50 protein-coding genes, 1 tRNA gene and 1 pseudogene (1 of these 52 running past the window's edge) are annotated in these 57,671 nt (G+C 49.4%); 23 read left to right on the forward strand and 29 right to left on the reverse strand.

Translation table 11 applies throughout. The annotated features are described in order from the left end of the window. The first annotated feature begins 344 nt into the window (after positions 1-344). From B7988_RS15090 to B7988_RS11890, 3 genes are all read left to right on the forward strand, one after another. The gene (locus tag B7988_RS15090; RefSeq protein ID WP_170930648.1) at positions 345-506 is read left to right on the forward strand and encodes a hypothetical protein; all 162 of its coding nucleotides are present in this window, start codon (positions 345-347) and stop codon (positions 504-506) included. A 6-nt stretch (positions 507-512) separates the two neighbouring features. Further along, entirely contained in the window at positions 513-1,355 is an 843-nt protein-coding gene (locus tag B7988_RS11885) for a lysophospholipid acyltransferase family protein (RefSeq protein ID WP_088658083.1), read from the forward strand. An 80-nt stretch (positions 1,356-1,435) separates the two neighbouring features. Continuing rightward, positions 1,436-2,773 carry a diguanylate cyclase gene (locus B7988_RS11890; RefSeq protein ID WP_073323467.1) on the forward strand — a complete coding sequence of 446 codons (1,338 nt, stop codon included), beginning with the start codon at positions 1,436-1,438 and terminating at the stop codon, positions 2,771-2,773. A gap of 282 nt (positions 2,774-3,055) precedes the next feature. Here B7988_RS11890 and B7988_RS11895 read toward each other — a convergent pair whose 3' ends face one another. The 12 genes from B7988_RS11895 to B7988_RS11950 all read right to left on the reverse strand — a co-directional run bounded on the left by B7988_RS11895 (position 3,056) and on the right by B7988_RS11950 (position 11,724). Then, on the reverse strand, positions 3,056-3,502 hold the full coding sequence (locus B7988_RS11895; RefSeq protein WP_088658084.1) for a hypothetical protein: 447 nt from the start codon (positions 3,500-3,502) through the stop codon (positions 3,056-3,058). Positions 3,503-3,524: 22 nt separating this feature from the next. Continuing rightward, positions 3,525-3,597: transfer RNA gene (locus B7988_RS11900), tRNA-Met, on the reverse strand. A gap of 46 nt (positions 3,598-3,643) precedes the next feature. Then, on the reverse strand, positions 3,644-4,384 hold the full coding sequence (locus B7988_RS11905; protein ID WP_073323471.1) for a metallophosphoesterase: 741 nt from the start codon (positions 4,382-4,384) through the stop codon (positions 3,644-3,646). A gap of 336 nt (positions 4,385-4,720) precedes the next feature. After that, positions 4,721-5,146, reverse strand: a complete 426-nt coding sequence (locus B7988_RS11910; RefSeq protein WP_088658085.1) for a polymer-forming cytoskeletal protein — start codon at positions 5,144-5,146, stop codon at positions 4,721-4,723. 20 nt (positions 5,147-5,166) lie between these two features. Beyond that, on the reverse strand, positions 5,167-5,961 hold the full coding sequence (locus B7988_RS11915; RefSeq protein ID WP_073323475.1) for a M23 family metallopeptidase: 795 nt from the start codon (positions 5,959-5,961) through the stop codon (positions 5,167-5,169). Beyond that, positions 5,962-6,972 carry a ParB/RepB/Spo0J family partition protein gene (locus tag B7988_RS11920; RefSeq protein WP_088658086.1) on the reverse strand — a complete coding sequence of 337 codons (1,011 nt, stop codon included), beginning with the start codon at positions 6,970-6,972 and terminating at the stop codon, positions 5,962-5,964. Between the two features lie 118 nt (positions 6,973-7,090). Then, the gene (locus tag B7988_RS11925; protein ID WP_073323479.1) at positions 7,091-7,876 is read right to left on the reverse strand and encodes a ParA family protein; all 786 of its coding nucleotides are present in this window, start codon (positions 7,874-7,876) and stop codon (positions 7,091-7,093) included. Beyond that, on the reverse strand, positions 7,873-8,577 hold the full coding sequence (locus B7988_RS11930) for an RsmG family class I SAM-dependent methyltransferase (protein ID WP_170930649.1): 705 nt from the start codon (positions 8,575-8,577) through the stop codon (positions 7,873-7,875). Before B7988_RS11930 ends, B7988_RS11925 begins: the two co-directional genes overlap by 4 nt. 394 nt (positions 8,578-8,971) lie before the next feature. Beyond that, entirely contained in the window at positions 8,972-9,781 is an 810-nt protein-coding gene (locus B7988_RS11935) for a hypothetical protein (protein ID WP_088658088.1), read from the reverse strand. 321 nt (positions 9,782-10,102) lie between these two features. Beyond that, positions 10,103-10,747 (reverse strand): hypothetical protein, encoded by a 645-nt coding sequence (locus B7988_RS11940; RefSeq protein ID WP_141225656.1) that lies wholly within the window; start codon positions 10,745-10,747, stop codon positions 10,103-10,105. A 242-nt stretch (positions 10,748-10,989) separates the two neighbouring features. Next, on the reverse strand, positions 10,990-11,382 hold the full coding sequence (locus B7988_RS11945) for a VOC family protein (RefSeq protein WP_088658090.1): 393 nt from the start codon (positions 11,380-11,382) through the stop codon (positions 10,990-10,992). A gap of 9 nt (positions 11,383-11,391) precedes the next feature. Continuing rightward, positions 11,392-11,724: a hypothetical protein gene (locus tag B7988_RS11950; protein ID WP_141225657.1), complete on the reverse strand. Its 333-nt coding sequence runs from the start codon at positions 11,722-11,724 to the stop codon at positions 11,392-11,394. A 141-nt stretch (positions 11,725-11,865) separates the two neighbouring features. Between B7988_RS11950 and B7988_RS11955 the strand changes: the two genes are divergently transcribed. Together B7988_RS11955 and B7988_RS11960 are read left to right on the forward strand one after the other, a co-directional pair. Continuing rightward, positions 11,866-12,381, forward strand: coding sequence for an O-acetyl-ADP-ribose deacetylase (locus B7988_RS11955; protein ID WP_088658092.1), 516 nt, complete (start codon positions 11,866-11,868; stop codon positions 12,379-12,381). Between the two features lie 88 nt (positions 12,382-12,469). Further along, positions 12,470-12,868 carry a pyridoxamine 5'-phosphate oxidase family protein gene (locus B7988_RS11960; RefSeq protein WP_073323495.1) on the forward strand — a complete coding sequence of 133 codons (399 nt, stop codon included), beginning with the start codon at positions 12,470-12,472 and terminating at the stop codon, positions 12,866-12,868. Between the two features lie 363 nt (positions 12,869-13,231). Here B7988_RS11960 and B7988_RS15320 read toward each other — a convergent pair whose 3' ends face one another. Further along, a complete protein-coding gene (locus B7988_RS15320; protein ID WP_249268987.1) occupies positions 13,232-13,471 on the reverse strand; it encodes a hypothetical protein in 240 nt (79 codons plus the stop codon). Beyond that, complete coding sequence (locus B7988_RS11970; protein ID WP_170930650.1) at positions 13,471-13,977, reverse strand: DNA-deoxyinosine glycosylase; 507 nt, start codon at positions 13,975-13,977, stop codon at positions 13,471-13,473. The genes B7988_RS15320 and B7988_RS11970 overlap by 1 nt, the downstream gene beginning before the upstream one ends. Positions 13,978-14,004: 27 nt before the next feature. Between B7988_RS11970 and B7988_RS11975 the strand changes: the two genes are divergently transcribed. Next, positions 14,005-14,502 (forward strand): low molecular weight protein-tyrosine-phosphatase, encoded by a 498-nt coding sequence (locus tag B7988_RS11975; RefSeq protein ID WP_088658093.1) that lies wholly within the window; start codon positions 14,005-14,007, stop codon positions 14,500-14,502. 124 nt (positions 14,503-14,626) lie between these two features. Further along, positions 14,627-17,605 (forward strand): preprotein translocase subunit SecA, encoded by a 2,979-nt coding sequence (gene secA, locus B7988_RS11980; RefSeq protein ID WP_088658094.1) that lies wholly within the window; start codon positions 14,627-14,629, stop codon positions 17,603-17,605. A gap of 125 nt (positions 17,606-17,730) precedes the next feature. On the opposite strand, the gene B7988_RS11985 is transcribed toward secA, so the two are convergent. Together B7988_RS11985 and B7988_RS11990 are read right to left on the reverse strand one after the other, a co-directional pair. Then, the gene (locus B7988_RS11985; RefSeq protein ID WP_170930651.1) at positions 17,731-18,438 is read right to left on the reverse strand and encodes an FISUMP domain-containing protein; all 708 of its coding nucleotides are present in this window, start codon (positions 18,436-18,438) and stop codon (positions 17,731-17,733) included. Between the two features lie 7 nt (positions 18,439-18,445). Further along, complete coding sequence (locus B7988_RS11990) at positions 18,446-19,456, reverse strand: hypothetical protein (RefSeq protein WP_249268988.1); 1,011 nt, start codon at positions 19,454-19,456, stop codon at positions 18,446-18,448. A gap of 96 nt (positions 19,457-19,552) precedes the next feature. Here B7988_RS11990 and tmk point away from each other — a divergent pair, with 96 nt between their 5' ends. Both tmk and rsmA read left to right on the forward strand, forming a co-directional pair. Further along, positions 19,553-20,182: a dTMP kinase gene (gene tmk, locus B7988_RS11995; RefSeq protein WP_088658097.1), complete on the forward strand. Its 630-nt coding sequence runs from the start codon at positions 19,553-19,555 to the stop codon at positions 20,180-20,182. Between the two features lie 71 nt (positions 20,183-20,253). Then, entirely contained in the window at positions 20,254-21,042 is a 789-nt protein-coding gene (gene rsmA, locus B7988_RS12000; protein WP_088658130.1) for a 16S rRNA (adenine(1518)-N(6)/adenine(1519)-N(6))-dimethyltransferase RsmA, read from the forward strand. Here rsmA and B7988_RS15410 read toward each other — a convergent pair whose 3' ends face one another. The 6 genes from B7988_RS15410 to B7988_RS12020 form a co-directional block, all read right to left on the reverse strand. Then, on the reverse strand, positions 21,043-21,168 hold the full coding sequence (locus tag B7988_RS15410; protein WP_255406461.1) for a hypothetical protein: 126 nt from the start codon (positions 21,166-21,168) through the stop codon (positions 21,043-21,045). A gap of 20 nt (positions 21,169-21,188) precedes the next feature. Next, positions 21,189-22,145 carry a hypothetical protein gene (locus B7988_RS12005; protein WP_088658098.1) on the reverse strand — a complete coding sequence of 319 codons (957 nt, stop codon included), beginning with the start codon at positions 22,143-22,145 and terminating at the stop codon, positions 21,189-21,191. 142 nt (positions 22,146-22,287) lie between these two features. Beyond that, a complete protein-coding gene (locus B7988_RS15415) occupies positions 22,288-22,419 on the reverse strand; it encodes a hypothetical protein (RefSeq protein WP_283160536.1) in 132 nt (43 codons plus the stop codon). A gap of 16 nt (positions 22,420-22,435) precedes the next feature. After that, positions 22,436-23,386: a hypothetical protein gene (locus B7988_RS12010; RefSeq protein ID WP_141225658.1), complete on the reverse strand. Its 951-nt coding sequence runs from the start codon at positions 23,384-23,386 to the stop codon at positions 22,436-22,438. 147 nt (positions 23,387-23,533) lie between these two features. Further along, entirely contained in the window at positions 23,534-24,310 is a 777-nt protein-coding gene (locus B7988_RS12015; RefSeq protein WP_073323524.1) for a thioredoxin family protein, read from the reverse strand. Between the two features lie 39 nt (positions 24,311-24,349). Continuing rightward, positions 24,350-24,736 carry a (deoxy)nucleoside triphosphate pyrophosphohydrolase gene (locus B7988_RS12020; RefSeq protein ID WP_088658100.1) on the reverse strand — a complete coding sequence of 129 codons (387 nt, stop codon included), beginning with the start codon at positions 24,734-24,736 and terminating at the stop codon, positions 24,350-24,352. A 71-nt stretch (positions 24,737-24,807) separates the two neighbouring features. Between B7988_RS12020 and B7988_RS12025 the strand changes: the two genes are divergently transcribed. Beyond that, on the forward strand, positions 24,808-26,694 hold the full coding sequence (locus B7988_RS12025; protein WP_088658101.1) for an FISUMP domain-containing protein: 1,887 nt from the start codon (positions 24,808-24,810) through the stop codon (positions 26,692-26,694). A 49-nt stretch (positions 26,695-26,743) separates the two neighbouring features. On the opposite strand, the gene B7988_RS12030 is transcribed toward B7988_RS12025, so the two are convergent. Then, a complete protein-coding gene (locus B7988_RS12030) occupies positions 26,744-27,502 on the reverse strand; it encodes a hypothetical protein (protein ID WP_088658102.1) in 759 nt (252 codons plus the stop codon). A gap of 3 nt (positions 27,503-27,505) precedes the next feature. After that, on the reverse strand, positions 27,506-28,159 hold the full coding sequence (locus B7988_RS12035; protein ID WP_088658103.1) for a hypothetical protein: 654 nt from the start codon (positions 28,157-28,159) through the stop codon (positions 27,506-27,508). 158 nt (positions 28,160-28,317) lie between these two features. On the opposite strand from B7988_RS12035, the pseudogene B7988_RS15480 reads away from it, so the two are divergent. After that, positions 28,318-28,677: pseudogene (locus tag B7988_RS15480) on the forward strand (Gfo/Idh/MocA family oxidoreductase); the annotation flags it as partial. Positions 28,678-29,289: 612 nt separating this feature from the next. Continuing rightward, entirely contained in the window at positions 29,290-30,219 is a 930-nt protein-coding gene (locus B7988_RS15485) for a transporter (protein ID WP_349291501.1), read from the forward strand. 13 nt (positions 30,220-30,232) lie between these two features. On the opposite strand, the gene B7988_RS12045 is transcribed toward B7988_RS15485, so the two are convergent. Continuing rightward, entirely contained in the window at positions 30,233-31,231 is a 999-nt protein-coding gene (locus tag B7988_RS12045) for a hypothetical protein (RefSeq protein WP_249268989.1), read from the reverse strand. A gap of 84 nt (positions 31,232-31,315) precedes the next feature. Here B7988_RS12045 and B7988_RS12050 point away from each other — a divergent pair, with 84 nt between their 5' ends. Both B7988_RS12050 and B7988_RS12055 read left to right on the forward strand, forming a co-directional pair. Further along, positions 31,316-32,326, forward strand: coding sequence for a hypothetical protein (locus B7988_RS12050; RefSeq protein WP_141225659.1), 1,011 nt, complete (start codon positions 31,316-31,318; stop codon positions 32,324-32,326). Positions 32,327-32,428: 102 nt separating this feature from the next. Continuing rightward, positions 32,429-33,772, forward strand: coding sequence for a hypothetical protein (locus tag B7988_RS12055; RefSeq protein ID WP_088658106.1), 1,344 nt, complete (start codon positions 32,429-32,431; stop codon positions 33,770-33,772). On the opposite strand, the gene B7988_RS12060 is transcribed toward B7988_RS12055, so the two are convergent. Both B7988_RS12060 and B7988_RS12065 read right to left on the reverse strand, forming a co-directional pair. Continuing rightward, positions 33,769-34,347: a M48 family metalloprotease gene (locus tag B7988_RS12060; protein ID WP_088658107.1), complete on the reverse strand. Its 579-nt coding sequence runs from the start codon at positions 34,345-34,347 to the stop codon at positions 33,769-33,771. The genes B7988_RS12055 and B7988_RS12060 overlap by 4 nt on opposite strands. 5 nt (positions 34,348-34,352) lie before the next feature. Next, on the reverse strand, positions 34,353-36,230 hold the full coding sequence (locus B7988_RS12065) for a DUF4954 family protein (protein WP_088658108.1): 1,878 nt from the start codon (positions 36,228-36,230) through the stop codon (positions 34,353-34,355). Between the two features lie 28 nt (positions 36,231-36,258). On the opposite strand from B7988_RS12065, the gene B7988_RS12070 reads away from it, so the two are divergent. The 6 genes from B7988_RS12070 to B7988_RS12100 all read left to right on the forward strand — a co-directional run bounded on the left by B7988_RS12070 (position 36,259) and on the right by B7988_RS12100 (position 53,020). Continuing rightward, positions 36,259-36,711 carry a hypothetical protein gene (locus tag B7988_RS12070; protein WP_088658109.1) on the forward strand — a complete coding sequence of 151 codons (453 nt, stop codon included), beginning with the start codon at positions 36,259-36,261 and terminating at the stop codon, positions 36,709-36,711. Between the two features lie 2 nt (positions 36,712-36,713). Next, on the forward strand, positions 36,714-37,973 hold the full coding sequence (locus B7988_RS12075) for a glycosyltransferase (protein WP_088658110.1): 1,260 nt from the start codon (positions 36,714-36,716) through the stop codon (positions 37,971-37,973). A gap of 230 nt (positions 37,974-38,203) precedes the next feature. Then, entirely contained in the window at positions 38,204-39,127 is a 924-nt protein-coding gene (locus tag B7988_RS12080; protein WP_141225661.1) for a hypothetical protein, read from the forward strand. A gap of 400 nt (positions 39,128-39,527) precedes the next feature. Beyond that, positions 39,528-40,424 carry a hypothetical protein gene (locus B7988_RS12085; RefSeq protein ID WP_088658112.1) on the forward strand — a complete coding sequence of 299 codons (897 nt, stop codon included), beginning with the start codon at positions 39,528-39,530 and terminating at the stop codon, positions 40,422-40,424. 77 nt (positions 40,425-40,501) lie between these two features. Beyond that, the gene (locus tag B7988_RS12095) at positions 40,502-52,345 is read left to right on the forward strand and encodes a LamG-like jellyroll fold domain-containing protein (protein ID WP_141225662.1); all 11,844 of its coding nucleotides are present in this window, start codon (positions 40,502-40,504) and stop codon (positions 52,343-52,345) included. 9 nt (positions 52,346-52,354) lie between these two features. Next, positions 52,355-53,020 (forward strand): hypothetical protein, encoded by a 666-nt coding sequence (locus B7988_RS12100; RefSeq protein ID WP_088658115.1) that lies wholly within the window; start codon positions 52,355-52,357, stop codon positions 53,018-53,020. Positions 53,021-53,110: 90 nt separating this feature from the next. On the opposite strand, the gene B7988_RS12105 is transcribed toward B7988_RS12100, so the two are convergent. Next, positions 53,111-54,352 (reverse strand): metallophosphoesterase, encoded by a 1,242-nt coding sequence (locus tag B7988_RS12105; RefSeq protein WP_088658116.1) that lies wholly within the window; start codon positions 54,350-54,352, stop codon positions 53,111-53,113. 50 nt (positions 54,353-54,402) lie between these two features. Here B7988_RS12105 and B7988_RS12110 point away from each other — a divergent pair, with 50 nt between their 5' ends. Further along, complete coding sequence (locus tag B7988_RS12110; RefSeq protein ID WP_073057116.1) at positions 54,403-54,717, forward strand: DNA polymerase III subunit beta; 315 nt, start codon at positions 54,403-54,405, stop codon at positions 54,715-54,717. Between the two features lies 1 nt (position 54,718). Continuing rightward, on the forward strand, positions 54,719-56,512 hold the full coding sequence (locus B7988_RS12115; RefSeq protein WP_088658117.1) for a penicillin-binding protein activator: 1,794 nt from the start codon (positions 54,719-54,721) through the stop codon (positions 56,510-56,512). 139 nt (positions 56,513-56,651) lie between these two features. On the opposite strand, the gene B7988_RS12120 is transcribed toward B7988_RS12115, so the two are convergent. After that, the gene (locus B7988_RS12120; RefSeq protein WP_073323447.1) at positions 56,652-56,867 is read right to left on the reverse strand and encodes a hypothetical protein; all 216 of its coding nucleotides are present in this window, start codon (positions 56,865-56,867) and stop codon (positions 56,652-56,654) included. 410 nt (positions 56,868-57,277) lie between these two features. Between B7988_RS12120 and B7988_RS12125 the strand changes: the two genes are divergently transcribed. Continuing rightward, positions 57,278-57,671 carry the 5' end (the start) of a hypothetical protein gene (locus B7988_RS12125; RefSeq protein ID WP_249268990.1) on the forward strand. 551 nt of this gene lie beyond the right edge of the window, so the window shows 394 of its 945 coding nt (coding positions 1-394); the start codon lies at positions 57,278-57,280; its stop codon lies off the right edge, out of view.

Here is a 57,671-nt window from a genome sequence, read left to right on the forward strand (position 1 = left end):
ATTCCAAGAAATCTCTTGGACCCGTCACTAAGCACATCTCCGATTCCTTCAATCTTCCCGGCGGCCTCGCGGGCCTCCGTTCTCGTTCGTTTGAGCTTTTCGGCTCTCTCGTTCGAGGGTGAGGCCAATTATAGAACTTTATGTGACGATTGTCAAGAGGTTTTGCGCATTTTTTTCATTTTTTTTCACTTTTTTCCATTTTTTTGTAAAACATTCGTTCTATATCCACATAATATTCAATTTATCAACACTCTATTAACATATTTATTTTGACTATAGCCGATCATAGGCATTGTTTTTTACCGTTTTTTCTTTTTTCCCGGTTCTTTTCTATAATTCCATATATGAGTTACGAATGCAGACACCTGAGAAACACCTTCTGCAACAAGCGGAAAAAGGAATGCGACCCGGGAGCCCCCGGTTGCGTTCTCCGCGGGCGGTTCGTATTCCCCTTTAGCGAATCGGCCAACGACTCCAAAAAGAAACCTAGAGCGGACAAGGACTAACTCACCTTGTTCAAGATTGGCTACATTTTCGAAAAACTACTATACAAGGCACTGCTTGTATCTGGTTGGAAATACGATGTCGTACAATCTAACCTGAACTTTGTACATTCCAACCCGTCAAAAATAATTTATAATAAAGAATACAAACAAATTATTTTAAACCTTACGCACCATGTAGGCGATATTCTTTTTAACTTCGGTTCGTTCAAAAAATTACCACACGATTTTGGCAGTTATCCGTTCAAGCAAAACGGAATTACATATAAATTATCTAGCAACAGTGAATTTGTACTAAACAAGATGCGCGCTGGCGGAATATTCCTTACCGCACACTACGGCAATTACGAAGCCATTGGCCCGTGGTTATGCCGCTTGGGCATTCCACTCAAGGCAAGTTATATTCCACTAAAGCCCGCATGGCTCAATCGCATTGTCGAAAACAGAATCCGTTCTGTAGACAAACGAAATTATTCCGTGAACGCAAGGAACCCGCGCGAGTTCTTGCGACTGCTCGACGAAAAAAATCTATTCTGCTTATTGATGGATCAGGACAGCCGAATCGAAAGTGCAGTCGAAGCAACGTTTCTCGGAAAAAAAGTGCACATCAATCCGCTGCCGGATTTTTTGCTGAAGCACCGCCCGGGAACTCCCGTATTCATTTGCTGGCTAGATGAACCGAAATCCGGCAACGAAAGAATTCTGCATGCCATCGAGGTGACCCCCATAAACAACAGCATCAACGATGTGTTCAACCGCTGGCTCGAAAATCGAATTGCCGAAGAACCTACGCTATGGTACGGCTGGACTCACCGCCGGTTTTACAGCTGCGATCCCCAAATATATGGATAAATATTCCAAGATGGAATAACTGGCTTTACTCCATTTTACAGAAAAAACTATATATATGAATATAACAGAGTGTTGGGAATATGCAGATACTGGAAAACGAAAATCTTTTCAGCTTGGATGACGCGAAGGTAGTTCAGCCTCTCGCGAAACGCAAGCTTGTTCTTGTACAAATCAATAGTCCTTCCCTCAAAAAACTCCGCGCCATGCTTTCGGAAGAATACCCCATTATCGATGTGGATTCCGAAAAAGAAGCCGTACAATTGGTAGACAAGCAGCACGACAATATTTCTGCCATATTGTTCAATGTGGAACTGTGCAAGCAGAGCAACTTTTGGCTGCAGAAAGTCCTGAACGAAGATAAACGTTTCGTAGGGATTCCGAACATAGGCATTTCTACAATCGCGGATTCTGACGACTACAAACTCTGCATTGCCGCCGGTGCAAACGAATACTTTGAACCGCCGTTCCGCAAAGAACTCGTCATGCTCCGGATCAACAACGCCATCAGGGGAAAGGACTCGGCCACATTTTCCGAAGTCGAAAAAATCCTGAAGGAACTGCCGTCGAACATTTACCTGAAAGATGCCGAAGGCAAGTACGTTTTCGCGACGCACTACTGGCACCACCTGCATACCGAAGGAGACCCGAACTGGACCATCCGCGGAAAGACCGACATAGAAATTCGCGAAGACAAGGAAAATGCGCTGAAGGCCATGGAATCGGACAAGGAACTTTTGCGCACTGGCAAGGGCACCAACTACGTCATTAAAGAAGAAGGTGAAAACGGGGTCGAGTACTTGGAGCTTATCAAACGACCTGTCTTTGATGAAAACGGAAACATCAACGGGATTATCGCGCTCATCAACGATGTCACTGAAATCCAGTCGCTGAAACTGGAACTCGAAAAACGCTCCAAGACCGATTCGCTCACTGGTCTATTGAACAAGCAGGAAACCGAAAGCGCAATTTCCCGTATCATCGAAAAAAACAGCGATGAACGCGGTGCCTTGATGATGATCGACGTAGACAAGTTCAAGGAAATAAACGATTCATTCGGTCATGCCGCAGGAGACCGCGTACTCACGGCAATCGGGAACATCCTGTACAATTCGTTCAAGGGAATGGATATTACGGGCCGTATCGGTGGTGATGAATTTATGGTATACTTGCGCGATATCAAGCCCGACACGGCGATCAGGCTTGCCGCAATGATTTCGGATAAAGCAAGACACCTTTTTCAGGGTGAACCCTTAGAAAGACACGTTTCACTTTCAATAGGAATATCCGTATTCCCCGAACACGGTAAGAAATTCGAAGACCTGTACCGTGCTGCCGACATGGCGCTTTACTTTGTAAAGGAACATGGCAGGGACTTTTACAATATGTATTCTCCAGAACTGAAGAGCTTGCACAAGTAGTCTTGCGCATCGGACGCATTCCCGGAAAGTCGTCATCTGTCCAGAACCTGGAATACCAGCAAAGATAAATGAACGCAAGAAGCGTAAAGCCTGCAATGCAGAAAATCTTGAATAACAAGATAGTTGTTGCGTAATCGATTGGTGTGTACATTCTAACCCCGTAGTGGAAAACCACAACACACCAAAAACCGCGCCAAATATATATTCTGGCGCGGCTCAAGTCAAACTGATTTGATTACGAAAATCTAGTATTAACTACACTAAATTGCTTACTGCAAAAACTTAGTTCGCGGTACGCATTCCGGCAGCTTCGAAAGTCGCCTTGTTCTTCGGATCGGGCACGGCAACCGTGGTAATCCAGTTGTATTCGGCAATGCCGGCAAGACCGACGCGGGCGCAAAGCTGGTCGCGGGCCACATTGTAGGCATTGAGAATCTGGATCTTTTCGGTATCGGATGCCTTGTCGATACGTTCGGACCAACGCACACCGAGTTCCACGAGAGCTGCACTTGCCTTCACGTAGAGCTTCGCCTTTTCAGAAGAAATTTCAGAAGAGGAAGGGGCCGTGAATGCATCAACCTGCACGATAGGCACGGACTTCGGAGTGGATGCCTGCACCTGGTTCATTTCAGGTACATTGTCATCGGCGCTATCGCAAGCGACAAGCACCGGAGCTACGAAAAAAGAGGCGATCATCAACAACGCCACTTTTAGGATTCGTCTTGACATATCAGCCTCTTTTTCAAAATACTAGCGGCTTGTGGGCTCGAACCACAGACCTGCGGATTATGATTCCGACGCTCTACCAACTGAGCTAAGCCGCCAAATTTTTCCCAAATTTAGTCAATTAGTTAAAAAAATTCAAGGGGTTCATTCAAAATAAACTGTAGTTTCTACAGATTTTTCGCCCCATTCAATCAATTGCCAGCCCGGAGCGGCACTTTTCAGATTAAAATAGGGTACGTTGGGGTCAATCTGGAACTGAGTCGCCGGTGCAACGTGCACAATCTGGCGTCCCATGTTCACTTCGAAGTGATGATGGTAATGACCTGCGTAGATGTGGGTCAAGTTATTGATACCCGCAAGTGCCTGCTGGACTTCGACCATGTTTTCAAGGTGGTAACGCAAGTCCATGAAACGGTGACCGCAGAAACAAGGCGGATGGTGCATGAAGAGAATGACTTCGCCCTTGATCTTCGAAGCTTCTTCTTGCAGCCATGTCAACTGTTCCTGTGAAACATTCCCGCAACCGCTATCCAGGAAGAACATTGTCTTGCCTTTCAAGTCGTAGCGGTAGAAACATCTGTCACCATGAATCATAGATTCAATATCGAAATACTTTCGCATGATATTGAGATCATCATGGTTACCGGGAATAATGCACCACGGACTCTTGTAGTCCTTCAGTGCGGATGCAACGTATTCGTATGCGCCCGGGTCCGAGTTTTCGGAAAGATCGCCAGACAGCACCAAGAGATCCAAATTTTGCATAGAATCAGAATCCAGAGCTTTGCGGAAATTGGCACAAACGTCGATTCCCTGTACGAGCTCTGCTCCGTTTCCAATATGGATATCGGATATCTGACCTATTTTAAGGATCTTTGAAGACATTATGTCTGTACAATATAACTATTATATAGGACCAATGCGCTAGATTTTTCCACTTTTTTGCCAAATGTGACCCATATCATACCGATTTTCAACATAATTCGGTGTATCGCCTGTGAATTGGTATTGAAAAGTCAACTTCAACATTTGTCAACATTGAAAAAAGTGAACAGAATGAAAGTTTTCAACATTTTTACTCACTGATTTTAGTTTTATAACTTTTTGACCATCAATGAGTTATGTTTTCATCTTCACAATTCTATCCACTATTCACGGCGCTAATTACTATTACTATTTATATAAATAATTAGTGTTTAATGATATAGGTGTGAACTTGACTTAAAGGTCTAAATCCTTGGGACCCTTGACCGGCTGCTGCTTGGACTGTTGAGCGGCAGGCTGGGCTGCAGGACGTGCTGCCTGGGCTGCAACCTGAGGTGCACCCATCTGGCAGTTACCCTGGAAAATAGCGCCTTCCTGGATAATGAGACGCTTGGTCTTGATATTGCCTTCGAACTGGGAAGTGCTTTCGAGGATGAGCTTTTCGGAGCAATCGATGTTGCCCTTGACAGAACCGGCAACCACTGCAGTGCTAGTCTTGATATCAGCTTCGACCACGCCCTGACGTTCGACGATGAGTTCTCCTTCGATAGAGATGCCGCCAATGACGTTGCCAGCAACGCGCACGTCGCTATTACCGCTGATGTCTCCCTTAATGGTCACGCTGTGACCGATCTGAGTGATTTCCTGTTCTTTAGTAGCCATTTTTTACCTCTTTGGTTGGTTTAATAGTTTATGAAAAGCTCGGGATCCATTTCCTTGCCATCTTTAGTTATAGAATAGTGCAAGTGCGGGGCACTGCTGTTTCCCGTATTCCCGACTGTTCCTATAATTTCGCCCTTCCCGACATTGCGACCCTTTTTGGTTCGAATGTCTTTTAAGTGTGAGTAACTGGTAATATAACCATTTTGATGATTGATGACGACCGTGTTGCCCAATTCGTCTTTCGGTCCGGCGTAATCTACGACTCCGCTACCCGATGCAAACACCGGATTTCCGATCTGGGACGAAAAGTCGGTCCCGAGGTGGTCGTCCATTTCGCTGAATTTCTTGCTCACGATTCCAACTACCGGAATCACGTTCGGAATATGTTCCAGGCGTACTTTGTCTTCGTGCGATTTCCAGCCGCCTTCGTAGTCGACATCGATTTTTTGTGAAGGCGTGTGGGCGAACCTGCTCTTGTCGATAAGGCTGTTGACCTTGCCCGAATCGTTTTCGATGAACGTGCCTAAAATATTCTGGATACGTTCCTCGAGAACCCAGAGCGAGTCGATTCTCAAGAAGAGTTCTTCGTAGTTGGCGTTTTGCTTTACGAGCTGTCCGTTTGCGGTGCGGATCTTTTCGTAGTTCACCATCATGCGGCCAATTCGGCCTGCATTATAAATAAGGAATCCGGTACCGATTACAAGTGCGACCAAGAAGATTTTCAGGAAAAGGAACCACTTCGTGTTGATACGGTAGCTCTTGATTTCCTTGGAGTCTTCCGGGATGATTTGAACTTTATAATACTTGCCTTTCATCTATCGATTTTCCATGAGTTCCTGGATTCGGGTAAGGTCGTCCATGGAATAATAGTTAATAACGATTGAACCCTTGGTCTCGGTCGAGGCGCTTGGATTGATTTGGACTTTGGTGCCGAAGAAGGTTTCGAGGCGGGATTCGAACTGTTTCATGTCGGCGCTGAGTTCCATCTTCGGCTTGGCTTCGACTTCGGGCTTGTGAACTTCCGGCTGGTCCTCTGAAGACTGCTCCGGTTCACCCTCTCTCGTCTCTCGTCTTTCGTCTCTCGTCTGGTTTATATCTTCACCGCGGGCGATGGCTTCGATCTGGCGGACGTTCAGGCCTTCTTCGATAATGCGCTTGGCGACTTCTTCGGGATTCTGGATCTTGTCGCTGCAGAGGGCGCGAGCGGCACCGCCCGAAATTTTTCCTTCTTCTATCCACAAAAGCACGACTTCCGGGAGCTTGAGAAGGCGGAGACTGTTGGTAATTGCGGAGCGCGACTTACTCACAATCTTGGACAGATCTTCGTGGGTGTATCCGTGATTATCGATCAATTGTTGATAGGACTTGGCGACTTCGACCGGGTTCAGGTCGACACGCTGGATATTTTCAATGAGGGCCCATTCGGCCATGGCCTTGTCGTCGAGGTTTTCGTAAACCTGGGCCTTGATGGTCGGAAGTCCGGCGAGCTTGCTTGCACGGGTACGGCGTTCACCGCTGATAAGCTGATAACGGTCGCCCACCTTGCGGACAGCGATCGGCTGGATCAACCCGTGGTGTTCGATAGATTCGGCGAGTTCCACCAGTTCGTCGTCGCTGAAAACCTTGCGCGGCTGGAACGGGTTCGGGTCGATGAGTTCGACATTGATTTCGACGACTTTCTGGGAGTTGTCAACAGTTTCGGATTTTTCGGCATTGTTTTCGCCGGATTGTGGATTAGGCTGTTGAATGTCGGAGGCTGCCGGAGCAGAGTGATCTTTGAGGATATCGGCGAGGCTGCGACCCAGTGCGAAAGACTTTTTACCCATAGTAGATAGTGGTTAGTAAACAGTGGTTAGTGGTTAGTAGGTAGAGCACAGAACTTGGAACATTCCTTCTTCATTAAGAGCGTAGAGGACTAAGTTCTAAAGGGGGTGAATTCCCGCTCTATTTACCCTTGTTTAAAATTTCTTCGGCGAGTTTCATGTACGCTTGTGCACCACTGCTCTGCACATCGTAAAGGATGGCGGGCTTGCCGTGGCTCGGAGCTTCGGAGAGTTTCACGTTGCGCGGAATCATTGCCTGGAACACGGTATCGCTCAAGTTTTCACGGACTTCTTCGGCGACCTGCTTGCAGAGGCTCAGGCGGGAATCGTACATGGTGAGGAGCGCACCTTCGATCTTGAGGTTTGCGTTCAGGTTCTTCTGGACTTCGCGGATCGTCTTGAAAAGTTCGGTCATACCCTGCAGGGCGTAGTATTCACACTGAACCGGAATCAAGACACTGGTAGCTGCGGTCAGCACGTTCAGCGTCAAAAGGTTCAGGCTCGGAGGAGCGTCGATGATGATGAATTCGAAAGCCTGCTTGAGGACGTTCATCACACGTTCGAGACGGCGTTCGCGGCTCATGGCGTTCACCAGTTCGATTTCCATGACGGCGAGGTCCGGGCCGGAAGTGATGACCTTGAGGTAATCGAGGCTCGTATCGAGGATAGCTTCCTTGATATTGTCGTAGGTAATATTATCCGGATTGTCGGCCATGTTCAGGACTTCGTGGATATCCACATCTTGAAGTTCGTTATAGCCCAAACCCTGCGACGCGTTACCCTGCGGGTCCATGTCGATAAGGAGTGTCTTCTTTTCCAATGCGGCAAAACTGGCGGCCAGGTTGACGGCGGTCGTGGTCTTGCCAACGCCACCTTTCTGGTTGCAGACTGCTATCACTTTACTCATTCATTACCTCGAGTGACTAAGGCGTAAACTTGTTCTTCCTGCGGGAGTGCATATTTATATATGTGTACTTCCGGATCATTTTCCAGGTGAACAATATTGTTGAAACTTTTCAGCGTGAGGAACTTTCCACCGCGCTTGAGTCCCGGCTGGGCACGTTCCCAGTCGTTTTCGAAAGTCGAGAGGGCGCGGCAACTCACAAAGTCCAGATAGGCAAGTCCCGAAGTTTCGAAACGCTTGCCCACGACGGTCAGGTTCTTGAGACCGAGTTTTTCCTTGGCGTAGTTCATGAATTCCACGCGCATGTGGCGGGGTTCGACGGCAAAGAATTCTACTTCGGGCATCACGATGGCGAGCGGGAAAATCGGACAACCTGCACCGGCACCCATGTCGGCCCACTTACAGGTGTGGGGTATGAGGTCGCTCCCTTCGGTCGCTTTGAGGAGTGAGGAATTCGAAGTTGAATTGTCTTGCAATTCACCCTTCACTATATATATATAGGGAACGAGGGAATCTGCGATGTGGCGGCTGAGGAACTTTTCGGAGTCCTTTGCCGAAATCAGGTTGCCGAACTGCTTGGTGTTTACCACCAAGTCCGCAAAATCATAAAGCTTGCCCAGAACATCTTCGGACAGCTGCACACCATGTTCTTGCAAGAACTGGTTCAAGAGATTCTGCTGATTTTTGTTTTCTCTGTAATTCAATGAAAACCTAAAAATTGTTTGGACTTTGGCAAAGCCAAAGGCCGACACCCTGCGGTTTCCAAATAAAAATATGCGAACATATTTTTGCTTGGAAACCTTGGTTGTGTTTCACGTGGAACGTTAGCGAGGTGAGCGCAGCGAAAAATACATTAGGTATTTTTCATTGCCGAACCGAAGCAAGTTGGCTCCGAAGGAGCAAACAATGATTGCGAAGCAATCTAACGTCCACGAGATAATTTAGTATTCCTAATTAACAAATTCAAAAAAAAGGGCTGGCGCCCTTTCACTTTTTAAAAATATCCGTGGATAAGTTTTTGATAAATGTGGATTTTGTGTGAATAGAAAATAGTAGGAAGTAGGATGTAGACAGTAGACAGTGGTTAGTGGATGGTAATTAGAATGTTCCACGTGGAACACTTATGATATATTTTTTGTTGGCGGGGCGGCCGAGAAGGTCGAAGTGTTTTGCCTTTTCGGGGATAAATGCCGGCTTGTTTTTGCGGAGGATCGGTGTGGTGAAATTGGGACCGACTTTGACAAAGAAATTCTTTGTATCGGTATTGCTAAAGGTTATGGTGAATCCTTCTTCTGTTGTTTCTATGAATTCTTGATAACTTTCGATAATTGACTTGACGTATGTATCATCCTTCTTTTCAAGTCTATATTTAGTTGTATTGCATGTATTTTCATTTTCGGGATTAGGTGTTCTTATATAACTTCCAGAACTATAGGGTGTGCCGTCTGAATACCATTTTTCATCATATAGGGTGTCATTGCGTAAGAATATGCTGTTGACGATTTCGAGCGAATCTGGTTTACCTGAGTCTAGGCCGTAAACATATCTATATGTTGAATCCTTTCCTAGAAAAATAATACTAATTTCGGATCGATTATAATTGAGATTTGTGCTGGTTAATTTGATTGTGGATTCTGTTGTTTCTTTTGTTTGCTTGTAATTATATGTGTCGCATATTCCTCTACTATTGCATTTGACAATACTATCTAAACTATTGTCGGTATAGTGGTATTTGAAGGATGAATAATAGATTTTGCCCTCATCTACAAAGCTGGGGGCGTATGAGCTATCTGGACGATAATTGTTATTCATTCCGTATTCAAGATAGGCGCTGCGTAAAAATTCGAGGCAGTTTACAGCATGCACATTCAGTGCGATAAAGGATAGAATGAGGATTGCTTTTTTCATGGGAGAAAATATAGTAAAGTTTTTATTTAGCTAGAAAAGGAGATGCCGCATCAAGTGCGGCAAGACAAATTGTTTGGACACTTCGTGTCCTACCTTAATCGGCTCGGAAATATATACGAAACTCGAAACTTTGGTTTCGTAGTTGAGTTATCCTCTGTGGGGAGAAACAAGCAAGCTTGTTTCTGCTTCACTCGCCTCATAAGGTTTCACGTGAAACACAACCGAGGTCAGAAAGCGAAAAAATGCTTGCATTTTTTCATTTGCTGACCGATGGGTGTAGGACTATGACATAGTCATAGTCCCAACATAGCGAGGTGAGTGTCACTTACCCTTCTTATAATATATAGTGGTGTATTCGTTGCCGCCGTAGCAGGGGCCGGGGGCCTTGAAGTACTTTTTGTGGTCGAACTTGATTGATTTCTGGATGAGGGTGTTTCCCTTCATTTCATATTCGTAGGTGTCGATGATAAAGTTATTATCGCTTTTTCGAATACACTTGTTTTTATTATCGGGGTCGCGGTATGTTTTTAAATTCCTGGGAACCCAGTTGTTGACTTCGTGGATGGTATCGTTCTTGATGTAGAATATCTGGTGCTGTTCCTTGTTCAGATCGATATAGACGGAATCCTTTGCGCGGTAGACGGTGAAGTGCCATTTGTCCTTCAAGGATTTCCAGTCGTATTTCGTGACCTTGCCTACCTTGGTGGAGTCAATTTTCCAGTCGGGAATGAAGGTGGATCTTTTTTCGACATTGCGGGCAAGGCAAGATTGGTACAGGTTCATACTGTCGAGGTGATTGCCTGTCCAGTGATACTTGATGGTATAGACCAGCCCGTTTTGTTCCTGATAGAGACTATCCGGCAACATTTCGCCGGGCATGATGAGGGCGTGATCCTGAAAGTTCGTTGCGAAATAATCAAATGTGTGTCGGATGCAGTCGACCGCATGGGCATTTAGAAATGCCACTGCCAATACAATAAATATTCTCCTCATACCTTTAATATACATTTTTTGTTGGAACTTTCGAAATGTTTCACGTGGAACGTTAGCGAGGTGACCAAACACATTGAACCCTATTTTGACACAAAGTGTCAAGGGGATGGATGTATATTTAACTATAGAACCTTTTCAGGGAGGCTTTCTATGTGCGGTGGTTGCTGTTCCCTTATTGCTGCAATTTTTTTGGTCTCATTATTTATGATGTGGTACTAGATAGTAATCTCTACCCTATTGCCTTCGGGGTCGAGGACGACACTTTCGTAATACCCGTCGCCGGTGGTTCGGGGCTCCCCTACGATTTGGATTCCGTCGTCGGTCATTTGCCGGGTGAGTCGGTCCACTTCTTCTTTTGAACCGACCGAAAAGGAAAGATGTGCATATCCCAAATGTTGGGCCTCTGGCTTCGTTGCAGTCCCAACATCTATATCAGGGCGGTGCATTATTTCCAACCGGGCGCCACTTTCGAAGGTGACGAAACGGCTCGTGAACTGTTTTGCCGGATTATGATAAATCGGGTGAACTACCCCGCCGAAATACTTTCGGTAGAATTCGCAGACCTTGTCGATGTCTTTTACCCAGATGGCCACGTGTTCGATTTTCATAATCAATCATTAAAATTTCATGAGGCCTTCAGTCAAGGGACATACAACAGGACCACTTGAATTGAGTGCAGCCCCGATGGTGGCTTCTGTAATGCAGGCGCCGGTCCCTATCAAAAAGTTCCTGATGAAATGGCTTTCTCTTCTAGGTCTATTGATGTCCGGCTCGGATTCGCTGTAAGTTGAATCCGGTTCGGAAGGAATCTCGCCGTAGTTCACCTTAAAGACCATGGCTCGGGTTAGTTTGATGGAATTTGTGTCTTCGGCAGTATTCTTAGGTAAAAGCTGCGCGAAAGACAGGCAAAAAGCTGCCAAGACAATTGCTGATATTAGAAAAAACCTCATATAACCTCCTGTATAGTAATATAACAAATTATGGTGTGAAGGGTTATATCGAAGACAATTTTCAACATCTATTCACATAATCAACAATAATGTTTATGTTCCACGTGGAACATAATTACCTATATTATACTTGAGGTTATTATGATTGAGATTGAAGTTATCCAGGGCGACATTACCAAGCTTGCGGTGGATGCCATTGTGAATGCGGCAAACTGTTCGCTTCTGGGTGGTGGCGGTGTCGATGGCGCCATCCACCGGGCGGCAGGTCCGGAACTTTTGAGGGCATGCATCCCCCTGAACGGTTGCGAGACGGGCAAGGCAAAAATTACCCCAGGTTTCAGACTCCCGGCCAAGTTCGTCATCCATACTCCGGGGCCGGTTTATCGGGACGGGCGGCATGGCGAACCTGCACTTTTGGAATCATGCTACAAAAGCTGCCTCGATTTGGCCGAGGAGAACGGCTGCGAGACGGTCGCCTTTCCCGCTATTTCTTGTGGAGTTTATGGCTACCCCTGGGAGGCCGCTACCGAGATTGCCGTGAAGACGGTTCGGGACTTCCCGGCGCGAAAAGTCAAGAAAGTCATCTTCTGTTGCTTCGGCAAGGAGATGGAAAAATTGTATCGAGAGAAAGTAGGCAGGACGGTAGGAAGGGGTTGAAGTATTACCTACTATTTTTGTATATTTAGTTCAAGTAGAAATGCCGGAGCAAGTCCGGTATGAAATGTTTTAAAAAAGGAAGATTCTTATGGAAGAAGTCGTAAAATTTCTCAAGGAATGTGGCGCCTACTTTTTGGCAACGGTAGACGGTGACCAGCCGCGCGTCCGCCCGTTCGGTACCGCCAACATTTTCGAGGGCAAGCTCTATATCCAGACTGGCAAGTCGAAGGATTGCTCCAAGCAGATCCAGAAGAACGGCAAGGTCGAAATCTGTGCCATGAACAAGGCCGGTAACGAATGGGTCCGCGTCGCCGGAACACTCGTCCGCGACGACCGCCGCGAACCGAAGGTCGACATGCTGGAGCACTACCCCGAGCTCAAGTCGATGTACTCCCCCGACGACGACAACACCGAAACGCTCTACTTCAAGGATGCGACCGCTACGTTCTACAGCTTTGGCGCCGCTCCGCGTACTGTGAAATTTTAAATTTTTGCAGTCAATACATAGGAGATCCCGGATCAAGTCCGGGAAGACAACTGGCATGTGTTGATAACTTTTATAAACATAATATAAACAACGCGTTTCACGTGAAACACGATGTTTTTTATTTTGGTGGATAAGTTTTGGATTTGTCTAATAGGATTGGCAATAGATTGTTGAAATATCATCGTAAAATGACGTATGTTCCACGTGAAACATATATCATTTGTGGATATGTTGTGGGATATGTCCAAATCCTGTGGAATAACAATTTTAAAATATACACAAGATATCAACAATTGGAACTCCGTAGAATTTTACATTTTATGTAATTCGTAATGAATTGTTGATAATATAGGACGCCCATTTTTACGGATTAACGCCTGCCGCGGCGATGTTTGCGCCGAGTAAGATGAATTCCCAGCCGTATTTCTGCTTCTGGCGTTCGATCATCTGTTTCACATGTTCGGCTAAAAGGGTTTCGCGGCCTGCGGCTTCGTAAATACTGTATTCGGCGCCTCCCCCGCAAATCGGATTCTTGTTCGCGGAATTGACGATAGCGTCGGCCTTGACTTTCGTGATGTCGTTACGTACAATCTTTAAGGGCATTATAAAACCTTCTTATACGCTTCCACAAGTTTCTCGAGCGATACGGCGCAGTTGGCAGGCGATGTGGATGGCAACTTGACTGCGTCGATGCCGACTTCTTTTGCACAAAATTTTTGGTACAAGTTATAGGCAGTGGCGCCTGTGCAGAAGATGCGTGAAACCTTTGATTTTTTGACTAGTTCTTTTATGTTGTTCACAACTGGGTCTTCGATGCTTGTATCGCTTGCGCCTACGATAGTGCAGCTGTCCAGAACGTCCCATAGCGCCACGTGATGCTTTTTGAGCATGGCCCTCTTTTGCGTGATGGTTTCGGGAATTTCTTCGCCGAGAACGGTTGCCATGACTTTCCAGAATCTATTTTGCGGGTGCCCGTAGTAGAATGCCATTTCGCGCGACTTGGGCGAGGGTATGGAGCCGAGCAGCAGCACGCGGGATTCGCGGTCGTATAGGGCCGAGAATTCATGGGTGACGCGGGTTCGAATGGCTTTGTTTGCGGGCTTTTTCATGAACACAAAAATACTATTTTTCGCCTTATGAAAATCAAGATTCTGTTTGTGTGCCATGGGAACATTTGCCGAAGTCCGATGGCTGAATTCGTGATGAAAAAGTTGGTGCGGGATTTGCCTGCTGAATCGTTAGCGGATGTAGAATTCGAAATTGCGAGCGCCGCGACGAGCACCGAAGAAATCGGGAACCCGGTGTACCCGCCGGCACGCCGCATGCTTGCCATGCACGGAATCGATTGCAGTGGAAAGACGGCGCGTCAGATGACTGCCCGCGACTACGAGTATTACGACTACATTGTGCTCATGGACCGTAACAATTTGCGCAACCTCCGCTGGATTTTGCCGGCCGATGTGTACGCCCGTGAAACATCTGGCCCGGTGGAAAATCGCAAGGTCTCACTCTTGATGGATTGGGCCCACAAGAGCCGCGATGTGGCGGACCCTTGGTATACCGGCGATTTTGTGGCAACTTGGGACGATGTAAACGAGGGCTGCAAGGCGATGCTGGCCCAAATTCTGCGATAGATTCGGAAATAGGCCCTTGTTTCAAGACTAAACGATTTTGAGTTGGCATGTTATTTGCTAAATTATCCCCGTAATTTTTAATCAGGGACCGCGGGCAATGCCCTCGGCCGTAAAAAGGAAAAAGATGAGCATAGTCGATACCGTTCTTCACAAGATCTTTGGTACCCCTCACGAACGTAAGGTCAAGCAGCTGCGCCCTGTCATCGAGCAGATCCATAAGGCCCGCGAAGCCCTGGAAGCTCTGGATGACGCCGCCCTGGCCGCCAAGAGTGCGGAATTCCGCGAAAAGCTCAAGAATGGCGCTACCCTCGAAGACATCAAGGTCGAAGCATTCGCCGTTTGCCAAGAAGCTTGCGACCGCCGCTTGGGTATCTTCAACATTTTCAAGCCGGAATTCAACTTTGACTTTAGCCGCTTGGGCCCCGAGCTCCAGGAATCGGTGAACGCCGCGAAGGCCGAACTTGCCGCCGGCAAGAACGAATGGGAAGTTTACCTGCCCGCCTCTGTGTACGCAAAGGTCCGCGAACTTTACCCCGAATCGGTGAAGCCGTTCCGCATGATGCCTTTCGACGTGCAGATGATTGGTGGCTTGGTGCTCCACGAAGGTGCCATCGCCGAAATGGCGACGGGTGAAGGTAAGACGCTTGCCGCCGCCCTGCCGGTTTACCTGAACGGTCTTTCTGGCCACGGTGTGCACGTGGTGACGGTGAACGACTACCTCGCCGGCCGTGACGCAAAGCAGATGGGCATGGTCTACAAGTTCCTCGGACTCACGGTGGGTCTCATCGTGAACGGCCTGAACCCCGAAGAACGCCGCGTGAGCTACAACAGCGATGTGACCTACGGTACCAACAACGAATTCGGCTTCGACTACCTGCGCGACAACATGGCTGTGGAACCCAACCAGCTGGTGCAGCGTGAACTGAACTTCTGTATCGTCGACGAAGTGGACTCCATCTTGATTGACGAAGCCCGTACGCCGCTTATCATTAGTGGCCCGGCCGAAGACGCTACCGAAAAGTACGCCAAGGCAAACGAAATCGCCAAACAGCTGATTAAGAACAAGGACTTCTCGGTCGACGAAAAGGACAAGAACATCCAGCTGACCGAAAAGGGCGTGAACCACATTCAGGAACTCATGCACATTACGAACCTGTACGGCGAACATGCCGACTGGGTACACTTCTTGGATAACGCCCTCAAGGCCTGGTACCTTTACGAAAAGGATGTGGACTACATTGTCCGCGATACCGAAATCATCATTGTTGACGAAAATACGGGCCGCCTTATGGAAGGCCGCCGCTACAGCAACGGTATGCACCAGGCGATTGAAGCCAAGGAAGGCGTGCAGATCCGTCGCGAAAACCAGACGCTTGCAACGATTACGTTCCAGAACTACTTCCGCATGTACAAGAAGCTTTCGGGTATGACGGGTACCGCCGAAACCGAAGCCACGGAATTCATCAAGATTTATAACATGAACACTTGGGTGATTCCGACCAACAAGCCTTGCATCCGTAAGGACCTGCAGGACATGGTGTACAAGTCCGAAGATGCCAAGTGGCGCGCTATTGTGGCCGAAATCAAGGAACGCCACAGTAAGGGACAGCCGCTCCTCGTGGGTACGGCATCCATTGAAAAGTCCGAACATTTGCATGGCCTCCTTGAAAAGGAAGGCATTCCGCACGAAGTCTTGAACGCGAAGAACCATGGTCGCGAAGCTGAAATCATTCAGTACGCCGGCTACAAGGACAAGGTGACGATTGCAACCAACATGGCTGGTCGTGGTACCGACATTGCCCTTGGCCCGGGAGTTACCGAGCTTGGCGGTTTGCATGTGCTTGGCACCGAACGTCATGAATCTCGCCGTATCGACAACCAGCTGCGCGGTCGTTCCGGCCGTCAGGGCGACCCGGGTTCCAGCCAGTATTTCTTGAGCCTCGACGACAACCTGATGCGTATCTTCGGTGGCGACAGCGTCAAGAACTTGATGACCCGCTTTGGCGTGGGCGAAGACGAAGTGATTACCCACCCGATCGTGAGCCGCTCGATTCGTGGCGCCCAGCGCCGCGTGGAAGGCCAGAGCTTCGACATTCGTAAGCACTTGCTCGACTACGATAACGTGATGAATGAACAGCGTAAGGTGATTTACGGCCTGCGCCGCCGCATTCTGAACGGCGAAGACATCAGCGAAGAAATCATGAACCGCATCGAAGACGCCTGCGATATCAAGGTGTCTCAGTACATTCCGGCCAAGACTTACGCCGAAGCCTGGAACCTGGAAGGCTTGCACATTGACTTGCAGCGTAGCCTCGGCATGGAATACAGCCTCACGCTCGAAGATGCCATGAGCAAGACGCCGGAACAGGTGCTCGATGAAATCATCGACCTGTGCAAGGTCCGCTACGACAAGCTCACGAAGATTATTCCGGAAGCTGACTTCCGCCAGATTGAACGCCGCTTCTTGTTGATGACCATTGACCAGGTGTGGAAGGAACACTTGTACGCCATGGACCAGCTGAAGGATTCTATCCGATTCCACGGATACGCTCAGAAGGACCCGCTGATGGTCTACAAGAACGAAGGCTACAAGATGTTCGAAGGCTGCATGGAAAAGATCGCGACGCTCACCGCGCTCCGCATCTTGAACATCCGCATTACGCTCCCGAACGGTGTGACAGTGTCGCCTGACCAGTTGCAGCTCAAGAGCAAGGAACAGCTCGAAGCCGAAAAGAAGGCCGCCGAAGAAGCCGCTGCCGCGAACAATGCCGCAGAACCTGCCACTGAACAGGCCGCGCAGACTCCCGAAGCGAAGCAATCCAATGCCGAATCTGCCGAGCAGATGAGCGCTGAAGGCGCAAAGCCCGCAGGACTCGCAGGCACCGCCGCTACTTCTGAAACGAATGCGATTTCTGAAGAACAGCAGGAAGCAAAACCGATGCCGCAGTCCGCACTTCCGGGTACTCGCCAGGTGAACCCCGCCATGCTCGCCGCTGCACGCCGCCGCGCTCAGCAGCAGGCTCCGAAGCTCGGTCGCAATGACCCGTGCTGGTGCGGTTCTGGCCTCAAGTACAAGAAGTGCCACGGCAAGGACTTGGAGTAATTCAGAATTCGAAATTCAGAATTCGGAATTGTATTCAAGAAACAATTCACAAGAAAGGCCGTCTTAACCGACGGCTTTTTTTGTATAAAATATTGTTATATGGGTAGTGAAAAATCGCTGAAGTGCTAGTTTCTTACACAACGAATGGACATCTTAGGCTGATTTACTCCAAAGGAGATACCTTTCCCATTGAATGCAACCAAATAAGAAGTATTCACATTTGCGGCTGTAGAAGTCCAATAAACGCATGAGGAGTATTCTCCAGAAACGTTTCCATTCATTAGCCAATACCCAGCGGGCAAAGCATTATATCCACAATCATCAGTACCCGGCGTATAAAATGTTCCAAAGTCATCGGGACTTTTTAATCTAGACATAGCTTCTGCTCCTTCACCCATAGTAATTGACAATAATGTCCACTCATCTGTAGAAGGTACGTGCCAACCCGCAGGACAGATTGTATCTAGCAGTTCTTGATCAAATAAATCAAAAAGTTCACCATTTACATGCAACGAATAGAATCTTCCAAATGTATCGCAGAATCCATCAATTTTGCCATAGCACAAACTGTAAGGTGCATCAAATTTAAGGTTTTCGGCCATCCATACCTGGTTTCCGATAGATGTGTACTTATAAACCTGACCATCGCGGGCATCGGTAAAGGTACCACGGTTCGGTTCGCCGTAGGCGTTCGTACCTTCCGCAGGGCAAACCACTGCCGCATCGAAGGTGTCAACGGGCTCCTCGGGCGCGGAGGAACCATCGTCACAGGCGGAAAATAGTGCCGCCGAAAAAAGAGCGCAAATGAGCGAGATGTTAATTTGCCTTTTCATAGGGGAATTAGCGGGTTTCGCTAGCGAGGTGGTCCAGATAAATCTTCTGGGCCTTGGCATCGTACATCACCACGTCGTAGAGTTCGCCGTCTTTGCCGGTGCGGGATTCCACGAAGAGTCCGCTCATGGAGCCCTTTTCGGTGGGCAGGAATGCGCTGCGGCCTTCGGGCGTTGTCTTGAATTCAAGGTAGCCTTGTTCCACGTACCAGTCGCGGATGACTTTGTAGTAGATGCGTTCCATATTCTCGCCAACAAGGGTGTTCAGGCGGCGAGCGATTTCGCTGACGGGCACGGGCGTGTCTTCGGTGGGGTAATCGGCCAGCTGTTCAGCGGTCAGGTGGAATTTTTCCCTTTGCACGCGATTCGGAGCGTATTCCTGGTCGTCTTGAAAATCTTGAGCCTGGTTGGCCTTGCGCTTGGCGAAGCGTTCGTTTGCAATTGCGGCACACTTTTGGATGTTGTCCAAAATGAACTGCTGCGCCTGTTGCCAGCACTGCGTATAAATGTTGTGGTGGCCGCGCAGGTCCGATTCGCCCTTTTCGAATCCGTAGGTTTCGCCCTTGGCGGTGGGCAGATTGGCGTCGGTGCCGCTTTCGGTGGACTGTCTTTCGAGAATGCCTTCTTGCACCAGGAAGTTTGCCACGTCGGCATAGAGCAGGTGGTTCATGTTCTTGGGCAAAAGTTCGTTCACGTTGCGCACCACGCGGGAAATCGAAACCGGGTAATCGAAGAAACGGTAACCCTTCAGGGTTTCGGCGTCGATGGCCAAATCTTGCATGGCGGGCTTCGCGTTCTTCTTTGCTACGCGCGGCTTTTCGGCGGTGGGCATGGGGGCCACTTGGTCGTGGTTCAGTTGCTGCTGCAAAAGCGATGCGACGTAGGCGAGGCACTTGCTGATGCGTTCCTGTTTGCAGGAATCCCCTTCGGGCAGGATTTCGTCTGTCAGGGGGTTGATTCCGCAAGAGAGCTTGCGCAGGTACATTTCGGCACGTTCGATAATCGCATTTTCAGAGGCCATACAAAACTCCATTCGTTGCAAAAAGCGTTGTAAAGATAGTATTTTCTTGGCGTACCATAATTTTTTTCTACCTTTTAAAGTAATTGTGAATCTACTATGAAAACGTCTAAGCATTTTTTTAGTTTAGAAGGTATCGACGGTTCGGGCAAAACGACCCAGATCGATATGCTGATTGATGCGCTCACCAAGGAAGGCTACTCCGTGGTGAAGCTGCGCGAACCGGGCGGCGCGAAGATTTCGGAACGCGTGCGCGAGATTCTTTTGGATACGAGTTTCAAGGGAATCATGAGCGACAAGACCGAGCTTTTGTTGTATAATGCAGCACGCGCCCAAGTGATTGCCGAAATTATTCAGCCCGCGCTTGATGCCGGCAAGATCGTGATTGCCGATCGCTTTGCCTGGAGCACTTTTGCCTACCAGGGTTATGCCCGCGGCTTGGGCGCAGACCTTGTGCAGCGCCTGACCGAGATCACTTGCGACGGTTGCTTTCCGGAGCTCACCGTGGTGCTTGACATTGATGTGCAGCGGGGACGCGCGCGCACCGCGAAGCGGGGCGAGGCACCCGATCGACTGGAGAGCGAGAAGGCCGAATTTTTCGAGAGGGTGCGCAAGGGGTACCTTGCCGCGGCCCGCGACTACAGCGACTGTGTTGCGGCTATCGATGCCGACCGCAGTCCCGATGCCGTATTCGCCGACTTGTATAAGCTTGTAAAGGCTAGACTCTAGAAAAATCGTTGAAGTATAACTTGAAAGGCCTGCAATTGAATTGCGGGCTTTTTATTTCTATCTTTGGCGGTATGGATAGAGCACGCCGCCGTAAATTTGGTCAGAACTTTCTGGATGTACCTACCGCGCAGATGATTGCGAGCGATTTGCCTGCGAATGCGGGCGACTGGGTGCTTGAAATCGGCCCTGGGCACGGCGCCTTGACGGAGCACTTGATTGAGCGCGCCGTGGAACTCACTGCCGTCGAAATCGACGAGCAGTGCGTGGAATTTTTGCAAGAAAAATTCCAGGGCCGCGAAAACTTCCATATCGAAAACATTGATTTTCTGAAGTTTGATTTGCAGGCGTTTTTAGATGCCCACGAAAAGCCCTGGGTCACGGGAAACTTGCCGTACAATGTGTCTACGGCGATTATCGCGGGCCTGATGCCGAAACTGCATTTGACCAAGGGCTTCATGGGAATGGTGCAGCTCGAAGTCGCCGAGCGCATTTGCGCAAGCCCCTGCAGCAGCAATTATGGGAGCCTCTCGGTTCTGGTGTCCGCCTACGCCGACACGCAGATTCTCCGCAAGATTGGCCCCGAGCATTTTACGCCGCGCCCCAATGTAGATAGCGCCACCATGCTCCTTACGCCCAAGGCCGATGCGCTCGCGGCCCCCGAGGGATTCTTCGACTTTGTGCGCGCCGCCTTCACCCAAAAGCGAAAAACCCTTGCCAACTCGTTCGGCCGCGCTTACGACAAAAAGAAAATCCAGGAAGCAATCGAGCTTCTGGATTATCCGACAACCGTTCGCGCCGAAGAACTTTCGCCCGCCCAGTTCCTTGAATTCTACAAGGTGATTGTGGGCGAGCAGGCTTAATTAGCCGAGTTCATCGCAATAATCATCGCAGCCTTCAGGCTCTTCGCCGCTGCCGGCGAGCAAGCAAGCCTGAGCTTCGAAATCGACGATTTCCATTTTCGGTGCTTCGTATTCTTTCTTTTCCATAGTCTCTAATCCCCCGGTGATTATTTCTGAATATTGGTGTTGCCGATGAACATGCCCTTGTTTTGGGGCTTGCTGTTCAATTTGCGACCCTTGAGGTCGTACCAGCCGTTTACCTTGACCATTTCGCCCGTGACTGTATTCCAGCGGGCAAGGCGGGTGGTACCATCTTCTTCGACAAGCGTCACGTCGATTGTTTCGGGCAGTTCAACGATCGATTCAACGGACTTGGCGAGAGGAGTTTGACCTCTGTATTTAAGGTAGGCGCGCATGGGCGGAATATAGGCGCCAGCGCCCACTTTGGTGAAGTGGCCGGCTTGAACTTTGTTCTTGTCCTTGGCGGCGTAACCGTAGACCTTGCCCAAGTCGGCATGGTCCTTGTCCCAGCGGATAAAATTGTAAGAGCCTTCGAGAGCCCAGTCATTGGCGCCACTCTTGGGATTATGAAGTTCGCGTTCCAATTGGGCTTGAGTATGTTCGTTAACGACTTGCAAGCTGCTTGCTGTAAATTCGATTTCCTTGATGTCCTGGCATTCTTTGCGCTGGGTATCGGTAATCATGAGCAAGGCTCTGTTTGCGACACCATTACCTGCTGCGTTCGAAGCGAAAACATTCCACACGCCTTCGTCATTGGTAGTAAAAGCGTAAGGGTCGTAAAGTTTGATGCAAGAACTTTTCGGCGAATAGTTCATGGGGAGTACGATGGTCGAATTTGTGGCCAGTTTTGTACTGCGTTCCACGACAAGATTGAATTCACCATTGTTGACGTATCCATTTACGCAATTCTTGTTTTCTTCCGAAATCTGGACTTTTGCATTTTCGTCGTTGACCGATTCCAAGTACAATGTGTTGTTGGATTCGTAGTAAGCTCCGCCCGGGAACTCGCAAGATGCCTTTTCACTCGGCCTTTCGGCCCAAACAGTAGAAACAAGGCAAGATAATGCCGCAATGGTAGTGGCAGTAAGAACTTTTCCGTTCATGATTCCTCCAAATTTTTTTGGCGGAACGCAATGTAGAAAAATGAGGCTTGAACAGAAGTTTTATTTATATTACATGTAAAATAAAAAAACAAGACAAATTACTTTGCCTTGTTTTGCTAAACCTTGAACGGAGGCTTATATACTAGCCGAGTTCGTCGCAGTAGTCACCACCATCGCAGCTTTCGGGTTCTTCGCCGCTGCCGGCGAGCAAGCAAGCCTGTGCTTCGAAATCCACGATTTCCATTTCCGGTGCTTTGTATTCTTTCTTTTCCATAACCAACCTTTAATAATTACTTTTGAACCTTGGTGTTGCCGATGAACATGCCCTTGTTTTGGGGCTTGCTGTTCAGCTTGCGACCCTTGAGGTCGTACCAGCCGTTTACCTTTACGATTTCGCCCGTGGCCATGTTCCAGCGCGCAAGGCGGGTAGTGCCATTATTCTTGTCGATGAGCTTTACGCCAATCGTTTCGGGCAGTTCGGCGGCATCGGATTCAGTAGACTTTTGAAGAGCCTTGTCGCCTTTGTAAATCAGGTAAGCGCGCAGCGGCGGAACAAAGGCGCCTGCACCGACTTTGGTGAACTGGCCGGCTTTGACTTCGCCCTTGTTCTTGGCGGCATAACCATAAACGGTACCCAGGTCGGCGTGATCCTTGTCCCAGCGGATAAAGCTGTAAGAGCCGCGCATAAGCCAGTCGCCCTGATTGCTGATTTCGCTTCTTAATGTAAGCTCGACGGAGGTCTGCGTAGAAACGCTCACGCCGGTAGCCGTGAATTCAATTTCCTTGATACCCTGGCATTCATCTTTACTAATATCGGTAATCATCAGCATGGGCCTGTGGGCGGTACCGTCGGCAATGTCATGCTTTTCGGCGGAAATCCACATGCCGTTTTCGTCTTTGCCGTAGCTGAGGGGTTCGTACAGGTCGACGCATTCGTTTGCGGACTGGTAGTTTACCGGCAAGGTGATGGTAGAGTTTGCTGCCAGAGCCGTGCTGCGTTCAACAATGACTTTGAAGTTGCCGCTTCTACTGTTGCTGATGCAATTCGCGGCATCGTTATCGACTTCGACTTTTGCGTTTTCGTCGTTGATCGATTCCAGATACAGGGTGTTGTTGGACTTGAAGAATGCCCCACCCACAAAACTGCAAGTCGGATCGCCTTCGGGTCTTGCGGCCCAGGCGCTAGAAATTAAACTAGAAACAACTACTATAGTAGCAGTAGAAAGAACTTTGTTATTCATATTTCCTCCAAATTAATTTGGCGCGCCCAAATATAGAAAAATATTCTTAATTTCAACTTTTATTTTTATTACATCCGAAATGAAAGTTTGGATAAAAAAAACAGCCGGGATAGTCCGGTTGCTCTCTTTAATGATGTTTGAAACAAATTATTTACAATTGAAGCCTTGCAGCTCAAGCCCGGCGCGCATTTCGCCGTAGGTCGAAGTACGCTTCATGTCCATCGCCTTCATGAATCGGCAATCGTTGTCGATATGAATTTGCAAGCCCGTGAGGGTGGTGGTGACTTCGCCCTTGCCGCTTGCGCGCATTCTTGCGATAATGTCTTCGCGGTGGTCTTCCATTTCGGGCGGAATGAATACGTCGGTCACGATGTCGACATTCTTGATTTCGGCGTCGCCGAATTCGAACGAGATAGTCACCAGGTTCTTGAGGCCGTTAAACTGTCCGTTGACCTTGCAAACAAGGTTTTTCGGCGAATTCTTGGATTTCTTGGTGTTTTTGGCGGTGCTCTTCTTGGGCGTATACTGCATGGCGGCAAAGATTTCTTCTTCTTTGACGACGCCCACGAGGCGGTTCACGATTTTGCCGTCTTTAATCAGGAAGAACGTGGGGAATGCCTGAATGGGGAGTGTTGCCTTGATTTTGTCGATGCCCGGTTCGTCGATACCTACCGAGGCGACCTTGATGTCGCTATAGTTTTTAGCGATACCGATGAGTGTGGGAATCATGACGAGGCAGGGCGGGCAGCTGGTCGAAGAAATTTCGAGGATGACCGGCGTTTTGGATTTCATGATTTCTTTTTCGAAATTACTGTCGTTCACCTTGACGATTTTGATGTCGTCTGCAGCGTTTGCGGTGGTGAAGGCGCCTGCAGCAAGAATTGCGGCTGCGGCAAAAGTCGCGATGTGTTTCAGGATGTTCATGACAATAAAATAGCAAATTGCTTGAGTGATAGAAAAAAGCTATTGCGCTTCAATGGCTTCGACGACTTTGATGTCGGCGGGCAGCCAGTCGACGGAATGCAGTTCTGCAGGGGCGAGCCATTTGGCCGCCTCGTGCTCCAAAAGTTCTGGCGCCTTGCCGTCGGCAATCGTGCAAAAGTAGCAGTGCATGGTCAGGTGGAAGGCGGGGTAGTCGTGTTCCACGGTGCAAAGAAATTTACCCACGTTCACTTGGATGGCGAGTTCCTCTTTGAGTTCGCGCTCGAGTGCCTGTTGCGGGGTTTCGCCGCTTTCCATTTTGCCGCCAGGGAACTCCCAGAACCCCTTGTGCTCGCCGTAGCCGCGTTGCGTAGCAAAAATCTTGTCGCCATCTTGAATGATTCCTGCTACAACTTCGATATGTTTCATGAAGCCAAATTTATGTAAAATTTTTACGGGAGAGGTCTTGAACAGCCTTTTTTGGTTATTTTATATCTAGTATGAAAAGGTTTTTGTGGATTCTTGCAATTTCATTATTGCTTTTTGCATGCGGTGACGATTCATCGTCCGGTTCTTCTGAACAAGTTGAACCTCTAACTCCGCAGGAGCAAATTGACGATACTACTACAACGTCGCCAGTGGGGGATACTTCAGACAGTTTTACTGATCCACGTGATGGTAAAACCTACAAGACCGTTACCATGGGCAAGCTGACATGGATGGCCGAAAACCTGAACTATTCTGACGAAAAGATTGGTCAAGGTGATGAGAGATACACTTGGGCCGAAGCGCAAATTGCATGTCCCGATGGATGGCATTTGTCGGATTTTGATGAATGGGTAGCAATAGATGACTGGGTGAGGAAGCATTTTTGGGCAGATTCGTTGGAAGAAAAATGTCCTAATTGGGCCTTAAAATCTACAACTGGTTGGGATAATGATACTATTGATGGTGAGATTATTGTTGGTAATGGAGGAAATACCGTGGGGCTTAATTTAAAGCCTATGGGAATTTGTGAAGGTTCTGAATGTCGTTATTTGGGTCGCATTGCTGCATTTTGGATTCAAATGATCGATTCACAAGATGAACTTGGCGATTTGTACTTTTTCCATATATCTACGTCTGGTTATAATAGCAGCATTGAACGTGACGCAAGGTTGAATGTCCGCTGCGTAAATGATAAGAATACCGTATACGAATCGCTAAGTAAGTGTACCCGTGAAAGAGAAGGAGTCGTTGCAAAAGTGGGTTCAGAGTATTATAAATGCAAAGACCTGGTTTGGGTGACTCCGACGCTAAAAGAAAAACTTGATTTTGCACTAGGCGAATGCAACTCGGCTAATGCGAATAAGCGTTACCCGTTACAGGATTCTGTTTTTATGTGTGCTGTATGGAATGGAGGTTCCGATTATAGATGGAACTACACTCCAGAAGATTCTGCATTTATAGAATGCGCCGCTAAAGGTGACACGCTGTGCGAAGTTGGAGTAGCGAAAGATTTGTATGTAATGAAGAATGGATATTGGAAAAAAGCATACGTGTCGGATGTTTTTGGGGATTGTACCGAAGATCGGATAGGAGAGATTGTGAAGCTCGGTAGGGTAGATTACATTTGCCGAGAAAGTTGGGATATGGCTAATAGCATTGAAGTTGAGTTTGGCGCTTGTGACGATTCAAAACTGTACGATACGCTCAATTTAGGTGCTAAATATATTTGCGTGGATCACAGTTGGCGCCTTGCGACAAGAATAGATAATGAGCTTGGCTTTTGCTTTGATGATGGTGCGGTTGGAGAATATGATGGCCACAAATACATATGTGATGCAAAAGATCACAAATGGTATTACGAGATGATTGATGAACGTGATGGGCAGAAATACAAGGCCATATGGGTAGAATTTGAGTGGGATGCCGACGAACTCGTGATGGCTGAAGATCTCAAGTTTGGCGGCGACAGCTTGTATACTTGGGCCGATGCTCAGACGGCTTGCCCTGATGGATGGCATATCCCTTCGGATGCTTTTGTGCGAAAGCTGAGAAATGCGATTCTCAACAACAAAGACCTTACAATCTCGACTCGCACATTGATGTCGCAATCAGGTTGGAAAGTTAACGGGTCTAATTGGTCGGGCATGAATTTGCAGCCTAATGCAATTGATACGATAAAATCGTATGTGTATGACGGAGTGAAGGATACTAGTTATTATGTCCATGATAACTATAAATTGAATTCCTGGTTCTGGTTATCGGACGAAGAAGGAAGTTATGCAGGAATTCAAGAAAGGGTTGATGAAAACGGCGAAGAAGATTATGTGATGTTCGGACTTGACATTAGTGATTTTGATACTCCCGTAGAAAAAGCCACAGTCCGTTGCATCAAGGAATAAATAAGGCGGCCATCGGGCCGCCCATAATATTATTTAGTATAGTTTTTGATTATTCATCATCATCTTCGAATTCGTCGTGAGTTAGCCAATAGGATTGGTAACGCTTTTCGTAATCCGGGTCGGTGATCGGGAAGTCTTCCGGGTGGTTTAGGCAAGAATCCAATAGAGCCTTGATATCATGAAGAGATTTCTCGTAGAGTGAGTCATATAATTGATTGTAAAGTTTTTTCTGCTCGTTATATGCATTTAGGGTTTCTGTATAAACGGCGTATTCGTTTTTAGGGTGAACGGTGCCATCGCTACATTCGATTTCTGTAGCAATAGAATCTGTGCTTATGGCGTCGTCTGTATCGTTAAACCACTGATAATATTCATAAACGTAAATGGAGTCAATCATTTCTATGAGACAGTAAGGCATGCTGTCGGGATACCATCCGTAGCCGGTTCTTTCGTAGTGGAGTTGAGCAACTGTATCCTTAAGAAAGGGGAAAAAAGTTTTTTTATATGCCATATAGGGCGCTTTTTGCATGGCATACGATTGAGGATTATTTACAATCATCATGTCGAAGTTCTCTTTGGGAATCCACTTTGAATCGTGACATGAATATTCGGTGGTGTCCACGGAATCCGTTTCGATTATAGAAGTGACTTCGGCTGAATCTTCTGGTATTGCAGGCGTGATTTCAACGGGGACTGTAGCGGAAGTTTCTGCCGGTGCTGCAGGGGTGCTTTCGGAACTGTCCCCGCAGTTTACCATGAACAATGCTGCGGCAAAAAACAAGGCTGTTTTGAACATTGTCATATTCATGGTTTATTCCTCGGTTTCCTCAGCTTCTTCCGACTGATCAATGCAGGAATCCAACTGCTTTTGGAGTTCTGCTAACCTTTTTTCGTATAACTGGCTGTATGCCTCGTTGAAGATGACGAGATTCTTTTCGTATGATTCCAGGTCTTTTTGGTAGTTAAGGTATTCCTCGTTGGCGTATGTTGTGCCGTCGTCGCATACGAATTTTGTCGCGATAGAATCGTTAAAGAAGGCCATGGGACCGTACAAAAAGACAGGAGCTTCAAGTGTATCGAGCATATCTTGAAGACATTTCGGAGGTTCTAGGTAATTATATATCAAGCCTCCGTCTATTTCATCATAAATGTCCATTTGTGCATTGCGGTCGGCGTTCCTTGTTGCGGCCTTGACAGGATCGTCAATTAGATCTGAGTTCAAGGACCTCTTTTGAATTTTTTCGGCTTCGTGGCATTGCGAAGATGTGTTGGAAACGCTGTCAACCTTGTCGGTTTCGTTGCGTTGTAAGGAGTCGCTAGGCGCATTTTGCGTCGTAGAGTCGCTTGGAATATTGGTTCCCGGAGCTACGGTCGGGCTGCTAGAATTAGCGTCATCGCCGCAGCTTGCCCAGAAGAGAGCCGTAGATGCGAGAAAGAGTCTTTGCAGGTGCTTGCGGATATTCATGAGCACGTCCTCCTTTTTGTGCTTTGGGAAACCCTACCATGAAATATACATTTTTTACCCCAAAGACCAGCTTGTATACACTTGAATCCACTTGGTAGAGGGCTTGAGATTCCCAAGAGCCCGCAATAAGTCTATATTCATTGTAAAGAGGTTACGCAATGAATAAATCGGTTCTCAAGTTTGCAATTCTCGGTTGTGGGCATATTGCGACCAAGATGGCGGCAGCTGTCAAGGCGCTCGAAAGTCGCGGTATGGGGGTAGAGGCGTATGCGGTGGCATCGCGTACTTTAGAAAAGGCCCAGAAGTTTGCGGCGGATTACGGATTCAAGTGCGCGTACGGTAGCTACGCAGAACTCGCACAAGATTCGCAAGTCGACCTGATTTACATTGCGACTCCGCATTCCGAACATTTTAACGACATAATGCTTTGCCTTGAGCACGGCAGGAACTTGCTTGTCGAAAAGGCGTTTACGGCGAATGCGCTGCTTGCCTCGCAGGCGATTGCCCTTGCCGAAGAAAAGGGAACCTTCCTTTGCGAGGCCATGTGGACGCGCTTTTTGCCGGCGGTGCAAATGGTGCGTGACTGGATTTTGGCCGGGAATATTGGCCGCGTTCATGGCGTGGAGGCGGAATTCTCGATGCCGCTTTCGCATATCGAACGCTTGCGTAACCCATCCCTTGCGGGCGGTGCGCTTCTGGACTTGGGCATTTACAGTTTGACTTTTGCAGACTTGTTCTTGACAGACCCCGAAATCGGCGGGCAAGGCAACCATATCGTTCAGACGAGGAGCGCCTGCGTCAAGTTCCATACGGGCGTCGATGCCACGGACTGGATCGATTTGAATTATTCGAACGGCCAGGTGGCGCACCTCAAGACGTCTATGGTGGCGCCGCTCAAGAACGACGGCACGATTTTTGGCACGGAAGGATTCATTCGCGTGCAGAACTTGAACGACATGGTCGAAATCCAGCGCTTTGATGTCGCGGGCGCGCTTGTGGAGTCGGTGACTCCGCCGCGTATTGAAAACTGCTACGAGTACGAGGTGCTTGGCTGCAAGGCGGCGCTCGAGAAGGGCCTTAAGGAATGTCCCGAGATGCCGCATGCAAAGACCATGCAGATGATGACGCAGATGGACAAACTCCGCGAAAGCTGGGGCGTATCTTACCCGTTCGAACAGAGCCCGGGCGAAGTCTGGGATCGTTCTGGCAACAAGTCGTTCTTGCAGGTTTACGATATCGAAACGGGCAAGACGACGTTGCTCAAGGAATTTGACAAGGTGATCGAGGCGCCGAACTGGAGTGCCGACGGAAAGTTCCTGACATATAACAGCGAAGGCCGAATCTACAAGTACGAACTCGAGGGCGGCTCGATTACCGAAGTGCCGAGCTATTTTGTGGACAACTGCAATAACGACCACGTGCTCGCTTCTGACGGTTCGGGCCTTTATGTAAGCCACCACACCAAAGAAGACGGCCTTTCTCGCATTTACAAGGTTTACTTTGATGGCCGCGAGCCGGAACTGGTGACGCCTCTTGCGCCGAGTTACCTGCACGGCATTACGACTGACGGCAAGACGCTTGCCTACTGCGCCGAACGCAATGGCGAATACGACATTTACACCATACCTGCCGCGGGCGGTAACGAGACGCGGCTTACAAGCGCCCTCGGGCTAAACGACGGCCCGGAATACGACTGCGACGGCGAATACATCTGGTTTAATTCGGTGCGCACGGGGCGTATGCAGGCCTGGCGCATGAAGGCTGACGGTTCCGAGCAGACGCAAATGACCGACGACCCGCATTGGAATACTTGGTTCCCGCATATTTCGCCGGACCGCAAGAAGGTGGTCATGATCGCATATCACGAAAGTGATGTGCGCCCGGGCGACCATGTTCCGAATAAAGATGTCGAAATCCGCCTGATGACAGGCAGCGATGCAAGCGGCTGGAGCAAGCCGCGCACGTTGTTGAAATTGTTCGGCGGTCAGGGCACGATTAACGTGAATTCCTGGGCGCCCGATAGCCAGAGGTTCGCTTTTGTGAGCTACGCCTTGGAATAAACAATCCGCTAGTCTATAATTTCTTGCTGGCCTTGGCGCGTTCTGCCTTTACGGTTTGTACCGCTGCCTTGAGCGCATCCTTTTTGGCCTGTTCTTCTTCGGGAGTGGGCTTCGTATCTTCCAAAAGGCGGTCGGCCCATTCGTCCCAGAAACGGCAGCGTTCGCCTTCGAGTTTCATCTTGGCAAACTTGACCGGTTCGGTTTCGACGGCAAGCGTTACGACCGATTCCTTGTAGGCCTGCGGAAGGCCTGCCACGTGCGCCATGCGCTGCTTGAGTTCGGCCACGGTAGCATCCAGAATATCGACTTCGAAACGGCGTTCTATGTAGCGGCGGGTAATGAACCCGAGGGCCATAAAGTAGTCGCCCTGGTTGCCTTCGGCGAGGTAATTCTTTTGGCGGAGTTCCTTGAGCGCAAGTACCGCTTCTTCGTACGGCGGGAGCCTGGGAGCGGCACCTGCTTTTGCAAACTTTTTATGCAGGAACCAGCCGAGGAACACGAGCAGCGCGACCCCCACCACAATCAGCACGATGTAGAGCCATTGCGGCAGACGCGGGTCGTCGAGCGGGTCTTCGACTTCCAGGATGTCTTCTTCTTCGCCGGTGGTGCGGGTAGAAACCTTGACGGCCACGGGGTCGGTGCTTGTCTTGACGGTATCGCTACCGACGACGGCGCTCACTTGCTGCGGGGCAATCAGGAAGTCGCCGCTCACGAAGGTGTTGAGCGTTGCATTCCACACGAACTTGGCGGTACCCTTGGGCATGCCCTCGGTCACCTTTTCGTTCTTCATTTCCTTGACTTCGAAACTGCCGAGGTTTCCGACAAAGCTCGGCAAGTCGACGATTGCGTTTTCGGGGGCCACCACCTGGATTTCGTAATTGAACATGTCGCCCACGAACACCTGGGCGTTATCGACGTTCGCCTTGACCGATACGTCGAAGGCGAGGGCGCTTGTGGCACAAAATGCGATTGCGGTAAAAAGAATTGCGAGAGAGCTAAAAAGTCGAGACATATAAACCTCTGTGCTCAAGAATATACAAATTTTGGGGTATGCGGGGCAACTTGGGCGGGATGTTTATCTATATTCCCAAGGCTTATGTCTTGGCGAAAAATATGCAAGCTGGTGTTCGTAATGGTGCTGTTTGGCGTCGCGTTCGCCGTTGCCGCCGAAACCGCCGACAGCTCGGCAGTCAAGAAAGATTCCGTTGCCGTGGCCGATAGCACTGGGCTCAAGACTTCGCGCGAGGGCGTGTTTTCGATTGCCGCTTTGTTGTTGCCGCATAATTCGCTCAGGAATTCAGAGACCTTGCACAACTGGCCATTCTTCGCGTTTGCGGCGCCCGCGTACACGTACCATTTTAAGGTGCAACAGGATTTCGGCAAACTGCTGAGCTTTAAGGGCCTGGCGGCAGGCGATGTGAACTTTGCCGGGGTTGGCCTAAAATTGGATGCCGCAATCGAGTTGATGCACTTGCTGGAACTGGGTGCCGAGGCGAATACGGGGACGGCGCTGAACTATGGCAAAACCGTGACATTCATGGGCGTGTACGATACTGAAAAAAGGAACTACCGGCAAGATGTCATGTTTACGGAGTACGCATACGGCGTGCGTTACCATTCGGCGCTCACTATACCGTTGCTTGCGTTTTTGCCCAAGAGCGATTGGACCAAGATTATTTTGAAGGGAACGGCGGAATTCAAGTATTCTGCGTATACAGGCGCCGAAGATAAAGAGGTTTGGAAGGCCGGCAACGAAAACACGGTGAACGGATTCAAGTACAAGTACGGCGGCACGCTGATTTACATGATGCCGTTCGAGCGCGTGCCTATGGCCATGCTTTCGGTGAATGCGAGCGGCTTCAAGCACGAATATGATTTTGACAAGGCGTACAAGGATTACAATCCGGGATTCATAACGGTGAGTATAACTCCGATGGCCTCGATTAAGGTAAGCGAAAAATGGAACGGCATGCTCATGGCGTCTGTCTCGCGCGACCGCAAGTTCGAAAATCGCCGCTACCCGACCACCGAAGAATTGCTGCAAAAGCAGGTGGGGAGTGAATGGGACTTGCGCACGGTCATGTTTGTCATGAGCCGGAAATTCTAGATTCACGTCATTGCGAGTCCCTGAAAGGGGCGAAGCAATCTTTAGCCTTTTTTTAAATTTTAGAAATGGAAATGCCTGCTGTTGCGGGCTTGACGGAAGAACATGAACATTGCTTTAATTATATACTTGGCATTTTTGATTGCGATTGCGGTGCGCAGTGCGTGGCGCGTAAAGGACATTCCCGATTTTTTCGTGGCGCGCAAAGGGGCGTCGGCGAAGGCGGTAGCCGGTAGCCTGGTTGCAACGATTCTTGGCGGGTCGGCCGTGATTGGCGCCGTCGATAGCGGCGCAAAGCTCGGCGGGGCCGCGAGCTGGTTCATGCTGGTGGGTGCGCTTGGCCTGTTTGCGTTGATTCCGATTGCGGGCCGTGCCTACGAGCATGGCAAATATTCCTTGCCGGATTTGGTCGAGAACCTGTACGGCAAGGGCCCGCGCCTGGTGGCGACCATTGTGATTCCGGTTGCCTGGACAGGCATTGTGGCGGCCCAGATTATTGCCGCGGCAAAACTGCTCATGACTTTTACCTCGATGCCGTACACGACGGCCGCAATCGTTTCGGCGGTCGTGTTTACGGGGTACACGCTCGCGGGCGGCCAGCTTTCGATTTTGCGTACTGACTTTTTGCAGGCATGCCTGATCATTGTCGGGCTCTTGCTGCTGGCGGGCTTTGCAAAGTTTGGTGGCGGTGAGCTCGGCAGCATGTTGGCAAGCGCTACGACCAGTGTAGCGCCCAAGTTCCCGTTCAACGCGAACTTTACGCCGCTCGACTTGTTCCTTCTGATTCTCACCTATGGTACCACGTATACGGCAGGCCCCGATATTTATAGCCGCATGTTCTGCGCGAAGGATGCGGCGACTGCCAAGAAGGCGATCGGCATGGCCGCATGCGTCTTGATTCCTGTGGCATTCGTGATCGGGTTCCTGGCGGTTTATGGTGTGAACTTTGCTCACGTGCAGGGCGCCCGCATTACGGCGATTGCAGATGCTGTGCTTCCGTCGGCGCTTTTGCCGGTGTTTGCGCTTGCGCTTTTGAGTGTGGTGCTGAGCAGTGCCGACACCACGCTTTTGAGCAGTTCCATTATCATTAACGGATTGTGCCGCAAGCCTTCGCTATTTCAGGCCCGTATCATCATCTTGCTGAACGGAATCGTGGCACTCCTGCTTGCGCTTGTGTTTACCGATATTATCGGCACGCTCTTGTTGGCGCTTGCGGTTTATGCAGGGGCGTTTACGGTGCCCATTCTATGGGGACTTTTAGGGTTTAAGGCAAAGCCCAAGTTTGTGGGGACTGCCATTGTGGCAGGTGGAATCTTGGCGCTCGCTGGTAAACTGTGTCCGGCGTTACCGGGTTCGCTTGGCCAGCATACCGGGGATATCCTGATGATTGCCGCGTTCGTGGTGAACGGCGTGATTCTTGTGCTGGGGCGCCGTCCTCGCGTGAATTAGTCCGCCTTAATTTCTTTGTTCAAAATCTTTTGACTGCGAATGGCGACAGTCGGGTGTTCGCGGTAAACCACTGCGAACAATTTCGTATACGGGATTTCGCTTTCGGCGAGGTTTCGCATGGCCGCCTTGGCGACTTTTTTGCCGAGTTTTTCGAAGGCGTAGCGGTCGGCTTCATATTCCTGGTGCCAGCAGTACAGGTGGAACACAATGCGGAACGGAATGGCCGCCAGGTGTAACCACAGCACAGATTCCACAAGCGACATGCCGTGGCTTGCAAGCAAGAAGGCGAACAGCCACACGGCCAATAGCAACAGGGCCACTTTAGCGAGGTTCCGCAAAATGCCGTGACGCAATTCCTTGTGGCCTTCTTCGTGCTTTTTCACGAATTCGTTTTCGGCCGGTTCCTTCTTGTTTTCGGGCAGCGGCACGATATCGTTCAATAGCGGGACCAGGCGCAACAAGGCAAAGATTCCGCCGCGCAATTGAGTAAGCCTGCGTTCGCGAATTTCGAGCACAAGGCGTGCCAAGAATTCAACGGCAAGCAATAGGGCGAGAATCAGCGTGGCAGAACTCATCTTTGCTATTCGGGCTTGTTCGTTTTGACAATGGAATTCAGGCGGCGCAACTTTTCTTCGACGCGGGCTTTTTCCCATTCGGTGAATCCCTTGTCGATCGGGTGCGCGTCATCGTAGTCGTCAAAAATTTGGCGGCCGCGTTCGTTGTCCTTGTCGAGCCCGTGAGTCACGCGTTCGTACCAGTCCTTTTCAAGCTGGCGGTAACGCTTGAGCAAATCGTCGAACGTTTCGGGCAAGGCTACCACGCGCATCACGTCCTTGTTCGCGTCGTTGGTGGCCATGCGGCGCAGTTCCTTTACGGGTTGCGCCTGCAGGTTTGCATCGTTTACAACCAGGGTGATAATCTGCTCGAGCGCGTAGCGTTCCATGTATTCCTGGTACGTCTTGATCGCCTGCTGGCGAATGCGTTCGCGCATAAAGTTTTCGCCGAGGCCGTCGATGTGTTCCTTGGTGTAAATGTCGCGGATAGCGCTCACTTGCAGGCGCTGGTAGGCGTCGAAAACATAGCGCACGGTTTCGGGGCTAAAGATGCTGTAGAAGGTGGCGGGTACAATGCCCTTGCCGCGCAGCGAATACTTGTAGAGGTTGCGGTCAAGCGCGTAGGCGTTGCGGGCGTAGTTCCAACCGGGTACGATTTCGTTCAGGCGAGGAGCCACTCCCACCAGTTGCGGGTCACCCGGGCGAATCAGCGAGAACGGGAATTTGACGCGCTGCGGGAGCGTGGTAAGTCCTGTCGCAATCAAGGTGAATGGCGATTCGCGGTAGTTCGCGGGGAACTTGATATTCACGCCGAGGCCAAAGAACATTCCCTGGCCGGGCATGACTTCTTGGTCGGGCATGCGGCCGGTGTGGTTGCTGCCCACGTTTGCGCCGTAGCCCAGGTTTCCGCAGCCTTCGGGCCAAAGGGCCGCAATCAAGAGCGAGTGGTGGTGCATCTGGGTCATGGGGCCCACGTAAGAGCTGTTGACTTCGCCTTCTTCGATGTGGCAGCACGGCGCGATAATCGAAGACTTCACGATTGCCTTGCAGGCGACTGTGGTGCGGCTCATGAGTACAGAACCCTGCACCTCGGCACCGGTGTGAATGGTGACCGACTTTTGCACGTTCGAATTTTCGAGAATCACGGAATCGTAAACGTGGCTCGGTTCTTCGAGCGAAGAAAGCACCACGGAATTGCGGATTTTCTCGGCACCTTCGATGCGTGCGTGCGCGCCGATCCAGCTGTTACGAATAATGTTTGTATTGCAGACCACGGCGCCCTTGCCCACGACGCCGAACGGGAACGCAGTCTCTTCGCGGTAGGCCTTGAGCTGTTCGTCGAAGGCTGCTGCGACTTCGGGGTCAGGCTTGTGGAACAGCTGTGCTTCTACAAGTTCCATGGTAATTTCGGGGAACACGGCGACTTTACGGCCGCCCATTTCGTTGCCCACGTGCATGGAATTCCCGATCATGTAGCTGATTTTTCCGCTACTGATAATGGAGCCCACGTTCTGGATAACCGCGCTGCTGCGAACCAGAATGTTGCTGAGCATGGCCACCTTATGGACCAATGCGTTTTCGATAAAGCAATTGTGTACAAGGCTGTCGTAAATGCCTGTAGGGAACGACACGTCGCCCGGCAATAAAAGCGTTCCGAAAAATTTAGGCAGGTAGACTTCGCCCATGAACGACGAACGGATAATGCGGTTTGCGTCGAAGTCAGATTCGACCATGACCTTGTCCCAGGATTCGGAGCGGTTACCGTTTTTTTCGAGAATCTGGATTTCGTCTTCGGTCAGGTGGCGGTATTTTGCGGTTCCTGCCCTGATTCCCTTGAAATTTTCGACGGAGGTCGCCAAAATGCTGTTCTTGAGCACTTTTTTCAATTTTAACAATCGCTGCATGTCGTAAAAATAGCCTAAATTTGAGTCGATGATGAAAGAGCTGCTCTATAATTTGATACGAAAACACAAGTATAATATCTCGATTTATACCGAAGAGATCTTTGAAAGACGTTGTCAAGAAGAAATTATCCGCAGCGACGAGGATAACAGCTCGTTTGTATATCTGGAATTTGATTTTGAAACATTGAAAAAGGAATTACCCGACGAGGGCGATTTCACGCAGTTCTGGAATTCCATTTTTGCCGTATTGAGCAGTGGTAGCCGCGGAAGCGACATTATCGGGTTCCTGGAACACGAATCGGGAATCGGCATGCTTTTGCTCGATTCCAAACTCGATGGCTGGTTGCGCGTGAAGGGCCGTATCGAACAGAAGGCCGACGCTGACAACAATGGTAAAATCAAGGCCATTTTGGATAATGTCATTAAGCCGATCCTTTACCCGGCTTGCATTCAGAACGCGCCCACGCCGGCGGCTGTGTAGTTATGACTGAACAATCCGGCGTTCAAAAAGTTTTAGTCATCGGTTCGGTTTACCCGCGCTTTCACGAAGACGCCGAAGTCCCTTGGTTGCGGACCTCTATTGCGCACCTCAAAAAGGCTGGCCTCGACATCCAGGTTTTGGCGCCTGCATACAAAGGGCTCAAAAGTCACGAAATCGACGGCGTCAAGGTGAACCGTTTTCGCTATGCGCCCGCCAAATGGGAATTCTTGACGCACGAAGAAGGCGCTCCTAGCAAGATGGCAAACAAGCCCTGGCTGCAGCTCTTGGCGATTCCCTATATCATCAGCGGGTTTTTCAAGTGCATTAAAATTTGCCGCAAGTTTAAGCCCGACATCATCCATGCGCATTGGCCGTTTCCGCACGCCTACATCGCGCTCGGTGCCGCTAAGTTGTTCAAAATCCCGCTGGTGCTGAATTTCCACGGGGCAGAACTCTTGCTTATCCGCAAAAAGAAATGGGTCAAGCCGCTCCTTAAATTTGCTATTAGCCAGGCGCAGGCCGTGTTTGCGAACTCGAGCTTTACTGCTGGTAAAATCAAGGCCCTCCGCAATGTCGATGTGGAATGGAGCCCGTATGGTACGACTCTTGAATTCGGAAATCGGAATTCGGAATTCGGAATGGAGCCGCACCCGATAAATAACAAGTTCAAAATCTTGTTCGTCGGGCGCCACATTGAACGCAAGGGCATTCGCTACCTGATTGAAGCGGCCAAATACCTGCCCCGCGAAAGTTTCGAAATCCGAATCGTCGGCGTCGGCGATTTGACCGAACAACTGAAAGAACAAGCCGCAAACGTCATTGCGAGGAACGCAAGTGACGAAGCAATCCAAGGCGGCTCTGCCGCGCTACCTGCCGATATCATCTTCACCGGCAAGCTTTCGCCCGAAGCGCTCGCCAATGAATACAAGACTGCCAACGTCTTCACGCTCCCGGCGATTGTCGACAGCAAGGGCGACACCGAAGGCCTCGGCGTCGTCCTCATCGAGGCCATGGAACTTGGCCTCCCGATTGTGGCAAGCAATGTGGGCGGAATCCCCGATGTCGTAATCGACGGCGAAACGGGGATCCTCGTTCCCGAAAAAGACCCCGAGGCCCTCGCAAGCGCCTACAAGCGCCTCGCCGCCGAGCCCGAGCTCGTAAAGCACCTGCTCGTGGGCTCCCAGAAGCGCATCCACGAATGCTTCACCTGGGACGGCATCATTCAGCGCCAGATCGAAGTTTACAACAAAGTCTTGAAATAATTGAATCCCATGTCAAGCTCCTTTCAAGTCGGCAAATGACTTGAATTCAACCCATAAGAATCTATCCCTTTCGGGCTTGACAAGGCCTCTCCGCTTCAAGTCCGAATCAGACTGGTCCAAGCCACTATATTTGATTTTGTACAAAATATAGAGTATATTTACGTGTGATTGTCATCACATATCCCGGGCTGTTTTCGGGCTTTGGGTTGGTGGCAAAGGAGGTCTCCTTTATGATGGTTGAGATTAAAAGACTGATTGTGGCTGCTCTGGCAGCATTTGCGTGCGTAGGCATGTGGGGGTGCGGACTGTTTGATGAGGAGGTGACTCACGAAGTGCATGAAAAAAGGCACAGTGGCCTTGTGGTTGCAATTTTGGATGATTCGCTGGCTCTGGAAACGAATGGCCGTGGCTGGACTGACCATACGGAAAGTTGTGACTATTGGGAAAATTGCGATGGCGGAACAATCAACCAGGGACTTTTCCTTGTGAATTATCGTAACAAGCAGAGGCCCTTGTGGGGAGATACGATTGATGGTGTTATAACCATAATTTGGGGACTGGCGGCCGATTCAACAGTACTGTTCTATGATAAAAAGAACAATTTTGGATTTTGGAAAGTGGGAAAGAATATTGACGTTCGTAAAAAAATGAAGTGGGAAGATGGGTGCAAATTAGAACACCGTTATGTTGTCGTAATGGCAAGACCATGGAAAGATGGAAATGTTTTATTAAAGGATGCGGATCCTTGTCCATATGCTGTGTTGGATACTGCAACGGGCGTCGTGAAAAAAATGGAATTTACTGGCGAATACTCGTGGCTAGAAGGATGTGACGATATTACGTACATTGATGGGAAAATTTTGTGTGTAAAGAGATTGGCAGACGCTATGGGAGCCATAAGCATACTGGCTTCAGATGGTGTTGTTGATTCTTTGGAAAATACGAAAGAACGAGATTTTCTGGGATATCCTCCTGTGTTGTATGGGAATTTTATGGTAACTCAGGTGTATAAGAATGGAAATATTGTGACTAAAATGAAAAGTGATGGCTTTGATGTGAATTATCCTGAAACATGGATGAAGTATAATTCGTTTGTTGATTCTACGGGTTCTTCGATAAGTTATTCGTCAGATGACTTGGTGATAACAAAGTAGCTAAAAAAGGGAACTTTATGCGAAAGATAGTTTGGGCGGCGTTTTTGATACCATTAGATTGGTTTGTACTTATGCTTTCTCATATATTGTCGAACGATGCAAAAGCGAACGCTAATTTATAAAGAATTATAGAGTAAAGGCTGGAATTTTAAGGGTTCCCGTTAAGAAGCCTTTGCTGTAATAATGTCAAAAAACGGATTGATGAATGCGCAATGGTTGGTATGTATGCTTATAAATCTGTTACAAAAATAAGTTCATTTGTATACTTTACATTTTGTGAATTATCCAACTGCAAAGAAAGTTTGGCCTTTTTTTGTTAAGCAAAATTTTAGTGACGATTTACAGACAAATTTCTATTTTTGCAAAAATATACAATTTCGCTTTTCAAAAGGATTATCCTATGAAAATGAAAAGATTTAATAAGAACTTGGTGGTTATTGCAATCGAGATAATGGTTGCTGCTTTCGTATGCGTAAGCATGTGGGGGTGTACGGATGTTGACTTTAAGTGGGAGGAATCGCGTAGTGGGGCCAAGGTTGTTGGTTTTGTTGATGACAGCCTAGTTATGGTTGGGGATTATCGGTGTTGGAGTGAAATTACGGATCGGTGGAATGGCGAATATATTGATTTAGACGGTTGTGGCCGCGAACGCCTGTGTGTTTATAATTACCGTGTCCAGGAAGATGGTCCAAGATGGTGTGATTCGCTTTCAAGTGAGGACATGACTGGGATATTTGGTGGTCAGATGGCGGATTCTGTGATTTGGGGTGGTGAAGTCTCGAAATCTGTTCAGTTATGGAAAATTGGCGAGAGACCACACGAAATCAAATTGACCAAAAAGAGTGAAAAGTGCTCTGCAGAGTTTAGGATAAGTTCGTTAAAGCAGTGGCTAGACGGAACATTCATAGGTAGAAGCGGTGAATCCTTGACCGCCGATGGTGATACATGCAATTATGCGGTCTTGGATACGGTGGCAGGAACACTTACTTATAAGCGACTGGACAAGGAGTTGGCTTGGATTAAGGAATGCGATGATGTTAGGGCATGGGGTGATGATGTGTATTGCATGAGTTGGAATGAATGGCATCAAGAGGGAGTATTGAAAAAAAATCAAAAAGACTCCCTTCGTATTTCGTTTGAATTTGGAATGGGGGGGTTTTGGGGAAATATCATCGAATTGGGGGGCCGTTTTTGTGTTCTGATTGATAGCCAAATTCTGTGCGATGAGGATGTTTTATGGATAAGGCCTTTAAAATTTAAAAGAAATGGTGAAGTAATTCTTGATTTGAGTGAATAGGAAAAATTATGAATAGAATGGTTATTTGGCTTATTTTATTGGCTTTTATTTGTGACACTTGGGCTATTTCTCGGCCGATGGAATCTATTGAAAATTATAATGTGATGATTATCCATGGGGCGTATGGAAAAGAAAAAGGATTCCTTGATGAAAAAGATACGAATGAAGCTTACTATGCTGAGGGGTCTCTTGAAAATGGTGCTACTTTGGGGGCTTACGATAATAGTGACCGTATTACGAACTGGGTGTCGACTAAGGTCTTTGAAGAACAGGGATGGGAGGATAAAAAAGAATATGTGAAAAAATCATATGTGTATAATTGGCGGTCTTTCTCAAATCCGGCAAATACTTCGTTGAACAATGCGTATGAATTAGGTGACAGAACGTGGAACTTGAAGGATACAAAATATAAGCATCGTCGAACATTGTTTGAAGAAGCTCAGGAGGTAAAGGCTTATTTTTACGATAAAAATATTCCTGGAGAGGTTTATGGACAAATAGCGTTGGATTCAATGCGTCAATATCCTGATCTATATCGCCAACTAGCATCACGTTACATCCTTATCGGCCACTCTATGGGTGGAGTCGTTTCCCGTGAGTATGTACAGGGCAACTTCTACAATGGAGATGTGGACAAGATTGTGACGCTTGATTCTCCGCACGAGGGCACTGGTGCGTTGAACATGTTGATTGAAAAGAGTATAAGAGAAGAATCTTTCTGGAACTTGACATGTACGAATTTTTTAAAGGCCGCTCCGTTGGTTGCGGGCCTTGCGACAACCTTGTTTTTATCGAAAGGTGCAGAGCCCGCAATTTATGCTGGAATTGTGATGATGGCCGAAGTATTTGCCATTGAAGAATATGGCAATGCTTTGACATATGCGTTCGCTCCCGAAATATACTATTACGATGATCCCTTGGTCCATTATGTCGATCCCCTTCAGCATGGTTATGGAACCATTGACTCGTTGAATAAACTCGATTTTGAAAATAAAGTTGACTCTCTTCCCATGTTTAGAATTCTGGCGAGTAGAGATGGAATGACTTTTACCGACCCGGAATTACTGGATCTAGGCGTATTCAACTATCTTGGCTATTTGCTCCCAGATAACTTTATTTTCCCGATTGCGAACTACGGGGCGCAACTAATGGGAACGGGTGATTGGTCTGCCCGTACCGTGAATGCCCTAGTGTCTTCTTTGCTTGGCTTTTCCGGGATGCCGATGCAAGATAACGGAAGCAGTATTGTTCCTGCAGCGTCTAGTGAAGGACGAAATGTGGGTGTCCTTAACGACACTCGTGTTGATGTCAAACGTGAATATTTCAATGCGGCTCCTGCTGCATCAGGCGAAGTTGCGACAATGCTAGGTGATTTTACGTCTGTTGGTGATTTGTCGTCCATTTTGGAAATCACCTCGGTTGCGATGCTCCTTATTGATGCTTTCGCTTGGACAGGTGTGTCTGATGGTGCGAAAATTGCTTTGGGTATCGGGACTGCTGTGGTTGCGAGTTCTTATGTTGGTGCAGCTTTGTCTACGGGAATTTACGACCTTGTCAAGTCACACAGTATTCCTCTTCAAAAAAATTACCTTGACGACATGAAGGCTGCAAAGAACACCTTCTCTCCGATTGGTTTGTCAGAGGGTTCTTCTTATACCCCATACCTTATGGAAGACTTTCTCTATGAGCGTCCGTTCGTGAACTTGGCTTTGAACGATACTGCGACGTTGAATCAGCTTCAGGGAATGTCATTGACTGACCGTAAAAAATCTACCCTGAATCGTAACTGTTATTATATCGGCTCAAAGAACGGAGTTGATTGTGCTTTAGGTTTGTTCAAATCGTCTAACGATTTGACGTCAACTCAAAAGAATCAGCCTCTTTCGGGATTGACAAAACCTCTCCGCTTCAAGTCGGAGTCCGACTGGTCAAAGATGGGCGTGAAGGTTGACCGCTGGGAAAAGGTGGATGGACTTACCCCTGAAGGAAAGGATACCTCGGACTATGTCCCTATTCGCCATGTGGAGCGTTATGAAGTTCCCGCGATTACGGTCGAAGATTGGATCGAAAAGTATTCTTTTGTGGTGGACGACCTGATGCCGCACAGGTTACGCCAGATCCGCATGAATTTCAATTTCGTTACTGAGATTGCTTGGGAGTGCGATATTACAAAAGCAGAGGATGATGACAAAGCCTGTAAGGTATATCAGCGTAGTGCTGGCGAACCTTGGGGCGAGCCGAAAAAGACTGTTCGTCATCCGGTCAAGAAAAATGGTCAATTCGATTTTGTGCCGAGCGATTACGGTTACAAGAATCTTCTCGCCATTCAGAAAGACAACCAGAATACGGTCACTATTTCGACGGTGAACAAGATAGGCCTTTCGAATACGCAGCGGTTCTACTACCTGTTCAAGGCGACGGCGAACAAGTTGGATCCGGTATGGCCCAAGCGCGATGTGGTCGTGAATAAGATTCAGGGCTTCAAGGCCTACGCAAGTGCCTTGGGCTATCAGGGCTTCAAGGCGGATTCGGCGAAGGACTCGATTGTGTTGCAGTCCGTGGATACGGTCATAACCTACCCGTTACGCGATATGAAACCGGAGGTCCAATGGTACATTGATTCGTCGCTGATTGCATCCGGCGCAAGTGAAACCGGTATCGTCTACGATTCCTCGAGTGCGTACTTCGCTTCGAACCACGCCGACGAGAACCCGCATGAGGGCGAATACCTCTGGAAGTTCTTTGTCGATATCAAGAACATTGCCGACACCGCGTCCAAGGATTCCTCGAATACCTACGAAGTGCCGTTTAAAGTTGACAGGACCCCGCCCGCGCTCGCGCTCGCATCCGAGGGCGCAGTCGTCAACCCCGACAGCGTATCCTTCGCTGCACGCTTCTCGTGGACTGGGAATGGAATTCCCGATATCCGCGCGATGCGGCTTGCCTTGAAAAAGATGGACGGCGATTCCTTGAACCGTTGCAAGACCCGCGTCGCGGATTTCCCGGCAATGGCCGATGTGGCCTCGAAGGAGTTCGCAATACAGTGGAACAACGTCACGCGCGATGCTATCAAGAACAATGGCGATGGAAATTATTGCATAGAAGCCTATGCCGTGGACTACGCCGTGCCCGACAGCGCCGTTTACGGCAAAATGGTTGACCTCGTAGATGCAATCAGCTCCCATCCGGGGAGTATTGCGGATACCCTCTGGCCCGATTCGAACGACTTCGTAAATTCGTCTGTCGTATTTGACAGTTTCTTCGTGGATACGCGGGCCCCTGTAATGAGTGACGGCGCGATGCGGGGTAGTTCCACTTCGGCATCAGCCTATTCCGCACTTTCCAGACCAGCCCGGAACAATGCGTACGATTACGCAACCGAAGACAGTCTGCTTGAAATATCGTACAAGCTAACGGAATCCCTAGGCGGTCGCGACAGTGTTCCCGTGACCGTCGCCTGGAATTTTATCCACCAGGGCGATACCGCGAAGGTTGACCACGCAGGCGATTCCGTATGGGTCAAGGACGGGGATGCCGTGAACGGCACTTGGACGGAAATGTCCGGCATGCGTCTCGAAGACGGCGACTATGCAGTCCGCGCCCACGTGCGCGATGCCGCCGGCAACAGCTCCGCCTACGCGTTTCCGAAAAGGTTGCGTGTCGACAAGACAGCGCCATACATCGAGAGCCTGGTGAGTACAAAACTGGTCTATTCCGATTCCGACAAGGATTACTCGGCGAGGATTGTTGCGGACGAACGTTACGACGTGGAAACGAACCGCACAGGAATGCATTGCCACTACAGCATAAGTGGTTGTGGGAATACGACCGGCTGGAAACGCATCCCGGATAATGCCCTAAAGAAAGACTCGGTGACTTTTGCGCTGGATTCCCTTGAAGGTCGGCATGGCAAGTGCTATCTGGAAGTCGCATGTAAGGATGCTGCCGGAAACACAACCGTCAAGACGGACCTGTTCTATATGGGCGAGCGGACTCCCGCAATCACTTCCCCGTACGATGAACGTGCGACTGCGAAACTGGTCGCCATTACGGGTGTCGCGCCTCCTTACCAGCTCGCGGATTCGTTGAACACCATTTATCGATTGCGCTATGCCCGCGTCGATTCGCTTGGTACGGACAGCGTGCTTGTTTGGGAAACATCGGGAATTTCCGTGGTTTCTGCCCTGCAAAATGACAAGTTCCAGAATGTTTCCAGGATCTCGCAGAGCAACGATGCCGTTTTGGGGTACCTTGACCGTAACCTCGGAAACGGGAATTATATTGAAGGATCCTACGTTATCGAACTTGGAACTTGCGCCGCGGACGCCGATACCGTTTGCATCAACGGGCCCGATTCCCTATGGGTGACAGATACTGCATGGGTTGATTTGGGAATGATTGATTCGGCGGGTGTAGAGCACCATTTCGTAGTTTCCCCGAAAGACAGCCTGGTTGTCGGCAAGGATACGCTGGATGTTTCCCTGCATTTGTCGGGACTGTTCAATAGCAGTTACATGATGCGTGTGTACGCCAAGGATGCCGCTGGCGTGGGTATGTTCGATGAATCTGTCTCGAAGGCCTGGCGCAATCCGTACTTCGGAGCTCCGAATGATACTTCCTCTGGCAAGTCCGCCGTGTGGTTCTATGAACAGGAAGACGGCTACCATCTTCAATGGAATGGACTTGCCGTTGGCGATACATTGGAAGTGACGTACGACTCGCTCGGCTTTGGCCATACCTGCGAGGGACCTGACGGGAATAATGCCCAAAAATGTACGACTCGTCCACTTGATTATGTTTTTGCCGCGTTGCCGACGTCGTCGGGAATGTATTTCGAGGATTTCCCCGAACTGCGTCCACTTTCTTCTGCGAACCGCAAGATGCTTCTGACTGGAAGTGTGGGGCATGTGGTAATGACTGCGACAAGGGCGTTCCATGTATCGCGAGCAAATGCGTTTGCGGATACGACCTTGCCGAAGATGAAGGTCTATTTCGGGGATAAGTCAAATGATGGTTTTTACTGGATAGCAAACGGGCTGGTTAGCAGCGATACGCTCGATCCGCTATTGATCGGCTGGACTGTGGATCCTCGGGCATACGGCCTCAACTTCAAATGGGACGGCGTCCCGGAAAACGGCATGTATCCGGCAAAAGGGACAATGACAATTTACGCCGAAATTACGGAAAACGTTGCGAATAATCCGCTAGTCATTAGGGATTCGATAAAAGTCAGGATAAAGCTGCCAGAACTCGAAGTTGTGCTTCCCGATACGCTACCCGACCTCATGCTCATGAAAAAGGATTCCGCACTTGTCTGTGCTGATGAAACGACACCGGACAGTCTGTGTGAGCGAAGGGCCTTTAAGTTGGGTTCCATGGTGGCGAAGTATGGCATCAAGTACAGGGATGCCAAGGTAATGGCGTGCATCGTGGATGCCTCCGGCACTTGTATAGCTGTATTGCAGGATTCGACGGAAACAAAGCGTGCGAATGTGAGCGACAGTGCCTATCAGGTCCGGTGGGATGGAAAAATTTCCGGAACATCGGTTGCGAATGAAGGGGTGTACACGTTGAAAATAATGGCAATACCTGTGGATTCTTCCAAGGCGCCATCCCCGGCAGTAGCGACGTTCCGTGTAAGGCATGCGGAAACGATGAGGGATTTGACTCCTACATATCCCAAGAATCCGCATAACACGGTCCCGGCAATCTATGTTTCCGAAGCCAATTCCGATTATGGAAATACCGGAATGTACCGTTACGAACCCACGGCAGATTACCTGGTCAAGGCCAATATCAGCGGATGGAAATTGCCGGACTCTTCGCTTGTTGACGGAATCCCCCTAAAAGGTGAAATCTCCGGAACGCAAGAGATTCTCAAGTATGAGCCGAAACGATTCAGTCTAGCGATTAAGAGGCATAGGAAGGAACTGAAGCTAGTTATTATGGCAAAACTGGATGTTGCAACAGTGTATGCAAAGTGTCCTGGAAAGGGTGTTCATGAAGATGATGATAAGCGAACATTCTATTATCTTCGAAAGTTTGCATTTGATGAAGCAAACAGAACGTGTTCCTTTGATATTAACAAATTTATAGGCAAGATTGGCAGTGGCAGAGGGTTGTCGGGGACAAGATATAACTATCTAACCCTTTATGCTTTCCTTGATAATCAAGTAAAAAAATATGCAGAAAAAGATGGAGAAGAAACAATTCCCATAGATACAATTGAGGTGACTCCCGTATGGAGTAAAACATTTTCTTTGCCTATGCAGTCTGATGACAATAGGTATAGCAAGGATACTATCCCATTTGTTTTTGAACAGGATTTTGTCGGTTGCCTCGTTGTTGGTGATAGCACAACCTGTGTTTATGGGCCTAGCGATAATTTGAACAATACTAGTGGATATGATCCAAATAAGAAACTGTTTAATGTGTCTTTGAATCCTATCAATGGCGTTTTTTACACCAATATGGGACAAGTCCACAATGATTGCTGGTATAATGATGCCGCACGTAATGAACGGATAAAGTTTAACCTTCTTTTAGAAATCCCTGATACGGCCTATTGGAATGCCCCGTTCGGCATGGATAATCTTGTAAACCGTACGGTCCGCTTTGACCATACGAACACAACGGTGTATGGAGATACGAGCGGCTACCTGAAAGCCCTTGAATCTCATGGCAGGATCGGCGTCGGTACCTATTACGATGGGAATACATGGAAAAAAGATAAGACCTATGGACTCTTGACGCCCTTTGAAGTTCAGTATCTGCCGATGTACCCTGCATCGGTAATGGATGGTGGTGAGAATACATTCCTGTTTGCCGACGAGGATTCCGCACACATGCAGGATGCCCGCTTCGATTTGCATTTCTATAGCCCGATCAATGATCTTGATTATTTCCAAGCTGCAGTTGTTAGTAGGAACGGATTACAAGGCTGTACCCCTATTGCAAATGCGAATTTTAAAAGGAACGATGATTCTACGAGTAAATGCTTCTTTTTCGCAAAAAGCAACGACATTGCTGTAACGAAAACTCCATATTATTCAGGAACAGATTCCGTTGCATTCTATGTTGGACGTAGCAAGGCTCTAGGAACGGTTACGGTTGATACGATTGACTATCCTGCAACGGCAAATTGGCGACGACAAATGAATGATACCTGCAAGGTTTCCGGAGAAGACTGGAAATTTACGGACAATGGAACCGCACCTTGCTATAAGTATTACGACTTTGGTTCGCGCGCACACTACTATTACGGGGATTATTCCGACTCTGCGTGGACCGCCAGAATGGTGCGTGGCGATAGTGTCATTAAAAACATGGTGAATTCGCCTGAGATTGCAAGTGCTAAATCGCTGGAAGCTCTTTTCAGGGATAGCGTCGATGTCTCTAAATTCGGGAACAAGAAGCTTGAATTCCCTGTCCAACTTTCGTCGCGGAACTTTGATGCCGACAGCAGTCGATTCTTTGTAAAATTCGATTCCGTTACAACGGTGCTCAGCAATCTTGTCGGTGATAAGGTCGATGCCACAATAAGCAACTTGAGGGTTGATTCAGCTAAGATTTCGGGTGGTGTCTCGTCAATTAGGTTGTCTGCCTCCAACGATACCCTATATGTCAAGGCAGATTCGCTTAAGGAAGATATAATCTATCGAAAATCCGAAGATTCTCTTGCGGTAACACCCGTGCGTCCGAATAGCGAATCTTTGTCAATGAAGCGCCTGTATAGAAATGACAACGAATGGGTGAAAAATGTTGTTGTAAATTCTGCTGTATTGAAACAGCTAGACTCCAGTACTCATACTCACTTGAATATCGCTGGCCATTTCCCGGATTCCTCGGATATGATTATTGGGTTTAAGTCGGTCGATTCCATCGAGGCGAAGCGCCCCAAGGAACTTGTTGAATTGCGCGCGTACCTAAAGAAAAACTACACATACGATGTGGCTTACCTGAATGATACCGCCTTCTATGTCATTCCTGGTCCCATGCTGGATTCTATCAAGTGGAAAAACGGTGTGAAACTGGATAGCAATGATGAAGAAGGTTGGTATCGCTTGGGTTGGTTCGATGTCAACAAGTTACAGGGAAACACCCAGTTCATGCTTTTATGGGGAGATAAGACTGCATATAATTTTGCTGAGTTCAAGATGATTATCGGACGTGCTGTGGAGCCGACAAGTGGCAATACGGTCAAGTCCCTGTTTGAAGAAGCCAGTGTTACATTCCCGAAGAATTCGGTCGATACCGTCAAAAATGTCACGGTCAGAACAGTTGAGGCGTCGGACTACTCGTTCGAAGTGTTCAACAATCTTGCTCTCAAGGGTCCGATTGTCGAGGTGTTGCCGTCAATGACATTTGCCGACACTTCCGCTCTTCCGCGAATCCAGATGAAGATAAGTCGCGAGGAGATGGTGGCGATGCGTGCAACACCGCAGACGGTAAGGTTGTACAAGGTGGATTTCACGGGCAAGAGGTTTGTTCCGTTACAAAATGCTCTCTATGGGTTCCTGAATGCAGACGGAAGTGCTGTTATGGATGGAACTGATACTCTTAAATGCAACAATGCTAACAAGACGACGGATACTCGCTGTGCTGGGAATGATACCACGTGGGCCTACCTGCAGATTTCCGCTGAGACAAAAACGTTCTCTGTGTTTACAGCGATGGATTCCGCCGTTGCGGAAACTCCTAACTTCAGCGTGACTGTCTTGCCTGAAATCGCCTCGACTGCAAACCGCACGGTCCGTGTGGACGGCATATCGAGATTTAGGCTGTACGTAGATGATGATTCGCTGTGGGCTAACCGCGGTGATGTTACTCCGCCAGACACTCTCGCTTTTACTGCGGATTCCAACGGTTTTGCCCGAATTGCCTTGCCTTCTCGCGGTAAGGCCATTGATACCAGCTACGTGTTCGTGGTTGCCCTTGGCGAACCCGATGCGGAAGGAAATATGGAAGAACTCCCTGCAGCTCCGGCAGTGGCTCATGCTTTGACTGTGAATGCGCAGTTTGCTTGCTCCGTTCCATCCGATTCGTTGTGGCTAGGCCTCGACAACGGCTACATGGCATACGGCGCAAGCTGTACGCATCCGGGTTACGGGCTGGTATCGCTCTATCGCGAAGGAAAAGTCATAGCTGAAATCCGCGGCGAGATTCCCGATACGGTAATCTATGACGGTTCCAAGACTTCCGGTGCATCCGGCTTGGGCAAGATTTCTACCGGTGTCTATGAATCGCGCTACGTGGGCGTTTCTGCTCTCGGTATGGATATGCAGATTGCCGGTCCGCGAGTCTATACGGATTCTCTACGTCCTGCCATCAGGAACTTCTCCGTGCAGGATTCTTCCGAGGTCCTTGACCGGATCTTTACGGCGACTGCGGATGTGTTCGATTCCGAGTCGGGTATTGCACGCGTGATAGTGACGCCGGTGTTCGGTGGCGATACATTGCGTGTTATGAATGTGGTGCCTGATTCTGCCGGTCATGTGTCTGCAAGTATCCGTATTTCTCGAAAGCAGCTTGCCGAATGTACCGGCTGCTACCTCTCCATGGAAATGCGTGTGGAAGATTACGGTCATAACCATGCGGAACAGAAACATGTATCTGAAAAACTCTACCCGTATCCGACAGAACTTGCCCTGTGGTACCCGGCGCGTGAAGGTGGTGGTCGCCTTGTGCATGAGTTGTTGGGAACGGGCCATGATTTTGATTTGTTTAAAAAGATGGGCGGTCCTTGGGGCAGCGATGCCGGCTTGTATTTTAGCAAGTCTACGGATTATATCTATGGCAATGGCACGGTCGATTTTGGCAGCACGAATTCTTATTCTTTCGAAGCCCGAATTAAGCCAGGGAATCCCAACGATAATGGTTGGCATGAAATCCTTAGTTTTAAGGGTGTAAATGCTCTTGACATACATCTTTTGCAGAATAAACGAGCCCTGAAACTTGTTGAAGGAAAGCATGTCTGGAAATCGGGTTCCATCTTGCCGATCACAAACAAGTCCTGGTCACATGTTGTCGTTACGGTAGATTCGGATTCCGTGAAATTCTATGTCGACGGCGAATCGAAGGCTGCTCGTAATTCCGGGATTTCTCTAGAACGTGAAATGGAAGGTGTGTTCTCTATGGGCAAGGCGGGTAGCGAACCTTCCTATATTGGAAACATCGCAGATATCCGCATGTATTCGCGTGCGTTGACTGCTGCTGAAGTCGAGGAACTTTCGAAGCCCGTAACCGATGCGGGGGAGGTTTCCGATGTCATCGTCATCGCCGTGAAGGATATGGATGCTGTGAACGGATTCTCTAATCAGTTCTCCTGCTCCGTGGCTGGCAACAAGTACCTTGTGTCGGGCGATTCGGCGACACTTACGATGTCCGTAATCGTCGAAAATGCTGCGGACTATAATGTCGTGCTGTACGCAAGATCCGCTACGGCTGGCGATAAGCCGGTCTATGTCGGCGAATCAAGCTTGCTGGCCGGGACGGCTGCCGTTTCCAATACCTGGCGCGCGGTGACTGTTTCTGGCGTGTCCGTCCATCTCGCGGCGGGTACGCATACGCTTATGCTGAAGGTTCCTGCCGGTGTCCAGATTGGCGGAGCGGCTCTCACGACCGCCAATATTCCGGCCTCGATGATTGCCTGGGGTATAAGTACTTCGGACAAGGTGGCTGGAATTGTACCTGCCGATACGGCTCGCAAGGTTAAGTCGTACTTGCGCTACGAGGGGTACCCGGAAACATCTACGCTCCGTCCGCGCATTCGCCTGCGTAACGTATCCAATGAGCCCGTGAATGGGTTCTCTGTCCGCTACTATTTCCGTGGCGAGGATGCCTCGCAGGCTGGAGTTGACCGTTATTGGCCGAACTACGGACCAACATTCCCTGCAGTGCATTCCGAGAGTGCCAATACGGGTTACGTGGAATGGTCGTTTGCCGAAACGATTCCGGTTGCCGGAACAGTGTTCGGTGGCGACGGGCCGCATTTCGGTCTCTATAATTCCGGCAATGTGCCGTGGGATGCTTCCGACGACCCGTCCTTCGTGGATCCGAATTCTGGCCTGGTTGCAAATATTGACGGTTTCTATGAAGATGTTGGCGTTGTCGTCCTGGATAAGGACAATAACCTGATAGGCGGTTCCTGCGCCGAGATGGAAGATCCTTTATCGCTCGAGGCCAAGGTTCGCGTGCTTGCGTCCGATATGCGTGAAGACCACCGGGCTAGCGAGATTCACTTCAATGTGGAAAATACGGGCAATGTCTCGTTGAAGAACTTCGACGTGCGTTACTACTTCTTCGTGGAAGAAGGCCTTGCGCCGGATTATGAACTTGACGACAGGTCCAAATGTTCTTCGGCCTCGATGGAAAGCCTCGGTTCCGGTCGCTGGCAGGTGACAGTCCATTGCGACTCGTCGCTTGCCGCTGGCAATACGTGGCAGAATCCGGTGAAGTTCGCTTTGCATTTGCCAGGCTGGCCTGCGATGTGGAATGCGGATGACGACCCGAGTCACGACAGTCTCGGAATGACGATACGCGTGGCTCGCGGCATTTGCGTGTTCGATTCCACGGGGTACATGCTCTACGGCAATACACCTGTCTGGGCACTGCCCGCTCCGGATGAAGTCAACCCGGATTCCGTATATAATGTCGATTTCGGCTACCGTGCACCGGGCAATTCCATACCCGTGATACGTACGCCGGAAGGACTCGTTGTCACGATGGACAACTGGTCCTATGTAGAACTGAGTCTGGTGACGGCAAAGGGTGCTCCCGTAAAAAATATCTTTGCCGGTACTCTTGCTCCGGGCGAACAGTTTGTGCGGGTTGACTGGGCCGGTATTGACATGAATAAAACGTATTTGATGTTCAAGGTGAATGGCTCAATTAAATCAACGAAAAATCTATCTTTGCTGTAAGGATAAATAATGAATAACTTGTTTAAAATTTTTGCCGTCGTTTCCTTTGTTGTCATTCAAGCCAATGCACTGAGTCTACAGACGGTCTTTGACAACCAGAAGAAATCCGCTTTCCCGGACACTTGCGAGATGCAGATGCGTACCACGGTGACGCTTCCCAATATGCAGCCTCAGGTTGTGAATATGGCCCTGCTTACCGCCGGTGAAAACAAGTCCATTACAACCATCAAGTCCAGCATGATGCAGATGGAAATGGTACAGAACAACGGACGCATGAAGGTCACGGACTTGAAAACCGGGAAAAAACTCCCGGCGCAGAACATACCCGCGCAGAACCCAGCCGATGTGAACAAGCAGATGGGTTCTCCCGAAGATTATAACAATCCTGTCGCCGAAGGGAACCTCTGGAAGATTACACCCAAGGACCCGTCCAAGCCAACGCTTTACTATTCACAAAAGAAAAAGCGCGTCATGAAAATGTCTGTAGTCGTGAACGGGGCGAATGCCGTAAGCGAGTTCGAATATTGCGATAATTCTTGCCCGTTGCCGGGAACGCTTAAGAAGGTGGTTATCAAGACGACTACACCGCAGGGCGGAGAAAGTACGGTCGTTCTCGAAGTGCTGAGGGCAAAACAGAGACGCGTCCTTCCGATGAAAATGTTTGACGTGGAGTGAGGTTGCAGAAAGACTGCATTTTTCTCAAAGACGCAAAATCTTTTTCGCTTGAAAATCAAAAAAGCGCCTTGTTTGGCGCTTTTGAAGTCTTTACTGATTTTCTTGGCCTTTCGCCTTGAATTTAATCACCCAGATTTCGGAGTCGCTCCCTAAGCGCACAGGCGGTCCCCAGCAATCGAAGCCGGAACTCACGAGCCAGAGCACGCCGCTGAGTGCGCCCTTGCCGTAGGCGAGTTTCCATACGTAGTCGATAAGAAAGGTGACCGGGAAGAACTGGCCGTTATGCGTGTGGCCCGAAAGCGCGAAGTCCGGGAGTCTTCCCCTGTGTTCTTTTTCGATTCCTTTGGGCTGGTGGTCCAAGAGAATCCACGGGCGGTAAAGTGGAATTGTGTCGTAAGTAATTGCAGGGGCGGCGGCAACGGTATCCATGGTCGAATCTTGCGCGGCAACTGTCCTTGTAGAATCTGCGAGAGAATCCGTAGTATCTTTTACGTGTTCCACGATCTTTATAGAATCGGGAATGAGTTCGCTAAGCGGCTTGCGTTCGGTGTCCCTGCTGCGGGCAACCGTAAAGTCGGTGCGGCCCGTAAAGCAGACGCCGCCCAGGCATGCGGTAGAATCGTCGAGCACCACGAAGCCTACCTTGCGCATCCATTCTTCGGGACTGTTGTCCGAGTTCGCCATGAACGCTTCGTGATTTCCGTTGATGGCAACTGCCGCCACTTTCGCGCCGGCGGTCAGTTTTTTGAACAAACTATCGTAACCCGCGTGGTCCATCTTTTCGGTGGTAATATCTGCGAGGTCACCGCCGAATAACAAGTAGTCGGGCTTAATAGAATCGACCTGTGCAATAAAGCGTTCAAGCTTTTGGGCTTTGAACAGCGGGTCTACGTGAATGTCGCTAAAGAATATGGCGGTAAAGCTTTCGGTGTAAACGCCCGGCAAGTCGATAGTAAGCAAGTTCGTCTTGTATTCATCGTTGTGCTGCATGCCGTAGCCGATGAATATGAACGTGAATGCGCATGTGATTCCGAGCAGGTAGCGGCTTACGCGGCGTACCAGGTGGCGGCTCAGGTGATGCGGCTGCGTAAAGTAGTAACCGATTCTGTAGAGTGTCCAGGGAATGTAAAGAATTAGAGAATTGGGGAGCCAGACCGCAAAAAAGGTGACAATTAAACTACCGATCAGTGTAGAGCGCAAGAACATGCCCAAAAAGAGCACGAACAGCACTGCGGCACCGATAATTTTACCCGTTTTTCCCTTGGCGACGCTGCTCACGTTAATATAAATCAGCACAAGGCCAATAAGCAGTATAAATAGGAACGCAATCATGTTTCAATAATAGCAAAACTTTTTTTGAGTTTAGCTATATTTGACCCCGTATGGCTTTATGTATTGAATCAGATCATTTGGAAAAGGTCCAGAGGATCTTGGCCCTTCATTTCGAGGGGCTCGAAGTATGGGCGCATGGAGCCCGTGTCACTGGAGTAGACCTTACTCCCGATACAGAACTGGAATTGGTGGTTATTTCAGACAGTCCCCTTTCTTTCGAGGCGATGACCGCCGTCGAAAAGGCTTTTGTCGATAGCGGACTCCCGTTCCGGGTCGATGTCATGGACTGGGCTAAGCTCCCCGAATCTCTCCAAAAACAAATCAAGAAAGAACACGACGTGGTTCAAGCCGCTGCGGAATCCTAGTATGAAACGTCTTTTACCCTTTGCTTTGGTGGCAATGCTTGCCGCTTCCGCTTTTGCCCAGGACGAAATTCGTGAGGCAAAGAACTTAATCCAGAACGGCCAGTGTGCCGAGGCGATTGCCCCGCTCCAGAAGGTCTACAAGTCCAGCTTCCGCAAGTCCTCGGGCGAAAAGGCCGCCGTGATGCTCACGGAATGCTACTTGCGCGAACACAAGCGCGACGAAGCCTTGAAGCTTTCTTCCCGATTCCTGGAATACTACGTGAACACGGTTTACCGCGAACGCATGGAACTGGCTAACGCCATCGTGCTGGTCGAAAAGGGTAGCGTTTACGAAGGTGTAGAAGCCATGCTCCGGATTCTCGCCTACTCCAAGAACCCGGCCGCCCGCAGCCGCACCAAGGATGTCGCCATCCAGACGCTTGCCGCCTCGCTTTTGACCGCCGACCAGTTGCAGGCCCTTTTGGAAAAGTACCCGGTCGATAAGGACATCGTGGGCTGGATGCAGCTGCAGATCGGCCGCGAATGCCAGAACTCCAAGCGCTACAAGGCAGCCCGTTACTGGTACAAGAAGGTGATTGCAGGTGGGGTAGCCGAAAACCTCTCCAACACCGCCGAAAAGGGACTTGAATCTTTGGAAGACCGCGGCGCCGGTATGCCGACGGTCTTGGTGCTCGCCCCCCTTTCGGGCGACTATGCCGAATTCGGCGCGGCGGCTATCCAGGGCGTGATTCTCGCCCAAGAAAAAGCCGGACTCAAGGGCAAGGTGAACCTGCGCGTGGCCGATACCCGTGCTGACGCCGCCCAGGCGCTCCTCCGCACCCAGCAGGCCATTAACCAGGATAGCATTGTGGCTGTTATCGGCCCCATTATGAGTGCCCCGGCCGCGACCGTTGCCGCCTGGCTCGGCAGTAACTTCCAGCACATCCCGATGCTTACCCCGACGGCAACCGACGACGGTATCGCCAAGATGGGCCCGAACATTTTCCAGGTGAACATCACCATGGATAACCTGGCAAAGAGCATCGCCGACTTCGCTACCAAGTGCCTGAACATCCGCGAATACGCGGTCTTGAGCCCGCTCGGTGGCTATGGCGCTTCGATGTCGCAGAGCTTTACCACCGCCGTGGAACGTCGCGGCGGCTCCGTGATTGCCTTCCGCAACTACGAAGAAGGCCGCCCCGACTACAAGACCGAATTCAGCCTGCTTCGCGATGTGCGTTTCAAGCAGTTGAACCGCCGCCAGAACATTGCCCGCGGGGCAAGCGACCTCGACGCCGTGAACGCCAAGGAGCGCCGTTTCTACATGCAGGATTCCACGTTCAACATCCCGGGCATCTTCATTCCGGCAACGAACCCGGGCGACGCCGGCCTCATGGCGGGCCAGGTGGCCTTCAACAAGATTTCGGGAACGTTGCTGGGTGCTTCCGGCTGGTACGGCCGCGAACTTTTGATCCAGGGCAAGCGCCAGGTGGACAGTTCTTACTTTAGCGTGCCTGCTATGGACATGGGCGGCAACAACGACGGCCTCAAGAAATTCGTGAGCGACTTCAAGGAACGCTGGGGTGCAGAACCCGGCGAAGACCGAGTCAGCGGACTCAGCTACGACGCCGCCAACATCGTGTTCAGCTCCATGGCCAAGAACCCGAACAGCCTCACGAACCTGATCAACTTCACCGCAAACTTCCAGGGCGTGTACGGCGAAATCAAGTTCAAGCGCGGCATGAACATGAACACCAAGATCGTGACCGTGAACAAGGGCAAGTTTGAAACCGTCGAAGGCTGCCCGGCGAAATAGAGCTTAGTTGGTAGAGTTTAGAACTTAGAATAGATATCAAAAAATTCCCGCAGCGGCGCGCTGCGGGAATTTTTTGTTTCTAGGAGGGAGAGATTGATAAATTCGGATTTCGGAATTCGGAGTTGAAATTCGTTCTGACTTAGTCTTCTTCGCAGGTGGGGCAGAGCGATGCCGCCACGTAGTCCGGGGAGTCCCCGTTGCGGTAATAGGCATGCAGGCTGTCGTCGTCCAGGAGGTCGTCCAGGTTCCCGCCGCCGGCAGCGTCGAGTTCTTCCTTGACGCGGGCCTTGAATGCCATGAAGCCGGAGTGGATCATGTAGAATGACAATGCAGATGTTTTATGGAAAAGTTTCATAAGACCTCCGTCGCGTGTTACTTACATGTTGATAAGTTGTTAACCTCCTATACCAGTTATAGATAATTTTGGGTGACTAGGCAATACTAAAAATTCATGTAAGGTTTAAGAAACAATTCCGTATTTTTGGGGAATTTTGCGAAATTTTGGCACATTTGTCCAAAATGGCATTTACTAAGTTGTTGCCTGTCAACACGTTAGAATGCGCCTTCACACCTCGTTTGCGACCCCAGTCAAAGGCTTTCGACTATATTCCAACTTGGACTAAAAAGTAAGCAAATCGGGCCTTCTAAAACTGTCCAGACGGAGCCATTTTTTGTGGATAAATAGTGAATTCGTGATTTTTATCAATAGTTTATCAACAGGTTTGGGACGGTTCGCGGGTTGCCATATTTTCTAAATTTGCACCGATGCGATTTTTGAAGACGATTATTTTGGCCCTTTTTGCTTTGGCGAACCTTTGTATTGCCGACGAACCTCTTACGCTTTCGCTCCCCAAGGAGCAGGCCGAACTCTGGTCCAAGGCGACTTCGGCGACCATGGCCCTGCGCTATGGCGACGCCCTGGAAATTTCCAGGAAGTTGCGCGCACAGAACGAGGGCGCGGGCTGCGTGCTCGAAAACATCGTGCGCATCAGCATTTACGACGACAAGGGCGACACGGCCGCTTTGCAGAAGGCGGGCAAGTTCCTGGAAAACTGCAAGACCGCCGGCCTCTGGGATGCCTTGCGCCGTTTTGAGATGGGTTTCGTGCAGGGCGAGACGGGGCATTCGGTCAAAGGGGCAATGACCACGCGCTCTGCGG

The organism is Fibrobacter sp. UWB1 (genome assembly GCF_002210325.1).
Classification (GTDB): Bacteria; Fibrobacterota; Fibrobacteria; order Fibrobacterales; family Fibrobacteraceae; genus Fibrobacter.

Excerpts from the sequence above, each read along its gene's own strand:
- B7988_RS12120 (WP_073323447.1), bottom strand. The coding sequence starts at position 56,867 with ATGAAACTTTTCCATAAAACATCTGCATTGTCATTCTACATGATCCAC.
- B7988_RS12070 (WP_088658109.1), top strand. The coding sequence starts at position 36,259 with ATGATGAAAGAGCTGCTCTATAATTTGATACGAAAACACAAGTATAAT.
- B7988_RS15415 (WP_283160536.1), bottom strand. The coding sequence starts at position 22,419 with ATGGAAAAGAAAGAATACAAAGCACCGGAAATGGAAATCGTGGATTTC.
- B7988_RS11945 (WP_088658090.1), bottom strand. The coding sequence starts at position 11,382 with ATGAAAATCGAACACGTGGCCATCTGGGTAAAAGACATCGACAAGGTC.
- B7988_RS12055 (WP_088658106.1), top strand. The coding sequence starts at position 32,429 with ATGAACATTGCTTTAATTATATACTTGGCATTTTTGATTGCGATTGCG.
- B7988_RS15410 (WP_255406461.1), bottom strand. The coding sequence starts at position 21,168 with ATGGAAAAGAAAGAATACGAAGCACCGAAAATGGAAATCGTCGATTTC.
- tmk (WP_088658097.1), top strand. The coding sequence starts at position 19,553 with ATGAAAACGTCTAAGCATTTTTTTAGTTTAGAAGGTATCGACGGTTCG.
- B7988_RS12095 (WP_141225662.1), top strand. The coding sequence starts at position 40,502 with ATGGAATCTATTGAAAATTATAATGTGATGATTATCCATGGGGCGTAT.
- B7988_RS11955 (WP_088658092.1), top strand. The coding sequence starts at position 11,866 with ATGATTGAGATTGAAGTTATCCAGGGCGACATTACCAAGCTTGCGGTG.
- B7988_RS12010 (WP_141225658.1), bottom strand. The coding sequence starts at position 23,386 with ATGAATAACAAAGTTCTTTCTACTGCTACTATAGTAGTTGTTTCTAGT.
- B7988_RS11950 (WP_141225657.1), bottom strand. The coding sequence starts at position 11,724 with ATGAGGTTTTTTCTAATATCAGCAATTGTCTTGGCAGCTTTTTGCCTG.
- B7988_RS15320 (WP_249268987.1), bottom strand. The coding sequence starts at position 13,471 with ATGCCCTTAAAGATTGTACGTAACGACATCACGAAAGTCAAGGCCGAC.
- B7988_RS11985 (WP_170930651.1), bottom strand. The coding sequence starts at position 18,438 with ATGAAAAGGCAAATTAACATCTCGCTCATTTGCGCTCTTTTTTCGGCG.
- B7988_RS12035 (WP_088658103.1), bottom strand. The coding sequence starts at position 28,159 with ATGAATATCCGCAAGCACCTGCAAAGACTCTTTCTCGCATCTACGGCT.
- B7988_RS12060 (WP_088658107.1), bottom strand. The coding sequence starts at position 34,347 with ATGAGTTCTGCCACGCTGATTCTCGCCCTATTGCTTGCCGTTGAATTC.
- B7988_RS12110 (WP_073057116.1), top strand. The coding sequence starts at position 54,403 with ATGGCTTTATGTATTGAATCAGATCATTTGGAAAAGGTCCAGAGGATC.
- B7988_RS12025 (WP_088658101.1), top strand. The coding sequence starts at position 24,808 with ATGAAAAGGTTTTTGTGGATTCTTGCAATTTCATTATTGCTTTTTGCA.
- B7988_RS11905 (WP_073323471.1), bottom strand. The coding sequence starts at position 4,384 with ATGTCTTCAAAGATCCTTAAAATAGGTCAGATATCCGATATCCATATT.
- rsmA (WP_088658130.1), top strand. The coding sequence starts at position 20,254 with ATGGATAGAGCACGCCGCCGTAAATTTGGTCAGAACTTTCTGGATGTA.
- B7988_RS12115 (WP_088658117.1), top strand. The coding sequence starts at position 54,719 with ATGAAACGTCTTTTACCCTTTGCTTTGGTGGCAATGCTTGCCGCTTCC.
- B7988_RS12105 (WP_088658116.1), bottom strand. The coding sequence starts at position 54,352 with ATGATTGCGTTCCTATTTATACTGCTTATTGGCCTTGTGCTGATTTAT.
- B7988_RS12100 (WP_088658115.1), top strand. The coding sequence starts at position 52,355 with ATGAATAACTTGTTTAAAATTTTTGCCGTCGTTTCCTTTGTTGTCATT.
- B7988_RS15485 (WP_349291501.1), top strand. The coding sequence starts at position 29,290 with ATGGACAAACTCCGCGAAAGCTGGGGCGTATCTTACCCGTTCGAACAG.
- B7988_RS11925 (WP_073323479.1), bottom strand. The coding sequence starts at position 7,876 with ATGAGTAAAGTGATAGCAGTCTGCAACCAGAAAGGTGGCGTTGGCAAG.
- B7988_RS11990 (WP_249268988.1), bottom strand. The coding sequence starts at position 19,456 with ATGGCCTCTGAAAATGCGATTATCGAACGTGCCGAAATGTACCTGCGC.
- B7988_RS11920 (WP_088658086.1), bottom strand. The coding sequence starts at position 6,972 with ATGGGTAAAAAGTCTTTCGCACTGGGTCGCAGCCTCGCCGATATCCTC.
- B7988_RS11975 (WP_088658093.1), top strand. The coding sequence starts at position 14,005 with ATGAAAATCAAGATTCTGTTTGTGTGCCATGGGAACATTTGCCGAAGT.
- B7988_RS12045 (WP_249268989.1), bottom strand. The coding sequence starts at position 31,231 with ATGTCTCGACTTTTTAGCTCTCTCGCAATTCTTTTTACCGCAATCGCA.
- B7988_RS12080 (WP_141225661.1), top strand. The coding sequence starts at position 38,204 with ATGATGGTTGAGATTAAAAGACTGATTGTGGCTGCTCTGGCAGCATTT.
- B7988_RS11895 (WP_088658084.1), bottom strand. The coding sequence starts at position 3,502 with ATGTCAAGACGAATCCTAAAAGTGGCGTTGTTGATGATCGCCTCTTTT.
- B7988_RS11970 (WP_170930650.1), bottom strand. The coding sequence starts at position 13,977 with ATGAAAAAGCCCGCAAACAAAGCCATTCGAACCCGCGTCACCCATGAA.
- secA (WP_088658094.1), top strand. The coding sequence starts at position 14,627 with ATGAGCATAGTCGATACCGTTCTTCACAAGATCTTTGGTACCCCTCAC.
- B7988_RS15090 (WP_170930648.1), top strand. The coding sequence starts at position 345 with ATGAGTTACGAATGCAGACACCTGAGAAACACCTTCTGCAACAAGCGG.
- B7988_RS11910 (WP_088658085.1), bottom strand. The coding sequence starts at position 5,146 with ATGGCTACTAAAGAACAGGAAATCACTCAGATCGGTCACAGCGTGACC.
- B7988_RS12020 (WP_088658100.1), bottom strand. The coding sequence starts at position 24,736 with ATGAAACATATCGAAGTTGTAGCAGGAATCATTCAAGATGGCGACAAG.
- B7988_RS11960 (WP_073323495.1), top strand. The coding sequence starts at position 12,470 with ATGGAAGAAGTCGTAAAATTTCTCAAGGAATGTGGCGCCTACTTTTTG.
- B7988_RS12005 (WP_088658098.1), bottom strand. The coding sequence starts at position 22,145 with ATGAACGGAAAAGTTCTTACTGCCACTACCATTGCGGCATTATCTTGC.
- B7988_RS12015 (WP_073323524.1), bottom strand. The coding sequence starts at position 24,310 with ATGAACATCCTGAAACACATCGCGACTTTTGCCGCAGCCGCAATTCTT.
- B7988_RS12075 (WP_088658110.1), top strand. The coding sequence starts at position 36,714 with ATGACTGAACAATCCGGCGTTCAAAAAGTTTTAGTCATCGGTTCGGTT.
- B7988_RS12085 (WP_088658112.1), top strand. The coding sequence starts at position 39,528 with ATGAAAATGAAAAGATTTAATAAGAACTTGGTGGTTATTGCAATCGAG.
- B7988_RS12030 (WP_088658102.1), bottom strand. The coding sequence starts at position 27,502 with ATGAATATGACAATGTTCAAAACAGCCTTGTTTTTTGCCGCAGCATTG.
- B7988_RS12065 (WP_088658108.1), bottom strand. The coding sequence starts at position 36,230 with ATGCAGCGATTGTTAAAATTGAAAAAAGTGCTCAAGAACAGCATTTTG.
- B7988_RS11915 (WP_073323475.1), bottom strand. The coding sequence starts at position 5,961 with ATGAAAGGCAAGTATTATAAAGTTCAAATCATCCCGGAAGACTCCAAG.
- B7988_RS11935 (WP_088658088.1), bottom strand. The coding sequence starts at position 9,781 with ATGAAAAAAGCAATCCTCATTCTATCCTTTATCGCACTGAATGTGCAT.
- B7988_RS12050 (WP_141225659.1), top strand. The coding sequence starts at position 31,316 with ATGTCTTGGCGAAAAATATGCAAGCTGGTGTTCGTAATGGTGCTGTTT.
- B7988_RS11890 (WP_073323467.1), top strand. The coding sequence starts at position 1,436 with ATGCAGATACTGGAAAACGAAAATCTTTTCAGCTTGGATGACGCGAAG.